This is a genomic window from Marinoscillum pacificum (genome assembly GCF_024714495.1).
Classification (GTDB): Bacteria; Bacteroidota; Bacteroidia; order Cytophagales; family Cyclobacteriaceae; genus Marinoscillum; species Marinoscillum pacificum.
Genome location: NZ_JAMZMJ010000007.1, coordinates 57672 through 115342, shown reverse-complemented (window position 1 = coordinate 115342; position 57671 = coordinate 57672). Strand labels below are relative to the sequence as shown.

The following is a 57671-nucleotide window of genomic DNA, read 5'->3' as shown; positions in this document are numbered from 1 at the left end:
ATTCTCAAGATTTTGAATTGAATTTGCATTTTGTGCGCTTACAAAATCTGAATATCCAAATAAGATAATAGCAAATAATACAACTACTAAATTCTTATGCATTAGCCAGTTATTAAAATTTAGAGGGCAAAGTTAGACAAATTGTCATACACCCTTAACAATAAAAATAATTAATGAGAATATTGTTCATTCTGATACGATCTCAATACCATTCTCAATCCATGTTCAACAGATACTTGTGGATTGTATCCTAGCAGGGTGCGTATTTTAGAAATGTCCGCTAAAGAATGTTTAACATCACCAGCACGTTCATTTTTATATTCAGCTGCAATATTTGTGCCTAGTTCATCATTAATGATTCTTATTAAATCTTTTAAAGTAGTCCGCTCACCACAAGCCACATTGTAAACTTCATTCAAAGCTTCTTTATTGTCTGCGAATAAAGCTTTTATGTTAGCATCAAGAGCATTTGATACGAAGGTAAAATCTCTTGAAGTCAACCCATCTCCATTTATAACTGGACTTTCACCATTTAACAATGCCTTGCAAAACAAAGGTATAACCGCAGCATAAGGATTGTTGGGATTTTGCTTTGGGCCAAAAACATTGAAATACCGCAGACCTACATAATTCAAACCATATACTTTATGAAAAACGTCAGCATAAACTTCACAAGCATATTTTGACACAGCATAAGGGCTCAGGGGTTTACCAATGGTGTGTTCTACTTTTGGCAAAGTGGGAGAATCACCATAGGTACTTGAAGAAAACGCTAATACTACTCGTTCAATATTATTCTTCACGGCAGCATTAAGAACATTCAATGTGCCACCAACATTTACATCATTAGACGTTATCGGATCCTGTATAGAACGAGGCACGGAACCCAAAGCAGCCTGATGCGAAATCAGGTCGTATCCTTTGAATAGAGTTATTAGTCCCTCTGCATTTCGAATATCTTCATTGACAAATTCAAACTTATTATGCCCCTCAAACTCTTCAATATTAGAATAATAGCCATTTGACAAATTATCTATCACAAGCACTTTGTCTATGCGTTCGTCAGCCAATAACGCTTCTACAAGATTTGACCCAATGAATCCCGCTCCTCCCGTAACTATTATCCTTTTTCCCATAATTTATATCTTTCCTGAAACTAAGAAATAAGGATTTAACAGATTCTCCTTATTATAAACAACAGAATCAGTAGTATCTTTTTGATTTACCGTACCACCTGCTTCTTCCACTACAATTTGAGCCGCGGCAGTATCCCACTCCATGGTTGGTGCATATCGCGGATATAAATCAGCATCACCTTCAGCGACCATTAGTAACTTCAGTGAACTTCCTTTGGAAACGACTTCTGGATTTGACAAACCATCCATAAACTGTTGGGTGTCACCATTTAGGTGTGATCTTGAAGCAACTACTTTCAGGTTGTCATCAGATAACTTAAATGAATTTACTCTGATTTGCTCACCATTTTTGAAAGCTCCTTCCCCTTTGATCGCCCAATACTCATCTTCCAAAACCGGAGTATAAACTACTCCTGCAATGACTTTAGTTTCATGGACTAGAGCAATGTTTACCGTAAATTCACCATTTTTTTTAATGAACTCCTTGGTTCCATCTAATGGATCAATCAACCAAAAATAATCCCAATTCTTTCGCTCAACATAAGGAACTGCACTTCCTTCTTCACTGAGAATTGGCAAATCCGTTTTTTCCAGATAAGACACAATAACATTATGAGAAGCTTTATCTGCTAATGTCAATGGGGAATCATCTGATTTAGCCTCAATTGAAAAATCTCCACTTTCGTAGATTTCGATAATTGCCTCACCCGCTTTGATTGCAGCTTGTCTGGCGATTGAAATTAATTCTTTAAAGTCCATATGGTTGTGAATAAAAGAGTCACCACGTATAAGATGGTGACTCAGAATTTAACTCTTAATATTCTTATTAGTAATTATATGATCATTCCTGCTGCAACAGTTTCATTGGTACCTTCATCTACTAATATGAGACTACCAGTAATCCTGTTTTTTGCATATCCATCTACAAGTAACGGCTTTGTAGTTCTCAGCTTCATTCTACAAATGTCATTAGCCGAAACTTCCTTATCTTCTTCATTTCGATGAAGGGTACTTATATCTAATTTATAGCTCACCTCCTGAATCATCGTTTTAACCTCGGCAGTTGTATGACGAAGTAGATATTTAGCTCTTGGCTTAGGACCTTTTACATTTAACCAGCAGATCATTACTTCAATATCCTGAAGTGGTTGTGGTTTATTACCAGACCTAACAATCATATCACCGCGTCCAATGTCAATCTCATCCTCCAACTGTATTGCTACAGACATTGGAGCAAAGGCTTCTTCAAGTTCTCCATCAAAAGTATCAATCGATTTAATCTTAGAAGTAAAACCAGAAGGCATTACTGTGATATCATCACCAGGTTTGAAGACTCCTGAGGCAATTCTACCTGCGTAGCCTCTATAGTCGTGAAACTTATCGTTTTTAGGTCGAATAACAGTTTGAACCGGGAATCTGCAATCAATGTGATTATAGTCACTCCCAATATGAATTGTTTCCAAAGTATATAATAGAGTTGAACCTTCATACCAAGGCATATTATCACTCCGGTTTACAACATTATCACCGTTCAACGCCGATATAGGAATGAATCGAACATCCTTAACCTCTAATTTTGAAGCAAATGCTTCATAATCTTCTTTAATTTTCTCGAATGCTTCCTCTGAATAATCGACTAAATCCATTTTGTTCACGCAAACAATAACGTGAGGGATTTTCAAAAGAGAAGCGATAATTGAGTGCCTTTGTGTCTGTTCAATTACACCCTTTCTAGCATCCACCAGCAATAAAGCACAGTTTGCAGTAGAAGCTCCAGTCACCATATTTCTAGTGTACTGAATATGCCCTGGGGTATCTGCTATGATAAATTTTCTCTTTGGTGTGGCGAAATACCTGTAGGCCACATCAATTGTAATTCCTTGTTCACGCTCATCTTTTAACCCATCAGTAAGAAGAGCCAAATCAGTATGCTCCAAGCCCTTTCTTTCACTGGACTTTGCTACTTGATCCATTTGATCTTGAAATATTGACTTAGAATCAAAAAGTAGACGACCAATTAACGTGCTCTTTCCATCATCCACACTACCGGCAGTTGTGAATCTAAGTAGCTCCATGTTTAAATAGCCGGCATTATCGTGCTTTTCTATATCCTTATTCATTTCTCTTTAATCTAGATCCAAAAATTAAAAGTATCCTTGCTTCTTTCTGTCTTCCATTGAAGTCTCAGACCTCTTATCATCTTCACGGTTACCCCTTTCTGTTTGTCTGGCAGAAGCAACTTCATCGACGATTTTTTCAAGTGTATCCGCATCGGATTCATCTCCTCCCGTAATAGTAATATCACCAAGAGTTCTGAACCTTATTCTCTTTGTCACTATTTCCTCGTCTTCACCGATAGTTATAAACTCAGAAACCGGAAGCCAAGTATTGTTCCTTCTAATGACCTGTCGATCATGAGCAAAATAAAGAGTAGGTAATGCGATATTTTCTGACAGAATATATTGCCAAACATCCATTTCCGTCCAGTTACTTAAAGGAAAAACCCTAAAGTGCTCTCCCTGATGGCATCTACCATTAAAAATATTCCAAAGTTCTGGTCTTTGATTTTTTGGATCCCACTGACCAAACTCATCTCGATGAGAAAAAAACCTTTCTTTTGCTCTTGCCTTTTCCTCATCTCTTCTAGCCCCACCAATACAAGCATCAAACTTATGTTCTTCTATTGTATCCAGAAGAGTAACAGTTTGAATTGCATTCCTACTAGCATTTTTACCCTTCTCCTCAGAAGCAGCACCTTCATCAATAGATTTTTGAACAGAGCCTACGATTAGTTTAACTCCTAATTCCTTAACATAATTATTTCTGAACTCCATTGTTTCAGGGAAATTATGCCCAGTATCAACATGCACAAATGGGAACGGAATTTTTGCAGGAAAAAAAGCTTTTCTAGCTAAATGAGCAACGCAAATGGAGTCTTTTCCACCTGAAAATAAGATTGCAGGATTTTCAAATTGCGCAAAAACCTCTCTCAGTATATAGATAGCTTCCGCCTCAAGTTCTTTGATATGTGTAAGGTTATAGCTTTTCATGCTATTTTAATTTTGGAATAATTTGATCAATTAATTCTTTTATAGACTGTTCAACAGTCTTTCCTTCGGTCTCAATATGAACATCAGGAGTCTCTGGTCTCTCAAATGGACTATCAATCCCTGTGAAATTAGGAATTTTACCAGCTCGAGCCTTGGCGTAGAGACCCTTTACATCTCGTTGCTCACAAATCTCTAGTGGAGTATCTACAAATACTTCGATAAAATTGTCAACTCCAACAAGATCTTTAGCTTGTTGACGGTCTTCTTTGAATGGAGAGATAAAAGCTGTCAAAACAACAAGCCCAGCATCAACAAACAATTTAGAAACCTCAGCAATCCTTCGTATATTTTCTTTTCTACTTGAATCCGAAAAATCCAAGTCCTGATTTAGACCAGATCGGACATTATCACCATCAAGAATGTAGGTGTGATAGTTTTGATTAAACAAATAGGTTTCGAATGCACCTGCCAAAGTTGATTTTCCTGAACCAGACAATCCTGTAAACCAAATGAGCTTCGGTTGAAACCCATTTTTGTTTATTCGATCAGCTTGTTTTATCTGATGATCATGTGGAATTATATTTTCTTTATAATCCAATTTTCAGAGTATTTTATTGTGTAATGCTCAAATGGAAGGCAAAATTGTTAAAATATTCTCAATTTATAGCCTAGAGTCTGATAAATCTTTGGGCAATAATCCCTTAACATCAAAAATCACCTCAACTTTCTTTCTAGTTTGGAACCAATCAATGTCCATGAATTTTTTGTGAGCTACGGCGAGGACCACTCCTCGATAATCGGCAAAATTAGGGTTGTTAGTCAATTCAATACCATACTCTTCTAATACCTCTTGGGGATCAGCTTCTGTGTCCATCACATCTACCGATAAACCAAAATCAATCAATTCAGTATAGATATCTATAACTCTTGAATTTCGAATATCAGGACAATTCTCTTTAAAAGTAATTCCCAAAATTAAGACTTTGGTTTGCTGATTCAGGACAGCTTTTTTATTCAATAGCTTTATGAGCTCTTTTGCAACATAGGCTCCCATGTTGTCATTAATCCTGCGCCCTGCCAATATTACTTGTGGATGATATCCAACTGATTCAGCCTTATAGGTTAGGTAATACGGATCAACTCCTATACAATGGCCGCCTACTAAACCAGGAGAGAATTTCAAAAAATTCCATTTCGTACCGGCTGCTTCAAGCACTTCATTGGTATCTATTCCTAGCTTATTGAAGATCAGTGATAATTCATTAACAAAAGCAATATTGATATCACGTTGAGAGTTCTCAATAACTTTTGCGGCTTCAGCAACCTTAATGGATGAGGCTTTAAATGTTCCTGCAGTTACAAGTGATGAATAAAAGTCATCAACAACATTTGCTATTTCGGGAGTACTCCCACTTGTAACTTTTAGTATTGAAGGCAGTCTATGTACTTTATCACCCGGATTGATTCGTTCTGGCGAATACCCACAGAAGAAGTCTTCATTGTATTTTAATCCACTTTTCTCTAAAATAGGAACACAGACCTCTTCAGTACACCCAGGATAAACAGTTGATTCATAAACTACTATATCACCCTTTTTCAGCACAGTACTTAAAAGCTCTGAGGCTTTTAAAATAGGTGTTAAATCAGGATTCTTATGCTCATCAATAGGTGTAGGAACTGTGACAATATAGAAGTTACAATTCAACAAGTCATTGGAGTCGGTTGAATATGACAGCTTTTTAACCTCTGACAATTCTTTTTCCGAAACCTCTAACGTTCTATCTTTTCCATTCTGGAGCTCAGAGATACGCTTTAAATTGATATCAAATCCAATGGTTTGATACTTCTTGCCACTTTCTACAGCAAGAGGTAGACCTACGTAGCCTAATCCAATTATTGCAACTCTGAACTCCATGAGAATATTTTAACCTAAAACTTTCTTCTTGAAATATTCGAGAGTAGGCTCCAATCCTTCAGCTCTGGTATACTTAGGCTCCCAATTCAACACTTCTTTAGCAAGTGTAATATCTGGCTTACGTTGCTTGGGATCATCCTTAGGAAGAGGGTTATAGCTAATCTTAGAACTACTACCAGTCAAACGAATGATTTCTTCAGCGAATTCATTAATAGTGATCTCTTGAGGGTTACCGATATTCACAGGCTGAGCATAATCACTTAATAATAATCGATATATGCCTTCTACCAAATCATCAACATAAGTAAATGAACGAGTTTGAGAACCATCTCCAAATGCCGTAAGATCTTCACCTCGTAATGCTTGAGAAATAAATGCAGGCAAAACTCTACCATCATCCAGTCTCATCCTTGGCCCGAAAGTATTGAATATCCTTACAATTCTTGTTTCTAGGCCATGGAATGTGTGGTATGCCATTGTTAAGGCCTCCTGAAACCTCTTGGCTTCATCATAAACACCACGCGGACCTACAGGATTTACATTACCCCAATAGTCTTCTTTCTGTGGATGCACTAATGGATCACCATAAACTTCAGAAGTAGATGCAATTAGCATTCTTGCTCCCTTGTCTTTTGCCAACCCAAGACAATTAAGGGTGCCCAATGATCCTACCTTCATCGTTTGAATCGGCATCTTGAGGTAGTCAATCGGGCTCGCAGGAGAAGCAAAATGAAGAATGTACTTAAGATCTCCAGATACATGCACATATTTCGAAACATCGTGATGTTGAAATTCGAAATCAGGATGTCCCATTAGGTGCTCAATATTCGCAATGTCTCCGGTAAGGAGATTATCCATTGCTACTACGTGAAACCCTTCCTTGATAAATCGATCACAAAGGTGGGAACCAAGAAAGCCAGCTCCCCCTGTGATTAGTACTTTTTGCTTACTCATGCCTTAACGGTTCTTCTACCTATGCTGTAATAGGTGAATCCTAATTCTTCCATCTGCGAAAGGTCATATAGGTTTCTGCCATCAAAAATCACTTTATTCTTAAGAGAAGACTCAAGCTTATCAAATTCAGGTGTACGGAACACAGGCCACTCAGTCATGATCATTAATGCGTCTGCTCCCTCTAGGGCATCATATTCATCTTTCGCAAAATAGATCTTATCGCCAAAAATCCCTTCCACATTCTCCATTGCTTCTGGATCATATGCTTTTACAGTCGCTCCCATACTCAATAGTTTAGTGATATTCTCTAAAGCCGGAGCTTCTCTAATGTCATCAGTATACGGCTTGAAAGCTAATCCCCAAACTGCTATAGTTTTATCAGACAAGTCTCCTCCAAAATAGTCTTTCAATGGGTCAATCATTTTCTCCTTTTGAATCTGATTGACACCCATAACTGATTTCAAAATCTGGAAATCATAATTTACTTCACTTGCAGACTTAGCCAATGCCTGAACATCTTTAGGGAAACAACTTCCACCATAACCAATACCCGCAAACAAGAAACGTTTGCCTATTCTAGCATCAGTACCAACGCCTTTTCTAACCATATCGACATCAGCACCTAATAATTCGCACATGTTGGCGATTTCATTCATGAAAGTGATCTTAGTAGCTAAGAATGAATTAGCAGCATATTTGGTTAATTCTGCAGACTTCACATCCATAAAAATGATTGGATTCCCTTGACGAACAAATGGAGTATATAGTTTCTCCATCACTTTCATTGCCTTTTCAGATTCTGCACCAATAACCACTCTATCTGGCTTCATAAAATCCTCTACCGCTACCCCTTCTCTAAGGAACTCAGGATTGGAAACTACATCAAAATCCACCTTGGCATTTTTTGCAATAGCCGCGTTTACCTTATCCGCTGTACCAACAGGAACGGTGGACTTATCAACGATTACAGTGTACTCTTCCAGTATTGGACCAAGGTCATCTGCTACTTTTAACACATATTTCAAATCAGCAGAGCCATCTTCACCTGGAGGCGTTGGTAGTGCTAAAAAAATGATTTTCGCATCCTTAATACCTTCCTTTAGGTCAGTAGTAAATTCCAACCGTCCTTGTCTCAAATTTCTTTCAAAAAGTACCTCAAGACCCGGCTCATATATTGTGATTTTCCCGTTTTTTAGTTTTTCAACTTTATTTACGTCAATATCTACACAAGTAACGTGGTTTCCGGTTTCTGCAAAACAAGTCCCAGATACCAAACCAACATAGCCGGTTCCAATTACAGCGATTTTCATAGTATTTCTATTATGTCAATGTTTAAATCAAAATGTATACGCCGCATCAACGGCTGGTTGTTTTAAATCTTTTTCAGATACAAGAGGCAAACCTATTAAACCCCAATCAATATTTAACTGTGAATCATTATAAATCAGTCCTGACTCAGCCTCAGCATTGTAAAAATTATCAACTGCGTAATAAAATACTGTATTTTCTTCCAAAGTATAATACCCATGCGCAAATCCCTTAGGTATCAACAGAAATGTGTCTCTTGCATCAATTTCAAGCTTGAATGACTCCTTAAAAGTTGGAGAATCCTTTCTCATATCGACAACAACATCAATTACAGATCCAGCTATCACACCTACCAATTTTGTCTGAGCATGCGGCTCTTTTTGAAAGTGTAAGCCTCTCAAAACGTTTTTACCTGACTTGGCGAAATTAATTTGTTTCACATCAAAGTAAATCCCATGTTTCTCTAATTCGCGTTGATTAAATGATTCCATGAAAAATCCTCTATCATCACCAAACATTTTAGATTTAATAATTACACAATCTTTTAGTGGTGTTTCTATTACTTCCATTTAAGAATTTGTTTCAAATATGCACCATACCCACTTTTAACTAATGGTTCAGCAAGTTCTTCCAATTGATCTGCATCAATGAAGCCCATTTTGTAAGCAATTTCTTCTATGCAAGAAATTTTCATCCCCTGTCTCTCTTGTAAGGCATGAACAAATGAGCCTGCTTGCTGTAAAGACTCAAAAGTCCCTGTATCTAGCCAAGCAGTTCCTCTATCCAGTTTTTCAACGGACAGTTTCCCCTTTTTCAAGTATTGATTGTTGACTTCCGTAATCTCCAATTCACCTCTCGGACTTGGTTTTATTGATTTGGCAATACTTACAACTTCATTATCATAAAAATACAATCCTGGAACGGCATAAGATGATTTCGGCTCCTGAGGCTTCTCTTCAATTGAAATTGCTTTTCCAAATTGATCAAACTCGACCACACCGTATCTTTCAGGGTCATGAACTCTGTATGCAAAGACCATTCCTCCATCTGGGTCTACACACGACTGTAGTTTTTTGGACAAACCTGAAGCGTAAAAAATATTATCCCCTAATATAAGAGCGACTGAATCGGTACCAATAAACTCTTCTCCAATAATAAAGGCCTGAGCTAAACCTTCTGGTTTTGGCTGAACAGCATAAGAAAATTCACAACCAAGTGATTTACCATCACCTAATAGATCTTTAAAAACAGGCAAATCTCTAGGCGTGGATATTATTAAAATCTCTCTAATACCAGCCAACATCAAAACAGACAATGGATAGTAAATCATTGGCTTATCATAAACAGGTAAAATCTGTTTGCTTACAGCCAAAGTCAGAGGGTGTAACCTGGTGCCAGATCCTCCAGCGAGTATAATTCCTTTCATTATTGGTAGTGTTCTTTGTAATAATTTTGATAATCGCCTGAAGTAATATCATTCAGCCACTTTTCATTAGCTAAATACCAATCAACAGTCTTTTCTAATCCTTCTTCAAATTGAAGCGATGGTTCCCAGCCTAGTTCAGTCTTTATTTTAGTAGCATCGATTGCATATCTCAAATCATGACCAGCACGATCTTTCACAAACGTAATTAGCTTCCGAGACTCACCTTTTTTTCGTCCTAATTTATCATCCATAATATCACAAAGTAGATGAACTAAGTCAATATTTTTCCACTCATTAAATCCACCAATATTATAAGTCTCCCCATCTGTGCCTGAATGAAAAATAACATCTATTGCTCGAGCATGATCTTCAACAAACAACCAATCACGCACATTTTCCCCTTTCCCATACACAGGGATAGGCTTATTGTTTTTGATATTATTTATAGTTAGAGGAATCAACTTCTCCGGAAAATGATAAGACCCATAATTATTAGAGCAGTTTGAAAGAACAATAGGCAACCCATAAGTATTATGATATGCTCTTACAAAATGATCCGATGCCGCTTTAGATGCAGAATATGGTGATTTTGGATCATAAGAAGTGGTCTCTAAAAACATTTCATTCTCATCATGAAGAGACCCATATACTTCATCAGTAGAAACATGATAGAACCTTTTATTAGAAAAATCATCCTTCCAAAAATTCTTAGCAACATTTAATAAAGTAACAGTCCCAATCACATTCGTTTCTACAAATGCCATTGGATTTGTAATGGACCTGTCAACATGAGACTCGGCAGCTAAATGAATCACACCATCAAATTGGTATGTTGAAAATATCTCTTGAATATACTCTGCATCACATATATCTCCTTTGAGAAATGTGTAGTTTGGAGCATTCTCAATATCTCTCAAGTTCTCCAAGTTTCCAGCATAAGTCAATTTATCAAGATTAAAAATCTGATAATTGGGATAACTACTAACAAACCTTCTCACGACGTGAGAGCCAATAAAACCTGCACCGCCTGTAATCAATATCTTTTTCTTAGTATCCATGTTACAAATGTAATTCTTGAATAGCGTTGCCTAGCATGCTTTAGTTAATACGAAGGTTTTACAGGATAAATGGAATAAATGAACCGACCTGTGAAATGTAAAGATGATACAAAAAAGGAAAAGGTACCAATCAACAACTAAAGCTTAAATTTGCATCATGCTAAAACAACTACAGTGGCTAATCCTCAAAGATCTACGAATTGATTGGAGAACGAAATATCCAGCAGCAGGAATATTGCTTTATATTACATCTTTAATCATAACAAGTTATTTAGCATTTACAGGCTTTATCGAGCGAGAAACATGGAACGCACTTTTTTGGTTAATTCTCTTATTTATATCGATAAATGCTGTTGCTAAAAGTTTTGCTCAGGAAGACGATCGATCAGCCTATTATTTTTACCTAATCAAACCATCTAGAATAATTGTTGCCAAATTGATCTACTATGGAGTTTATCAACTGTTGCTAATCTCTGTAGCTCTTTCAGTATTTTCCTTGTTTCTTGGTTTTCCGGTAGCAACTTCAGGACCGTTTTTCCTGAACCTGATTATTGGCTCCATTGGATTGAGTAGTGCTTTCACAATGGTATCTTCTATATCTAGTAAAACCAATAATAACGCTGTGATGATGGCCATTTTGGGTTTCCCAGTGATCATCCCGATTCTAATTCTCTCCATCAATAATTCTCAAATCTTGGTTCTTGGCGGATCATTAGCAGATATTAGTACTAATTTGATCACTCTACTCAGTGTGAATGTTATTATCATTGCACTCTCATTTATCCTGTTTCCTTTTACCTGGAAATCGTGATAAAAATTTAGCATGTTTTTGAGCAAACTTGGTCAGCCCATTTTGCTGAATTAACAACCCCGGAGCAGATGAACTATCTAATGAGGACGAAGTGGTGGAAATGGCTAACAATGGCATTGTTGGTCTATGTGGTGATTGGTGGATTCCTATTTCCAGTTCCTCGTTTGCCGATACTTAACGAAACAATTCGTGTACTGCACTTTCACGTACCCATGTGGTTCGGAATGTTATTTCTTTTCGTAGCATCAGTAGTGCACGCCATCAAATACCTTTCTTCAGGCAAAATAGAAAACGACATCATGAGCAATCAACTTGCTATTGTCGGAACTCTGTTTGGAATTTTAGGAATGCTTACAGGCATGTTCTGGGCCACCTTCACCTGGGGAGAACCTTGGAGTAGTGATCCTAAGCAAAATGCTTCTGCGATTGGCCTTCTAATTTACTTCGCCTATTTCATCTTAAGAGGATCTATTCAAGATGAACAGCAAAAAGCTAAAGTATCGGCGGTGTATAACATCTTTGCTTTTGCAGCACTGGTGCCTCTCTTATTCATATTACCGAGGTTAACTGACAGCTTACATCCAGGAAATGGAGGAAATCCGGGGTTCAATGCGTATGACCTAGACAGCAATCTTAGAAAAGTGTTTTATACAGCAGTAATTGGATGGACTTTACTTGGCTTTTGGATAGCGACAATCAAAATCCGATATAAACTGCTTTTAGAAAAAATTGATGATTAATATCATGAGTATAATAGCGAACTTATTTTTAAGCATATCGGTTGTTTTCAACGATATTCTGCTTCAAATCCCCATGGCTGACACTTTCAGAAGTGAAGGTAAAATTTACGTGGTGATTGGAATAATATTGATTCTGTTGATTGGTTTCTTTCTGTACCTATGGAGAGTAGACAAGAAACTGGATAAACTAGAAGACGAAATCAAAAACAAGTGAGCATGATGCTCAGCAAATATTGAAACAAATGAAAAAGAGTCACATTTTCGGAATTCTCATCATTGCTGTAGCGATCATTGTGATCATGTCTACTGCCGGTGATGCTAGCGCCTATGTAACTTTTGAAGATGCTCAGGAAATGGCATCTAAGGGAAATGACAACAAGATCCATGTAGTAGGCAAACTGCCAAAAGATGGAAGCGGCAATGTCGTTGGTATAGAGCCGAGTCCAGACATGATGTCATTCAAATTTCAAATGGTAGATGAAAACAATGAAACACAGATTGTTTACCATCCTAATCCAATGCCGACAGACTTCTTAAGATCTGAACAAGTGGTTGTTGTAGGCGGATATCAAAATGGCAAATTCGTAGCTGACAAAATATTACTTAAGTGCCCTTCTAAATACCAAGAAGAGGGAGTAAATACTTAACACATGATCCATTACTTTCCGGGAAATCTCGGGCATATTCTAGTCATACTGGCATTCATATCTTCCTTAGTGGCGACTTACGCATTTGCCAGGAATATCAACGACGAAAACAACTCATGGGCTCGCTTTGCAAAGGGAGCCTTTTACATACATGCCATTGCCATATTTGGTATTGTAATCACACTTTTCCTAATGATCTCCGGACATATGTTCGAGTATCATTACGTATACAACTACACTTCCAAAATACTGCCTATTTATTATCAGATTTCCAGTTTCTGGAATGGTCAGGAGGGCTCCTTCTTATTATGGATGTTTTGGAATGCTATACTTGGTCTGATTCTGATTCATACGAATAAATCATGGCGTGACTCTATGATGGCAGTATTCACTTTCACACAAGTATTCCTGGTCAGTATGATCATGGGGGTAGTGATTCCTGGTTTAGATATTAAAATAGGCAGTTCTCCATTCTTGCTATTGAGAGATGTGTTGAACGATCCTATTTTCACCATGCAGCCTGATTTCATCCCAGAAGATGGTCGTGGATTGAACCCATTACTACAGAATTACTGGATGGTAATACATCCTCCTACATTGTTCTTAGGTTTCGCGACGACAGTTATACCATTTGCATTCGCTGTTGCTGGTATGCTGACTGGCAGAGTGAAAGAATGGATTCGTCCTGCTCTGCCGTGGGCACAATTCTCAGCAGCTGTTTTGGGAGTTGGGATTTTGATGGGCGCCTACTGGGCTTACGAAACATTGAACTTTGGCGGATATTGGAACTGGGACCCGGTGGAAAATGCAGTGTATGTCCCGTGGTTAGTATTAGTGGCAGCACTCCATACGATGATCGCATTCCGAAAAAGCAATGTGGCTCTGAAATCATCCATCATCCTAATTCTAGCTACCTATATTTTAATAGTATACTCAACTTTCCTTACAAGAAGTGGAGTATTAGGTAATGCCTCGGTTCACTCTTTTACTGACTTAGGATTATCAGGTCAGCTATTAATCTATCTGTTTGTATTCATCATCCTATCAGTAATAGTTGCTGCAAGAGTTTGGAAAACAATTCCAAGTACTGAAGAAGAAACATCAGCATATTCTAGAGAATTCTGGATCTTTATGGGTGCTACCGTGCTTTGCTTGATGGCTTTCCAGGTGATTATACCGACTTCTATTCCTGTATGGAATGAAATTGTAGAGGCATTTGGTGGATCATCTAACCTAGCACCTCCTGCAGATCAGGTTGAGTTTTACACTCAGTTCCAGCTCTATTTTGCTATTTTGTTAGCAGTGCTCTCAGGAACTGGCCAGTTCTTCTGGTGGACCAAAATGGATAAGAGCAAGCTGAAGCAAGAGTTAGCAGCACCTATCATTCTATCCTTGGTGGCGTCAGCCGTAATATTCATGGTCGCTAAAGTTCAGAATATTTGGTACCTGTTATTATTAACGGCATCTGTTTACTCTATCATAGCCAATCTGAAGATTTTCGTTTCCGTTGCAAAATCAAACATCAAACTTTCAGGAGGAGCAGTTGCTCACATCGGTGTAGCTATGATGTTGATTGGGGTATTGTTCAGCTCAGGTTATTCTAAGATATTATCCATGAACAATACAGGACTTCTTTGGAGCAAGGAGTTTCCTGATGAAGTGAACCAAAACAATCTGCTTCTTTTTGTGAATGAGCCAAGACAGATGGCTGATTACAAAATGATCTATAGAGGGTTGAGGAAACTGACTACTGAATATGGCTATGTGGACTTGAATGACATTAGTGACGCAGTAGATGCTCGAAAATTAATCATTGGAAGAAAAACCGTTTCTAGCACAGGACATGAACTTAATGTTGGTGATACTATCAATATCATCAATGCTGAAAACAGTTACTTCGAAGTAATCTTTGAAGATGAAAATGGTAAAGACTTTACGCTATATCCACGTCTTCAGATGAATGAGCAAATGGGTAACGTATATTCTCCTGATATTAATAGAACATTCGCAGCAGATTTATATACTCACGTAAGAACCTTCCCGGATCCAGATCAAGAGATAGAGTGGAGTGAAATAGAAGAAATCACCGTGTCTCCTGGCTCTCAATTCTTCATCAATGATTATGTAGCTGAGTTCATAAATATAGAGCCTCTAAGAAATGTTCCGGGAATTAAACTCGGGCCTGAAGATATCGCGGTAAAAGCACTTATCGAAATACAAGGAGAATACCAGACCTACACCGTAGAACCAATTTACGTGATCAAAGACAAGATGGCTGGAAGAATCCCTGATGTAGTCAATGATTTGGCCTCTCGAATCACTATTCAATCAATCAATCCAGATGAAAACAGTTTTGTCTTCGGACTCAGCACCACACAAAAAGACTGGATCATCATAGAAGCTGTCGCAAAACCATGGATCAATGTGTTATGGTTAGGAACATTGCTTCTTGTGATTGGTTTTGGAATCGCAATCTCGCGTAGATACACCGAGTTCCAAAAGATGCGTGACAAAGGAATGGAATAATGTCACTGAGCGTAGCGATTGTAGGTATTGGAAACGTAGGTAGTCATTTGGCCAAAAAGCTGAATGACTCTAACGCTATATCTCTTCGTTATATAGTCAGCCGGGATTTGAACAAAGCTCAACAGTTAATTAACAACTTGTCAATAAAAAACTGTGAAGCCGTTGAGATTAAAAACATCCATGATCTAAGCTGTGATTTAATCATCCTTTCTGTTCCAGATAGAAACATTGCTGAAGTGATAAACGGCTTGTCTTTTCCTGAACATGTGGTTATTGTACACACATCAGGCTCTCAACCTATTGATTTACTCTCCAATTTGGAGTCTTACGGAGTTCTATATCCTTTTCAGACGTTTACTAAGGATCAAGAAGTAAATTTTGATGCAATTCCAGTGTTCGTGGAAGGTAATTCCGATAAAGTCACTGAGATTATAGAAACTGCAGCTAAGGCAATTAGTCCAAAAGTAAAACGAGTTAGCTCTGAGGATCGTAAGAAGGTACATTTAGCGGCAGTATTCGCATGTAACTTCACCAATCATCTTTATGCCATTGCTGAAAATATTCTCAGTGATGCCCAACTGGACTTATCCGATATTGAGCACCTGATGCAAGAAACGGTTACTAAAGCCGTTAACATCTCAGCTAAAAACGCCCAAACCGGACCTGCAGTCCGAGGTGATCAAAATATTCTGGACAAGCACCTGGAGATATTAAAGACTGATGAGGATAAGTATCAGGTTTATAAGCTTTTATCAGAGCAAATCGCTAGCTTGAATAAGAAATGAAGCGATTAATCAGGTATGATTTCGTCGGATTCCTTATTGCTAGTCGTATCCCCAACCTATTAATCATTGGGGCTACGCAATACCTCACTGCCTTTTTTCTCGTCTCTGAGTATCCACAAAAACTAAACCAACTCACCGGCAAAGGTTTTTTCATGATGGTCGTAAGTACTGTTATGATTGCTGCCGGCGGATATATCATTAATGACTATTACGATCAAAAGATTGACATGGTCAACCGACCAGACAAAGTGGTGATTGGCGTATTAATGAGAAGACGTCTTGCGCTACTTGCCCATTTTGTATTAACATTCGGTGCTATCGCTCTTGGCTTTTATCTCAATCCTAAAATCGGTGTAGTTCATATTTTCTCATCTTTCTTCTTATGGTATTACTCCAATCAATTAAGAAGAATTACGATAATTGGAAATGTGGTTATTGCTTTCCTAACCGGATTAACCTTATTGATGATTTGCATTTACCTGGCGAGAAATGAAGTCCTTGTTTATATCTACGCCTCATTTGCGATGGCAATCACGCTCATAAGGGAAGTGCTCAAAGATATGGAGGATGTGAAAGGCGACTCCAAGTTTGGAATTGAAAGCCTACCAGTAATTTTTGGAATTCGTGGTGCTAAGCTCTTCATCTATTTATCTATTGGAATAAGCGGCGCTTTTCTTATTTCCTTTTTGATCACCATCGACAATTGGTGGGTACGTTACTATTTCATGGCTCTTCTACCCATTTTCCTTTGGTTCATTTACAAACTGATTTATGCCGATCGGCAAAAGGATTACCAGAGACTCATTAGATTTACCGACTTAATCATTTTGTCAGGTCTAATCAGCATGGTTTTATTGAAGTCATGGATATAAAAATCGCAGTATTTGCTTCAGGTAGCGGCACTAACGCCGAACAATTAATCAAGCATTTTCAAAGTGTAAGTGATATGACGGTTAGTCAGGTTTACTGCAACAAACCAGATGCTTTTGTATTGGAAAGAGCAAAAAACCTGGATGTATCTTCTCTGGTTTTTTCACGATCAGAATTCAAGTCTGAGGAGTTTTTAGCGCAATTAGGATCGGTAGACTTCATCATTCTTGCTGGGTTTTTATGGAAAATACCAGAATACCTCATTCAAGCATTTCCAGATAAAATCATCAATATCCACCCTGCTCTTTTGCCTTCCTATGGAGGAAAAGGAATGTACGGATCACATGTCCATGAATCTGTGATCGCCAATAAAGAAAAGCAGTCTGGGATTACCATACATCTAGTGAATGAGAACTATGATGAAGGGCGTACTTTGTTCCAGGCAAGTTGTGATATTACTTCAGAAGACACTCCAGATTCACTTGCTCAGAAGATACATCAGCTGGAACACAAATATTTTCCGCAAATCGTAGAGGATTACATTAGGGAATACATGTCTAAAAAGTAAGATATCTGTAGCTTTGCAGCTTATTTTCAGGCACATGAGCAAAGTACAGATCAAATCAGCGTTAATTTCAGTTTTTTACAAGGATGGACTGGCCCCAATCGTGGAGCAATTGAACGAATTGGGAGTGAAAATCTATTCAACTGGTGGTACTCAGAGCTTCATCGAGGAGATGAATGTTCCAGTAACTGCAGTAGAAGATGTTACGGATTATCCTTCTATTTTCGGAGGTCGAGTTAAAACCCTTCACCCAAAAGTATTTGGCGGAATCTTACACAGAAGAGACCATGAAGGTGACCTAAAAGAAAAAGACACGTTTGATATTCCAGCCATTGATCTGGTAATTGTTGATTTGTATCCTTTCGAGGAAACTGTAGCAAGTGGTGCTAGCGAAGAAGACATTATCGAGAAAATTGACATTGGAGGAATTGCTTTGATCAGAGGAGCAGCTAAAAACTTCAAAGATGTTTTGATTGTCTCTTCAAGAGAATACTATGGCGATCTTCTTCAGATCTTGCAAGATCAAAAAGGTGAGACTTCCATTGAAGACAGAAAACTCTTTGCAACTAGAGCATTCGACACTTCATCTCACTACGACTCAGCTATTTTCAACTACATGAACGGTGACGGACTTGTTCCGTCGTTCAAGACAAGTGCGAGAAATGGCAAAGTATTGAGATATGGAGAGAATCCTCACCAACAAGGAGTATTCTATCAAGAGACTGAATCTTACTTTAATCAAATTCATGGCAAAGAGATCTCTTACAACAACCTTGTAGACATTGAAGCTGCCATCCAATTAATTGGTGAGTTTGGTGAAGAAACTGCTTTCGCTATCCTTAAGCACAACAATGCTTGTGGAGTAGCAACTGGTGCTGATGTAAAAACTGCATATCAGAAAGCATTCCAGGCGGATACTATCTCTGCATTTGGTGGTGTATTGGTGACCAATAAAGAAGTAACCAAAGAAGCTGCGGAAGAAATGAACTCATTGTTCTTCGAAATTCTAATTGCTCCTGCATTTAGCGAAGAAGCTTTAGAGGTTTTAAAACAAAAGAAAAACAGAATCCTTCTTGTCCTTAAAAAAGGATGGGATAGAAAGAAAATACATAAGAGCATGCTGAATGGTACGCTCGTTCAGGATTACGATCACATTACCGATAGTGCAAAAGACCTTAAAGTCGTGACTAAAGTTGCTCCTACACAAGAGCAAATAGATAGTCTAATCTTTGCATCTAAGATTTGTAAGCAATCAAAATCAAACACTATTATCCTGGCTAACAATGGGCAATTGTTCGCAAGTGGAGTTGGTCAAACTTCTCGTGTAGATGCATTAGAGCAAGCTATTGATAAAGCTAAGAAGTTCGGCTTTGATTTGAATGGAGCTGTAATGGCATCTGATGCCTTCTTCCCATTCCCTGATTGTGTGGAGATAGCTGACAAAGCTGGAATCAAGGCAGTAATCCAACCCGGTGGATCTGTAAAAGATCAATTATCCATCGATTATTGTGACGAACACAGCATGGCAATGGTGTTCACAGGTACACGTCATTTTAAACATTAGTATAACTACAGTTTACATATTAAATTCGTAGCTTTCCCAACAAAACACACAGCGAGTAGAACATGGGTTTTTTCGATTTCTTCAATAGCGATATAGCAATTGACCTTGGTACAGCCAACACTTTGATTATCAGTAAAGATAAGATTGTGGTGGATGAACCTTCGATCATTGCTATCGACAAGCACAATAATAAGGTTTTGGCGATAGGACGTGAGGCGATGCAGATGCATGAGAAAACTCACGAAAATATCAAAACCATCCGACCACTTAAGGACGGTGTGATCGCTGACTTCCACGCTGCCGAGCATATGATCAGAGGAATGATCAAAATGATCGACAATGGTAAGAAGAATTGGATGCCATCTTCTCACAGAATGGTAATCTGTATCCCTTCTGGTATCACTGAAGTGGAAAAAAGAGCGGTACGTGACTCTGCTGAGCACGCCGGAGCAAAAGAAGTATACATGATTCACGAGCCAATTGCTGCTGCGGTCGGTATCGGGATAAACATCGAGCAGCCTATCGGATCAATGATCGTTGATATCGGAGGTGGTACTACGGAGATTGCTGTTATTGCATTGAGTGGTATCGTTTGTGATCAATCTATTCGTGTAGCTGGGGATAGTTTCAACAAAGACATCTTAGATTATATGAGACGTCAGCACAACCTTCTAATTGGAGAAAGAACTGCTGAACGTGTGAAAATAGAAGTAGGATCTGCTCTTACTGAATTGGATGACGGACCAGAAGATTACGAAATCAGAGGTCGTGATTTGATGACCGGTATTCCTAAGGTTATCAAGATTTCTTACTCAGAAATTGCTTTCGCAATTGATAAGTCAGTTTCAAAAATCGAGGAAGCAGTTCTGAAAGCCTTGGAGATTTCTCCTCCAGAACTTTCTGCTGACATCTATGATAATGGAATTTACCTAACAGGTGGTGGAGCTTTGCTTAGAGGTCTTGACAAGAGACTCTCTATGAAAACGAAATTGCCAATCCATATCGCGGAAGATCCATTGAGAGCAGTAGTAAGAGGTACAGGCCTTGCACTTAAAAACCTAAATCAATACAAGCCAGTCTTAATGACATAATATTTGAATGCAAAACCTTCTCAACTTCCTTTATCGGTTTAGAACCTTCGGGTTATTTCTGTTATTGGAAGGGGTTTGTGCTTGGTTGATTATCGCCTATAACAAAAGGCCAAACGCTGCATTTTTGAATTCATCTAACTCCCTGGTGGCGTCGATCAATTCATTAACCAGTAATACCACAAACTACTTTCAACTCAAGCAGATCAATGATCATTTGGTGGCTGAAAATCAATTGCTTCGTGAGCAATTAGCCAATCAGTCGCTAGGTAAAGTTGAGCTTGATTCTTCCAAGGAACGGTATATTTTTAGAAAGGCAAAAGTGATCAACAACACTTTTCGCCGGTCTATGAATTATATGACATTAGATGCTGGTCTCAATCAGGGTATAGAACCCGGAATGGGAGTAGTTTCTGGTGCTGGTGTGGTAGGTCAGGTAAAATCAGCTTCAGGCAACTTTTCTACCGTTACATCATTGCTGCATAGAAATTTGATGATCTCTAGTGATATTGTCCGAACTAATACCTTGTGTACGGTACAATGGGACGGAGATTCACCTTTGCAAGCGGAGTTGAAGTATGTTCCAAGGCATATCCCTATTCAGGTAGGAGATAGCGTGATTACTTCTGGTTACAACTCCATTTATCCTGAAGGCATCATGTTGGGAACCATCGCATCCATTAATTTGGAAGACAATGATGTGTTTTACGAAGCTAAAATCGACTTATCCGTTGATTTCAGTTCGGTGAGCTATGTATTTGTAGTGGAAAATATCCTGATCGAAGAACAGGACAGTTTACAACTTGAAGCGATCAACGACTGATGCTAAGAATTAATTATCCTCAACAGGCACTTAATCTTTTGGTATTTCTGATACTTCAGATACCATTTCTCTATAAGCTGGTTTTGTTTGATAGTGCTTTCGGATTCTTCTATGTAGGATTCATTCTTTTCCTTCCTTACGGATTAAGTAGAAGTATTGGAATGACAGTAGCGTTCTTCACTGGATTGACTGTTGATATATTTTCCAATACCCCAGGAATTCATGCTTCTGCCACTATTTTAATCGCCTTTATTAAAGACTTTTGGTTTGACATTACCATTGACCATTCAGATGATGACATTCAGTTGTCTTGGAATGAACTTGGTCCTTGGGGATCTGTCAAATACTTATACCCACTTATTTTCGTTCATCATGCAATTATCTTCTCTATTGAAAATGGGGGATTTAATTCGCTTGGATTTTTGTTTGTAAAAGTGTTCTACAGTGCATGCTACAGCTTCTTGATAGTATTTGCACTTAGTTTTCTAATTGCGCCAAAAACAAGAAGAATATGAACGCACGCAGTTTCATCATACAAGGATTGATACTTTTCATAGCACTGGTATTCTCTATCAGGCTATTTTCCATTCAAGTAATAGATGATGACTACAAATTAGCTGCACAAAATAACATCCTCCAAAAAATCGTCGATTACCCTTTTAGGGGATTGATTTATGACAGAGATGGCGACTTATTGGTTTACAATACTCCTGTTTATGATTTAATGATCGTACCTAAGGAAGTTGATCTGGAAGATTCGACAGCAATCATGGAATTACTGGAAATTGATCACGCAACTTTTGAAGCAAAGTATGACAAAGCCCGTAGGTATTCCAGTATTCTGTCATCCAAGTTTGTAGAACAGATTCCCAATGAAGATTTTGCGAGAATTCAAGATCAATTGGTAAAGTATTCTGGGTTCTATCCCCTTCCAAGAACAGTTCGAGGCTACGAAAAAAGCATTCTAGCCAATACACTAGGTTATATCGCAGAAGTAAGTAGAAGTGAGATTAATCGCGACACCACTAATTATTATAAAGGTGGAGATTACATCGGTAAAGTTGGCATTGAAAAACAGTATGAGGACAAACTTCGTGGTAAGCGTGGAGTCCGATACAAAATTGTCAACGTACAAGGGGTTGTCAAAGGAGAATTCAAAGATGGAGAATATGATACTGCTTCCGTTCCTGGTCAAAGTATTCAGCTAACAATAGATTCAGAACTTCAGGCTTATGCAGAAAAGTTACTTGCTGGTAAAGTTGGAAGTTTGGTTGCTATTGATCCAAAGACTGGAGATATCCTGGCAATGGTGTCAGCTCCTTCATACGATCCAAACCAGTTGAGCGGGAGAAACCTGTCAGAGTTTGGGCCTAGTATAATGAATGACTCATTGAAGCCTCTATTTAATAGACCACTTCAAGCGATGTATCCACCCGGATCCATGTTTAAAACGATTCAGGCACTCATTGCCATGCAGGAAAATAAGCTTTCACCTACAGAGAAAATCATCTGTGATGGGAGCTTGATAGGTGATCATGCACCTCCAGGAATTTATGATGTAGAAAGAGCGATCCAGTTATCCTCAAACAATTACTTCTACAAGGTATTCAAACGTGTAATCGAACAAGGAGATCATGACAGTAGGTATATTGATGCACGAATTGGTATGGAAAAATGGAATGACTACATCAGTCGATTTGGCTTGGGCAATCGCCTGGGTGTTGATATACCAAATGAACAATCAGGCTACATTCCAGACATTCAATTTTACGATAGAGTTTATGGCACCAATAGATGGGCCTTTAGTAACATATACTCACTTAGTATTGGTCAAGGCGAAGTATTGGTCACTCCTATCCAAATGGCCAATCTTGGCGCACTCCTTGCAAATAGAGGACATTACTACACTCCGCACATTGTTAAATCAATTGATGATCAAGGGGTAATTGAACCAAAGCTTAATGATGTAGGAATTGATGAAGTTCATTTTAATTCTGTAATCGATGGAATGCAGAAAATGGCGGAAAGCAACTTTAGAGTTCCTATTCAAGACATCATCGTATGCGGTAAAACAAGTACAGTTGAAAACCCACACGGCATGGACCACTCTGGTTTTATGGGTTTTGCTCCCAAAGAAAATCCACAGATTGCCATTGCTGCCTATGTTGAAAACGCAGGATGGGGAGCACGTGCAGCTGCTGGTACAGCTAGTCTGGTGATTGAAAAATATATTACAGGAGAAATCAATCGACCATGGTTAGAAGAATTCGTGCTTAAAGGAGACTTTTTAGATGAACGTCAGAAACGTGAATTGGAAGCTATGAACAAAGCCAAAAAACTTGCCGCTCAATGAGAAATGACCAGCTGATATACAAGATTGATTGGATAGTGGTACTTGTCTACTTCATTCTGGTTTTCAGTGGATGGCTGAATATCTACGCGGCAGATTATGATCCAGACGTCAATGAAGGCATACTCAGCTTTAGTCAAAGCTCAGGAAAACAACTGATTTGGATTGCTTCTTCGGTGATTCTCATTATATTGATCATGCTCGTGGATTTCAGGTTCTATGACTCATTCGCCTATATAGTCTATGGAGTATTTGTAGCTCTTTTGATTTTTGTTTTACTCCTTGGCCAGGAAGTGTCAGGTTCACAATCCTGGTTTCAAATAGGATCCTATAAACTTCAACCATCAGAGTTTACCAAGTTTGCCACCGCATTAGCACTAGCTAAGTTTCTAAGCAAATCAACTCGAAAAACGGAGGATATTCGTTCTCAAATAATCGGTTTCGCCCTTTTCCTTGTTCCAATGTTGCTAATTATCAAACAAGGAGACTTAGGAACCGCCATGGTTTTTGGAAGCCTTGTTTTGGTTATGTTTAGAGAAGGCATGCACCCGCTCATTCTAATCATAGGTATTGGTGTAGCGCTATTATTCCTATCTACATTGATATTTAGTCAAACAATACTCCTGATTAGTATTGTAGTTCTCACGTTACTTGGAATAGGCCTGGCAGCTAAAACACCTAGCAAAATTGCTGTGGTCGTCCTCGCTGGAATAGTCGCTGCTGGGTTTGTAAAATCCGTAGACTTCATACTTACAGATGTATTGAAACCTCACCAACAGCAACGTGTGATGCAATTGCTCAACCCCAACAGAGATCCTCTTGGAGCAGGATGGCAGGTTACTCAATCAAAAATTGCGATTGGATCAGGGGGATTAACCGGTAAAGGCTATTTGCAGGGAACACAAACAAAATTCAACTTCGTACCAGATCAAACAACAGACAATATTTTCTGTACAGTTGGTGAAGAACAAGGCTGGATAGGAAGCTTCTTGCTACTTGCTGCTTTCACCACGCTCCTACTAAGATTAATATACCTGGCAGAACGTCAGAAAAGTCCATTTGCCCGAATATATGGCTATGCAGTGGTATCCATTTTGTTCTTCCACTTTGCATTCAATATAGCCATGACTATCGGACTTTTTCCAGTAATTGGTATTCCATTGCCGTTCTTTAGCTATGGAGGATCCTCTTTATGGACGTTTACTATTTTGCTATTTATCTTCCTGAAACTAGATGCACACAGGATGCAGGTATTACAGAGACTCTGATTATCTAAAACGTCTGAAAATAACTTTCAAAAGTTCCTTTACCTCATCGCTATTCATATCCCATTGTAGCTTGTTAGCATATTGCTGAACCAACGTTTCTACAGCATCATCGAACGTTTCTTTAGCATCCAATTGATCAATGGCATCAACAAATGCTTCCCTGTCACCTTCAAATAGTTCTTTGGTGAACATATAGCGATGATTGACAGATATAGCTTCCATGATGTTATTGACCTGTTTGGTCTCTAACTTATTAGCTACAGTTTCCTTCTCTTCAGCTGTGAAGCGATCATTTATGGTTGGCTGTCTTTCAGCATATTTCTGATTAATTGATGAGTCCTTTTCTTCTTCCTTATCCTCGTCTGAGTCCGAACTTTCAACTACGGGAGATTCCTCTGTTAATTGTTCGTCTTCAAATTCATCATGATTTTCTTCTCCTATTGATTCCTCAGTTTCTTGCTCCGAGAAGTCTTGATCACCTTCAGCTTCTATTTCCGAATCCAAATCATCTTCTTCAGTATCCTGATCTTCTACTTCAGAATCCTTTTCTTCGATTTCTTCGTCCGCATCTTCATCATATGACTCTTCATCAAACGATTCACTATCTTCCTCAGCTAAGTGTGACACCTCAGAGTCTTCGTGCTCTATTTCCTCATCTTGAATTACTTCCGATTCTTCTTGAGTAGCTTCTTCAATTTCAGAAACGGCTTCTACCTTATTATCTTCTACTAACTCAGGCCCATCATCGTCCTCTGGATAGTCAAAAGAAACTTCTGTCTCATCTTCATCGTCCGTCAAAACAGAATCATCAAAAGGCAAAACATCTTCATCGTCCTCCTCTTCATCAAACTCATCGACAAGCTCATCTTCTGAAAAGTAAAGATCATCAAAGGATAAAGGAACCACCTGCGATAACAAATCCACTTGTTGCTGAACCAATGAATCCGTTTCAATATCATAGAAATACTCTCCAGCGGCATCAACAAATTCTTCAATCTCTAATCCATCACTAGAAGTGAAAAATTCTTCAATATCAGTTCTATGTAACTTGATGTACTTGAGAATAGGTTTGGTCAACTTATCCGTAATCTTTGAGACATCCATCTCCTCAAATTCCAGACTTAAATAGCTCCCAGGCTCCATTGCCAATAATAAGGTATCAGCAACTGCCTCTTCCACCATCGATCCAAAGTGCTCTTTAGATACCTCTATGTGTTGCGAAAGCGTGTTCATAAACTGAACCATAGCTTTCCGCACATCCGGATTCTTATAGTTGAAGAAAGGACTCTCCAATCTTTTCATTTCCTCCTGCCACTTTCGGAAGAGAATTTTTAAGATGAAAAAATTGACCTGTTTGGATGGAGAAACATTCAGAATTTCCTTACCCGATATCCGTTCATTGTCTGCGAAAAATTCTGTGGTGATTTTTTCAGAAAACTCTTCACTATATTCCCTGATAAACTCATCATTTAGTTTCCTTTGCATAAGATTTGGAAGATTGAAAAATGCCGGAAGTCACCATTTATAACCTCCATAGTAAAACTATTCATTGCAAATCTAAAACGGAAAAACTTCTGGATATTTTGCTTTCAGAGACCGATTGGATGCATGCATGTGGAATGAAAGGAAGATGTACTACCTGCACTGCCGTTATTTTAGAAGGACATGATAACTTGTCGGAGCTTTCTGAAGCTGAACTAAGATTTATTAAATTGGGCAGATTAGGTGAGAACCAACGCTTATCTTGTCAATGTAAGGTATCTGGCGATGTGGTTATTAAAACACCCGAACTTTATAAACTACCTCATTTAGAGTATTCAGAATAGATGTTTGTAGAACCAAATATTGGCAGCCACAGCAAATCAGGCTGGATAGAAGTAGTCTGTGGCTCAATGTTTTCAGGAAAAACCGAAGAATTGATTCGTCGACTAAACCGTGCATTGTTGGCACAACAAAACGTAGAGATCTTTAAGCCAAAAGTTGATAAAAGGTACTCCAAAGAGCAAGTGGTCTCTCATAACAGCAATGCCATTAATTCCACTCCAGTAAATTTTGCACACGATATTCTACTTAGAGCAGGAAATTGTGACGTAGTTGGGATTGATGAAGCACAATTTTTTGATCCTGAAATTGTTAATGTAGCAAACCAACTCGCCGATCAGGGGAAAAGAGTAATTGTTGCTGGTTTGGATATGGACTTTATGGGTAAACCATTCGAACCAATGGATAAGCTCATGGCTGTTGCCGAATACATTACAAAGGTTCATGCGATCTGTATGGATTGTGGAAGAATTGCATCTTATTCACATCGACGGACTAAATCTAAGAAAACGGTCGTTTTAGGAGAAAAGGATATCTATGAAGCACTCTGCAGAAAATGCTTTAATGAAAAAATGCATGGCCCAACTAAGTAAGCTTTTGCTTCTACTCTGCTTGCCATTCAGCCTGGCAAGTCAAAATATCCCTATTGAAACCTGGAGAAATCACTTCAGTTACTCAAACATCCGGCATATCACCAGTAGTGATCAAAATATTATCTGCGCAGCTGAAAACGGCATATTTTATATTAACAAAGCAGATAGATCTATCAATTTATTAAGTAAAATAGATGGTTTATCAGATGTCGGCGCTTCTGATATCGTATATGATCACTCATCTGGATCACTGGTCATTGGCTATCCTTCGGGATTGATCGATATCTACAGAGATGGTAATACGATCACTGTCTCGGCAATTTATGAGTCACTTCTTGTAGGAGATAAGTCTATCAAGGACATAGAGGTAAGAAATGATAGAATATATGCTTCCAATGGCTTTGGCATTATCGTGATCAACTTAAACAATGGCGAAATCATAGAAAACTTTCAATCGATTGGTGTTGGAGCAACGGATGTAGAAGCTTTTGAAACCGCCAGTAATTCAGACTATTTAGTCGCAATTACAACCGGTGGACTTCAATTCGGATTTTTAAATCAAAACCTCCTTGATTTTAACAATTGGGAAGCATTGGACACGGATTACAATTCTTATTCTAACCTGACCTTTATAAATGATGAATTACTGGCTGTTATAGTCAATGACACGTCCATTTATTCTTACAATCTAAAAACAATCGATAAGGTATTACTTCATAGCTCGCCCTCAGCAATAAATGACATTGAGCTAGTCAATAACCAATTGTACCTATTGAGTAATAACACAGCCTACTCACTGAACAATGAAACCCTAACTCCTCAAACAACTTTTGATAACGACATCAATTTGTTGTTTTATGATGAGCAGCTTTGGTATGGCTCCATAGCAAATGGTCTTCTAGACAATTCATTGACATCCTTTTACCCTAATGGTCCGCTAAAAGATGACATCACAAATATTCAATTTGTAAACGGATCTGTCTACTCTCTTTATGGGCCAAATGTTGAAAACTATGAATCCGGACATGATGGTGTCGGTTATGATGTTTTCGATAATTCAATCTGGTCAAACATTGTCATTCCAGGATTTGATAACCTGACAGATGTCGAGAGTTTTCAAGACAACATTTACGTAGCATCTGCAAGTGACGGGTTAATGAATTTAACCACGAAAGAAAAAATATCAATCAATCAGAGTACTAGTTCAAATTTGATAACTATATCATCATTAGCAAGTAGTGATCAACTATACATAACGTGCTTTGATCACCAAACTCCATTAATAACGCTGGATGAAGAAGGAACCTTGACTCCATATCAGAGCGATTATACCATTACTTCATTTCCAACAGATGTACAGGTATCCGAAAGAGAGACCATCTGGTTAACTAGAAGCACTTTGGATGGTGGAGGAATCATCACTCTGGAACTTGATGAAGATCAATTTCGCGTAATTAATAATGCTGATGGACTTACTAGTAACAATGTGAATAATGTGGCTATTTCACTTTCAGATGAAGCCTGGGTAGCAACAGGCTCTGGCCTTGTTTCATATAATGATGCATCCTTTATCTTCAACAACACAGAAGCAATTCCCGCTTACTTTGACGGAGAAGAGTTATTCACTAGCGTCAATGTAACAGCCGTTGCAATAGATGGAGGAAATCGGGTATGGGTAGGAACCGAAAACCAAGGTATTTGGGTATTCGACAGCAACTTTAGTCAGTTAGCTTACAGGTTTACATTTCTTAATTCATCATTACCAAGCAATGCAATTATAGATTTTGCCTACAATTCTAATAACGGTGAGATGTTTATTCTCACAGAAAAAGGTCTTTCTTCATTCAGATCCAATTCTTCGCTGGCCCAAGCTGTACATACTAATGTCAATATTTTCCCAAACCCGGTGAGACCCGGCTATCAGGGGAAAGTTGGCGTAACAGGTTTAGTGAATAATGCATCTATAAAAATTACCGATGTAAATGGTAAGTTGATGAAAGAACTAAATGCCAACGGAGGCACTATTAGCTGGGATTTAACAGATTACAATAATAACAGAGTATCTTCTGGAATCTATATTTTATTTAGCTCTAATAATCCTGGCGATCAAACCTATATTGGCAAATTAGCTGTTGTGAATGAATGATTGAAAAGACACGTGGGATCGTCATCAAGTATATCAAATATCAGGAGTCAAGTATAATCGCTCAGATATTTACAGAGGATTATGGGCTTACACCATTTATGATCAATGGCATCAGAAGTGCTCGAAGCAAAAGAAGCATCGGCTACTTTCAGCCGTTCTCACTTTTAGATCTCGTGGCTTATGTTAAATCAGGTCGTGAAATTCAACGATTGTCCGAATACAAGTATCTTATTCCTACCCACAGCATACAAACCGACATTCGAAAAAGCACAATTGTCTTATTCTTATCTGAAATCTTGACGAAGCTTCTTCAACACGAAAAAGGGCCGCAAGAACATCTTTTTGGATTTCTTTTAGAATCCATCGTTCAATTCGACCAGATGGCAGAAGCGATTGAAAATTATCATCTTCATTTTTTACTGAAAATCTTACCATATTTAGGATTAGGGATCGATGATGGTGATGCTCTTATTCGAAGTATGGAGCTAGAGATGATTCATGAAGACGATCAACTACTAGCTTTTGTATCACGTATTATCGACTCAGATTATGTCGATCCGGTTGGAGGAAATGGACAATTACGTTTTAAGGCATTAGAATTAATCCTGAATTATTACCATCACCACACTGATGTGATAGGAGAAATCAAGTCTTTGAAAGTCTTACACCAGGTTTTTCAATGATATTTACTCAAATCGCTGTATTTTTGGGATATGCCCAAAACAACTATGAGCGACAAATTATATACAGAAATTCCGTCTCTGGATTTAGCTGATTTTACTTCTGGCGATCCGGTAAAGAAAAAACAATTTGTAGCAGACCTGGGACAAGCTTATCAAAACATAGGCTTTGTTGCGATTAAGAACCATGGTCTTTCCGATGAACTTACTGAAAGATTGTATGCTTCAGTAAAAGAATTTTTCAGCCTACCTGATGAGGTTAAGCTTCAATATGAAGAAACGGTACTAGCAGGTCAGCGTGGGTACATCAGCAAAGGAAGAGAAAAGGCAAAAGGAAGAAATACTGGGGACCTGAAGGAGTTTTATCACGTTGGTCAACCAAAAGCAAACCAATTACCGGATTATCCTGATAATATTTGGCCAAAAGAAGTGCCAGCATTTCGCGAGTATACTACAGAGGCATACAAAACCCTGGAGGCAGCAGGAGTTCAAATGCTCAGAGCCATCGCCATTCACATTGGTCTAGATGAATTCTATTTCGACGAGAAAGTGAAACAGGGGAATAGCATCCTAAGACAAATTCATTACTTCCCAATAGAAAATCCAGACGAGATTCCTGAAGATGCGGTGAGAGCAGCGGAGCATGGAGACATCAATTTAATTACTCTACTAATGGGAGCTAGTGCAGATGGATTACAAGTTCTGCGCCGAGATGGAGAATGGATTTCCATCACAGCCTTACCAGACCAGATAGTGGTCAACGTTGGTGATATGATGGATAGACTCACTAACCATAAACTGAAGTCGACGATTCATAGAGTAGTCAATCCTCCAAGAGAGTTGATGGGCACTTCCCGTTACTCCATACCTTTTTTTATGCACCCTATTTCAAGCATGGACTTAACTTGTTTGGAAAGCTGTGTAACAGAGGAAAATCCAAAGCGATATGAAGATATGACTGCCGGTGAATTCCTTGATGAACGATTAAGAGAAATTGGATTGAAATCCTAATGTCAGTAAGAAGGGTTAGATACATCATATTTCTGAAGGATGTTCTAATCCTTTCACTTACCTCATTTGGAGGTCCTACAGCTCATTTAGCACTCTTCCTGGATATGATGGTAGAGAAGAGAGCTTATATCTCAGAAAAAGATCTTATGGAGCTGTATGCTCTATGTCAAATTCTTCCTGGCCCTACTTCTACTCAAACGATTACAGCCATCGGATTTAAAATCGGTGGACCAAGTCTCGCCTATTTGACTTTGCTCATTTGGGCATTGCCTGCGATGACCATTATGATTAGCCTTGGCCTTATGGTCAACATGTTTGAATCACTGGATGTATCTCTTGAATTCCTCAAATACATTCAACCCATAGCTGTTGGTGTAGTTGGGTATTCGGCATATCGCATTTCTAGCAGCGTAGTATCAACTCGTACGGGATTTTTCTTGATGATCATATCAATTATGGCTGCAATGAGTTTTAGAACTCCATGGGCGTTCCCAATAATGTTACTAATTGGAGGGTTTGTCACTGCATTTAAATACAAGAAACAGCCTCTCGAAGAAAAAACTACCATCAAAATTAACTGGTCGAACTTTTTCTTATGGCTCGGTGTACTGGTCTTTGCGGCAGTACTCGGGCATATCACTAAATTCTTACCTATAAGACTCTTTGAAAACTTCTACAGAAACGGAAGCTTGATCTTTGGTGGAGGTCAGGTGCTTGTTCCTCTACTATATACAGAGTTTGTTGAGTTTAAAAACTACCTTACATCAGAGCAATTCCTTTCTGGATACGGATTTGTACAAGCATTACCAGGCCCAGTATTCTCGTTCAGTGCGTATGTAGGCACTTTGAGTATGAGAGAAACCTCTATTTCCTTACAAATATTAGGTGGATTTATGGCTGCTGCCGGAGTTTTCTTACCGGGAACATTTCTGATTTTCTTTGTCAGTAGGTTTTGGGAAGATTTAAAGAAATACCGAATGGTCAAAGCATCATTAGAAGGAATCAATGCTGTCAGCTCAGGAATGGTAATTGCCGCAGCATTCTTATTGTTTGAGCCTATACCAGGCACACCGATCAATTACATATTAATGCTTGGAACCATGAGCTTGATGTTCTTCACACGCATTCCTACCCCATTCATCATTCTTGCTGGCTTAATCACCGGAATCATTCTGAACTAGTTTGGGTTAGATTTTATTTAACCATAAATTCACATTCAGATAGATCAACTCACTATGGACAAAATCAATCTAGGAACTACTGAACTTGTATGGACGATTTTTACAGCTCTAGCGCTGATTGGGGCGGCAATCCTTTTTATTGTATCGACAAGAGCAATAGTTAGATCTACCTCCTTAGGCAAAACTCAAAAGGCTATTCTTTTTGCTGGCACCATTATCGTACCGATAATTGCTCCAGCCTTGACCATAAGATTTATCTCCTCTAGAGAAATTCAGCAATAAAAAAGCGCCACTTGGGCGCTTCTTATTTACTTATTTTATTCAAGAATTAGTTGCCAGCTGCAGCAGCAGGAGGCGTAATTCCCAATTTCTTCAATATCAAGTTTGACACATCGTCTTGCTCTCTAGCATAAAGTAACACATCAAATCCTGGTGCTCCAGCACTGAATATATGCGTATAATTGTTTTCCTTAGCTACATTCTCAATAGCAGTTCCAATCTTCTCATATACTGGCTTAAGCAATTGATTTCTCTTGTTAGCCATTGATTGCTCAGCATCCTGAGTGAATTTTTGGATGTTTTGTTGAAGAGAAGTTAACTCTTCTTCTTTATTTGTTCTGATCAAATCATCCCAAGTAGCGGCGTTTTCTTGATATTCAGCCATTTTAGTCTGATAATCATTATACTTCGCTTGAAGTGAATTTTGTAATTGCTTTTCATAAGCTTTCAAATCCGCATCAATCTGCTTAGCCTCAGGCAAAAGGCTCAAGACATAATCTGCATTGGTATAACCGATTTTTAAAGCATCTTGTGCCGACAGTGTAAAGGCACTAGCCATAATAGCTACCAATAAGCTTAAAACTTTAGTTTTCATAATCAATAGTTGTTTCCTAGTTATTTTCTCCATTATTCTCGCCTAACCCTAATTCCTCTAACACATAATCTGTGTAATCATGAATAGGATCAGTATAAATCATCACCAAGTCTCCAGACTTGTCAAAGACTATTTGAAGTCTGTTGTTTTTGGCAACTTTCTCAACAGCATCAAAAACCTGATCTTGAACTGGTTTTATCAACTCTTTTTTCTTTAGGAAGTAAAGCCCATCAAAACCAAAAATCTGTTTTTGATATTCTTTTACTTCTTTCCAGGCACGATCGATTTCCATTCGTCGTTCCTGCATCATCTCCGGAGTAAGCAACACTTCTTCTGCCTGCAAGGCCGCCTCTTTCTCTTCTACAGCTTTATACATGGTCTGGATTTCTGCCTCCCATCCCTTGGCTAAAGTTTCAATTTCAGTTTGAGCTTCCTTGTATTCAGACATTCTACCCAGAACATACTGAGTATCAACGTACCCGAATTTCTGCGCAAATGTATCATTTATTGCAAAAAATAACAGAATGAATCCTAATACAAGTAATCTCTTCATGGCTATCTAATTTGTTGACCTATAGAGAAATGGAATTGTGGTCCGCTTACTTCCGTTGATCCCGGAAGCGGATCCAATCCATATCCCCAATCTAATCCTAATAAACCAAATGCTGGCATAAATATTCTAACGCCGGCACCCATAGATCTGTATAGATTGTATGGATTAAATTGTTGGATATCACTCCAGTTATTACCTCCTTCAAAGAACACTAACCCGTAAATAGTGGCTGATGGGTTTAATGAAACTGGATATCTCAATTCCATTACAAACTTAGTAAAGGCAGTACCACCTTCATTATCGTCACCATTCAGAGCTCTATTTTCATACCCTCTCAATCCGATCACATCCGTACCTAGTACGAAGTTCTGTCCTGTAAGACCATCACCACCGAGAGTGAAACGCTCAAATGGTCCAACTCCAACTTTATCAGAGTACGATCCCAGGAATCCGAAGTGGGCTCTAGGAGCTAGTACCAAATCTCCTGCCAATTTTAAATAATATCTAAAATCAACGTTCCATTTGTGATATTCTAAGAACTTAAAGTTATCATTTCCCTCTTCACTATAATCACGATTATTAAGTAATGAGTATGGAGGGGTGAACGAAGAACTTACAGAAATAGATGAACCACCTCGTGGATACATTGGCTGATCTACGGAGCTTCTGGCTATTGTATTGTTGAAAGTAAAACTATATGCATCTCCTGCAATTCTGTAAAACTGAGTATATGCCTGCCCTTGAACATTATACTTCTGCATAGAGATCGAGTTTGACAATTGGAAATAATCGTCAGGCCATTTCAATCTTCTTCCTAATGATATTGTCGCTCCAGTTAGCTGAAGTTTACTGTAAACATCATTTCTATTTCTTAAACTCACGTTTCGCTGAACAGAGTGATTGAAACTAACTCCAAAGTTATTCGGATTTCTTCCTCCTAACCATGGCTCACTGAAGCTCACAGAATAACTCTGATATCTCACTCCATTAGCTTGCATTTGTACAGAGAACTTTTGTCCATCACCCATCGGCAACGGCCTCCATTTGTCGAAGTGAGGTATATTCCTAACTGAGAAGTTATTGAAACTTAACCCAAGAGTACCAATGAAGCCAAAGTTTCCACCCCAACCACCTGAAAGTTGAATTTGATCATTAGGGCGTTCGACTAGTTGCCACTCAATATCTACTGTTTCATTAGCAGGATTTGGAGTTGGTACTGGATTAACCTGCTCTGGATCGAAATAACCTAACTGAGCAAGTTCTCTTTGAGTACGAATAAGCAATGTTCTATTGAACTTTTGACCTGGTAGTGTTCGAATTTCCCTTCGAATTACATGGTCATTTGTTTTGTCGTTACCACTGATAATGATTTCATTGATAGTAGCCTGTGGACCTTCATACATCCGCATTTCTACATCAATCGAATCTTCAAAAATGGCAGTTTCAACTGGGGTTACTCTGAAGAACAAATAACCATCATCCATATATAATGAACTGATGTCAGTGCCGGTAGGGTTGTAATTAAGTTTCTTATTGACAAGATCCAAATCATATACATCCCCTTTTTCGATACCTAAAACCTTATCAAGTGTCTCAGAATCGTAAATAAAGTTACCAGTCCAAATAATATCTCTGAAGTAATATTTCTTCCCTGGATCTACGTATATATCAATATTGAGATGTTTATTATTAATCGTATAAATAGAATCCCTAATAATCTCAGCATCTCGATAACCTTTAGCATTATAGAAGCCAATAAGCATCGACTTGTCTTCAGTATAATCACTTTTTACATACTTAGAAGACTTGAAGACATTCACGTTAGCCACCTCACCAAAATAATCCTTTAGGTCGTTGAAAGACTTCTTTTCTCTATGCGTAGCAAAGTGATATAAGTTAACTGGGTTTAATAAATTAACCGTTTTCTCTAGCAGGTCTTTAGGTAAATGAAAATTAGGAAGTTCACCTGTTTTTTTAAGCTTTCCTCTTAGACGTGTTGAAGCAAAAATAGTATCACCATAAAAATTGATGTTTTTGATTTTTACTTTGCGATTCTTCTCTACATCAATAATTATACTAACGCTATTTCCTCTTATGGTGTCTTTCTTTTGAATAATATCTACCTCAGCATTCAGGTATCCTTTTCCCTGTAAATAACGGGTAACAGCTAGTTTGGTATTTTTAATAACGACATCAGTGAGGATCTTACCTCTAACAAGCTCAATTTGGTCTTTAACCTCTGCAACCTGGCTTTTATTAATTCCTTCAAATTCGTAATTGGTTAATCGAGGCCTTTCACTTAACTCTATTTTCAACCAAATTTTATCCATCTCAATTTTCGTAGCCACGATGGATACATTTCCGATAATACCCTGCTTCCAAAGCTTATTTATGGCATTAGAAATATCATCTCCAGGAATCTTAATCTTGTCACCTACTCTTAATCCAGACAAAGAAATCAGCGCAGTGTTATCTAAAAACTCTACTCCAGAAACCTCAATATCTGCTATTTCATACTCTTTTGGACTCGAATAGTTGATAGTACTCCCGCCACTATTGGAGGTCTGTCTATTTTTACCAAATACAATTTGCGCAGTAGCATTTTCCACCACAACCAACAAACAAATTGCTAGTAATAAGTTTTTGATCATTTTCACAGATTAACCTGTTCGCTTATTTTCCCAAATCTTCTTTCCCTTCCCTGATAGGCTAGAATGGCCTCAAATAGGTGCTCCCTTCTAAAGTCAGGCCACAATACAGGTGTAAAAAACATCTCTGTATATGCCATCTGCCACAGTAAGAAATTGCTTATTCGCATTTCACCACTAGTTCTGATCAATAATTCGGGATCATGAAAACCAGCGGTAGAAAGATATCCCGCAATCACACTTTGATCAATATCCTCAGGATTGATAGTACCTGCTTTCACATCATCTGCAATAGCTTTGGTAGCTTGAGTCAAATCCCATTTCCCACTGTAATTCAAAGCCAAGATTAGTTTCAAACCAGTATTGGTAGAAGTTTCTTGAATTGCACTTTCTAGTTTAGCACGTGTCTCTTTTGGTAACTCCGATCTATCACCAATAGAATGCAAACTGATATTATTTTTTTGTAACGTAGGAAGCTCATCTTTAATTGTGGCTACTAATAAACTCATTAGCCCAGAGACCTCTGCTTTTGGTCGTGCCCAATTCTCTGTACTGAAGGCATATAATGTAAGACAATCAACGCCCAATTCTGCACATCCTTCGGTAACCTCACGTACTGCTTTAATAGCATTTTTGTGACCAAAGATCCTTGCAGCACCCTTTTGCTTAGCCCAACGGCCATTACCGTCCATAATTACGGCAATGTGCTTTGGTAAATTGTTTGAATTGATTTGCTCCTTCATTCCCTACTACGCCAAAAATACGAAAGACCACAAAGTTGTGTTTTTTTTTACTAACGCGGAATTATTAAACATTTTTTAACGACTAGTTCGCTCGGATGCGTGAAAGTATAGCCCTATTTGGGACATAAGGATATGGACATGGTATCTTGTATAGAACAAAAGTCAAATTTATTCCTGTGTAGAAATACCAGTCTTTGTCATTTGGATTTCCAAATTGATAGTTATTCTTAAATGAAACATCACCATCTGAAATTCCATCTAAATAATCAAAAAACGTTTTTCTGGCACTTGCCTCAATACCCAAGGTGAGTTGCTTGGTTAGTTCGTACTTTATGCCGCCACCCATCGGAATAACAACTTGAAGTTTATTAAAGTCTTCATAAGTTGGCTCTACACCCATAATGTTTGCAAACCCAATTCCTAACAAAGCGTATGGTGCCCATGGAATTCTAGATTTATCAGATCTATATGGTAGGAAATGATATTCAAATACAGAACTCAGTTCTAGTATCTGATGATTAAAATTATGTTGGCGTTCTCTTCCCAGTGCATCAAAATACTTATCATCACTCGCCGAAACACCCATATATGTGATGGCCGTTTTAAGACTAACGATATTAGAAAAATTTAAACGCAACAAGCCTGTGACACCAGGCTTAGTCATGGAAAGATGTGGGTAGTGTACTATGTCACCTGTATAATGCGAAGCTCCTACTCCTCCACCAAATTCTACAAATTGTGAATGAGCAGTAAAGCTCAATAAAACAGAAATTAATAATACACTTGATTTCAAACGACTATCTGAATTTAGCTGACTTTCTTACTTGTCCAAGTATCATTGTCAACTTTAGGGTAGTCGAAAAAATCATGTCTTTATCTTTAGGATTACCTCGAATGGCTTGCTCTTCACCCTCATGCAATCCCCCTCCAATACCATATTCACCACCTGCAGAATAGTACCTGTTACCATCGCTCATAAGACCACCGATAACCGTAACGTTTCTGTCTTCACCTGCCCAATAAGCTGTTGGCTCGGCACTTCTATCTGACATAATTCTTGCCAATGGATCACTAAAAGCCCAGTAAGGCACATATCCACCACTTACATCATCTATATAATCAGTAAATAAGTATCTATATCCCATTTCCAGACTAGCACTGAACGGGCCTGGCAATCTCATTCTGACACCCAAAGCAACTGGAATTGACAATTGAAATGGACTGTATGATCTAACGTCTGATCCATCAACAAATTGCCCTTCTGTTCCTAATTTTCTCAATCGAACCCATTCACCAGCACTTGGAGCTTCAATTGTGCTGTTAGCACCTCCAGTCGTGTAATCAAAATCAGGAACAAGACCCTTTGGCTCATGATGGAAAACTGCTAAACCTGCCATCAAATAAACATTAAAGTCAGGTCGGACATTAGGACCTCCCCATGTTGGCAGTAAAAAGAACTCAAAACCAACATGAAGTTCTTTGATATCATTCCTAAAACTTAAATTTCTTGTGTAGCGTGGAGCAGATTCAGGATCATTTGGATCAGAAGTAATATCATCCCCTTTTATTCGCCCATAATTGAAGCCTGCCCTTACAGCTATTCGTTGATGAAATCGTGCCCCAATTTCGCCTCCAAAACCCGGTCTAGTAAAGGACACATCTGTACTAGCTGCTCTATTAACTGGAGCTAAATCTCCATAATAGTTGAGAGCGTTTATATTAAATGATGCGAAATTGTATGGCCTAAATCGACCTGCTCCCCTATTGGTATAGTTGGATATTCTTTTGTTCTTATGTCTTCTCTTGTATTTGTTGCCAAATAGCTGAGCGTTGGCATCAGTTAGACCGATGCTCAAAAGAAGAATAATAGACGGTAATAATACTTTTAACCTCATAAATATGCGCGCAATAGTGTGCAAAGATAAACCAAATCAGTAATTAATAAACCTAATTTCGTTTGTCAAGGCCCCAAGTTAATTTATTTCGAAGGGTATCTAGAAAGGATGTGCCCTTAATTTTGATCAATTTCGACGAAAACGGTGCTTTCTTCACATGAAAATCTACGGAATCAGAGACCGCTTCGGATCTAGAATCCAAAGAAACTTGATAAGATTGATTGCGAGACTCCACTCTAAACATCAAAGAACTGTTCTCTGAAATAATCAAAGGACGCACATTTAAGTTATGTGGGCTGATGGGAGTAATGATGAAGTTTTTGGTGTCTGGGATTATAATTGGCCCTCCACAACTCAATGAATAACCAGTTGATCCTGTAGGGGTCGCTACCATTAAACCATCCACCCAGTAAGTATTGAGAAATTCACCATCAAGATAACTATTCACTGTTATCATGGAAGAAGTGTCCTTTCTTAAAATAGCAAACTCGTTTAGCGCATAGCTTTCTTCACCAAAGAGTCCAGAATCAGTCGTTAGTTGTAATAAAGAACGCTCTTCATAAGTATATTCACCTTGAAAATAAGACGTCAGAGCATCTGCTATATTTTCTCTGGAAATGACCGCTAAGAAACCTAGTCTACCCAGGTTTATTCCAAGAATCGGCACTTCTGAAGACCCGACATGTGTTAACGTCTCCAATAAAGTCCCATCTCCGCCCAAACTAAACACAGCCTCAAATTGCTCCATGTTTTTCCTTGGTTCATACTTGGGGAAGTCTGAGAATAGATCTTTATCTACATCGATTCCAGAAATTCCGGGACTGACATATATTTCTCTACCATTAGCCTGAACAATGGAAATGATGTCTTCAACGTATTTGATGGAATCAGGAGAGATTCGTCTCCCATGAAAGGCAATTTTGCCCATTATCTCTAGAGTTTAAGATACTTCATTAAAATATCAATGCGTTCTTTCTCATCGAAGCTAGAGTCAACCACATTGTATGAATTCTCCACAAAGAAACCACTTTGTTCTAGAGAGGCAATGATGTGTGTGATTTCTTCCTTATTTATTTTAAGCGTAAGATGAAGATTATCTGGATCATCTGCATGCGGACTTAAGTAACTACTCAAAATCTTCGCCTCATTGGCTTCAATTATTCTACTGATTTCTGAAAGTGAATAATCGTGATATTTCAACTTAATCCCAATGATCGCACCCGGAGTGCTGACTGATGAGTTTTTCGCAAACGCCTCAACCACATCTTCGATTGATACTACGCCTAAATATTGGTTTAGACTATCTACAACAGCCACAATTCTGAAACCTTCAACTCCTGAAACTTTGAGTACTTCATAATAGTGATGCCCGGCTTGTACCACACAACTTTGTCCTACCAATGGATAATCTCCAACATTTGGATATTGAAGTTCCTCATTGAGAAGTAATTCTTCATCTATTATGCCAATGAACCGACCATCTTCCACAACAGGAAGCTCTGACAAACGCAACTCATCCATCCATAGCTTTGCCTTGGATATTTTATCCTGAGGCTTCAATGGCGGAATCATATAGTTGATCAGATCTTTGGCGTTCATACTAACTCTTTTTCAAGAAACTCTTCTAATATAACGTTAAATTCTTCTGGACGTTCCATCATCGGCGCATGACAGCATTTGTCAATGAACCTTAAGGTCGTATTAGGTATCAATCGATCAAACTCATGAGCTACGTAAGGAGGAGTAATTGTATCATTCAATCCCCATATCAACAAAGTTGGCACCTTGATATTCGGAATATCATCAGCCATGTTATTCCGCTGTGCAGATTTAGCTATTGCTACAATACGCAAAGCTTTTGGGATACTCTTTGTTGTCTCAAAAACTTCGTCCACCAAATCCTTAGTGGCGGTAGCTGGATCATAGAATGTGTAGGCCACACGCTCCTGAATGTAATCATACGAGCCTCTTCTTGGGAAAGAGCCTCCCATTGCATTTTCAAATAGCCCTGAGCTACCTGTAAGAATCAGAGTGTTTACTTTTTCAGGATTTGCTAGCGTAAAAATCAAGCCAACATGTCCACCAAGACTATTACCAATAATATTCACATTGTCCAATGACATTGCTTCAACAAACTCTTCTGTGAATTTATTGAGCGAATCCAATCCAGCTGTTTTCACTGGCATTGTGTAAATCGGTAAAAGGGGGATGATCACTCTGTATTTCTGAGAAAACTTATTAACCACACTTTCCCAGTTACTTAAAGCACCAAACAAGCCATGAAGTAAAAGCAATACTTCTCCTTCACCTTCATCTATATAACTGAATCCTTTATGTTCTTTTATTTGCATCTATCTTAAATTAACAAAAGAAAACACAATTATGTGTACACTTCTTTGTGTTTATCACCAATATTTTTCAGCGAATCTATCATATCCTGAAGAAACGGGAGCATTCTGGAAACCAACTCGAATGTTGCCGGACCAAGATTCTTAATAAAAGGATAAATCAATGAGCCATCAGATTGTTCTCCAGTAAGTCTAAGACCGATGGAGTCAAACACCCAAAAGAATACGCTAATGATAAACGCCCACTTGAAAATACCGGCAATCGCTCCAATGATATTATCAAACAACCCTAAAAAAGTCAGGTCCAAGACCTTTTTGAGAGCTTTAGCAATCAGGTTAATAATTAATATAACGATAACGAATAAGCCTATAAATACGGCAATTGTGATGGCCTGGAAATAATCACTCGAATTGAAAAAATGATTGGCAACCGGTATCGTTAGCTTGATAGCAGCAAAGAGACCAACGAAAAAAGCTAGAAAAGAGAAGATCTCTACTACTAGCCCTTTCATGTACCCTTTTATTGCACCAATAATGAAGATTACTATGAAAAATATATCTAAATAATTCACCCGCAGTTCTTATTGATTCAGTAGCTCTTTAACCTTTGCAGAGATCGCCTTTCCATCTGCTTTACCTGCCAGCTTTTTAGTAGAAGCGCCCATCACTTTACCCATATCCTGTGGGCCAGAAGCTCCAACTTCAGCAATGATAGCTTTTAACTCAGCCTCCAATTCTTCTTCAGTAAGTTGTTTTGGTAAGAACTCTTCAATTACTTCTAGCTCACTTTGTTCTTTTGCGGCCAGGTCATCTCTTCCTTGCTCTTTAAATATTTCTAAAGAATCTTTTCTTTGTTTAGCTGCTTTGGTTAATAACTTCAATTCTGCATCTTCAGAAAGTCCATCGCCTCCTCCTTTTTCTGTCTCAGCCAATAAAATCAACGATTTGATAGCTCTTAATGGAGTCAATCGCTCCTTTTGCTTATTCAACATCGCTTGCTTGATTTCTGCTTCTATTTTAGTTTTTAAACTCATAATCTATTTTTTCTGAACAAATTTGCTTTGAAATAACGTTGATCATTCATGACCAAACTTAGCGTAAACATCAACAAAATTGCAACGTTGCGCAACGCTCGAGGGGGGAATAATCCCAATGTAGTGCAAACGGCAATTGACTGTGAAAGATTCGGAGCACAAGGAATAACTGTTCACCCCAGACCTGATGAAAGACACATTACTTATAAAGATGTGATGGAGTTAAAGGATGTGGTAACAACAGAATTCAATATTGAGGGATACCCAGATGATCGCTTCATGGAAATCATTGAAAAGGTTCGTCCTGCCCAGGCAACACTCGTCCCTGATGGCCCAGATGTGTTAACATCATGTGCAGGATGGGACACAGTTACTAATGAATCTAAGCTGTCTGACATAATTAAAACCATCAATGAATGGGGGGTTAGAACATCTGTTTTTGTAGATCCGGACATTAAAATGGTAGAGGGCGCCTCTAAAATAGGAGCACATAGAATAGAACTGTATACAGAGCCATACGCGAGCGGATTTTCGGAAGATAAAGTAAAAGCAACAGCTTCATATGTAGCCGCTGCTAAAAGAGCCAAAGAAATCGGACTTGGTTTAAATGCAGGACACGATTTGGATCTGAACAACCTTAAATACCTCAAAGAAAACATTCCATATCTGGATGAAGTCTCTATAGGGCATGCATTGATCTGTGATGCGCTCTATTATGGATTAGAAAACACCATCCAGATGTATTTAAGACAGCTGCAAGAACACTAACTACATGAAATTAAACTTTAGAAAATACGGATCTGGACACCCATTATTTGTTCTACATGGCGTATTCGGTTCTTCTGACAATTGGCAAACACTTGGCAAAGGTTTTAGTGAACACTTCACTACTTATCTCATAGACCTAAGAAATCATGGCAATTCACCTCATAGTGATGAGATGAACTATCAAGTGATGACCGATGATCTTTTAGAATTGATGGAAGATGAGGGACTAGAATCAATTTATTTGGTTGGTCACTCTATGGGAGGCAAAACTGCGATGCATTTCGCAACCATGAATCCAGATAAAGTAGACAAACTAATTGTTGTAGACATTGCTCCGAAGTATTATCCTCCACATCATCAGCAGATCTTTGAAGGGTTTCATTCGATCAATTTGGCAACACTTCAATCTCGAAAAGAAGCCGATGATCAAATGGCCAAGGTCATTACGGAATTTGGTGTACGTCAATTCATTCTTAAAAACCTGGGAAGAGATTCTGACAACAACTTCGAATGGAAATTAAACCTAGCTGCAATAGAAGCCAATATCGATCAGGTAGGAAGTGGCATTGCTGACAATGCTGTTTATGAAAAACCCACACTTTTCATTGGTGGTAAGAAGAGCAATTACATTAAAGAAGAAGATTACTCTTTAATATCAAGCCATTTCCCAGAAGCTAAAATAGAAATGATCGATGATGCAGGTCACTGGGTGCACGCCGAGAAACCTAAAGAGCTTTTTGAATTGGTGATTGATTTCTTATCATGAGTAAAGGATCTCTATTTCTAATTCCTACCTACCTATCAGAATCAAATGAGGCTAGCTTTTTGGCTCCTATGGTTCTTGATGTGGTGAAGAACACTCAGCACTACCTGGTGGAGAATGTACGTACCGCTAGAAGGTTTATCAGCAGTCTAAAACTTGGACTAGATATTTCTGAACTGAAGTTTGAAGTCTTAGATAAAAAATCTTCTCCTGCGGAAGTCAGTGCAAGAATGAATTGGCTCAACCAGGGACATGATGTTGGTGTGATTTCTGAAGCTGGACTCCCAGGACTTGCAGATCCAGGTAGTTTGGCAGTTGCGTTTGCACATCAAAATAACATGCGAGTATTTCCTTTGCCTGGACCATCATCCATACAAACTGCGGTTATTGGATCCGGATTCAGTGGACAGCAGTTCACCTTTCATGGATACTTACCTATTCAAAAAGCAGACAGAGCAAAATCCATTAAGAAGTTAGAGCTAGACCTTAGATCAAGCAGTTATACACAAGTGTTCATGGAGACACCCTTTAGGAACAACCAGTTAATGGATGACCTCACTAAAAACCTTTCTGGGAACACTTTGCTCAGTGTTAGTTCAGATATTTTTGGTAGTCAAGAATTCATCAAAACCTTGCCTATCTCTCAGTGGAAGAAAGAAAAGGTAGATTTACACAAAATACCAACCGTGTATTGTATTGGTCAATTCACATAAAAAGTGTACAGAATTCACCGAAAATCATAAATTTGCAGCCCTAAATAACTATAAAGTATGTCATATCTATTTACTTCAGAATCAGTCTCAGAAGGACACCCAGATAAAATTGCGGATCAGATATCAGATGCATTGGTAGATCACTTCCTGGCATTTGACCCTCAGTCTAAGGTAGCGTGTGAGACTCTTGTAACAACTGGTCAGGTGGTACTTGCAGGTGAAGTAAAATCCAAAACATACTTAGATGTACAGCAGCTAGCACGTGATGTGATCAAGAAAATTGGTTACACTAAGTCTGAATACATGTTTGAGGCTAACTCTTGTGGCATTCTTTCATCTATTCATGAGCAATCTCCTGACATCAATCAGGGTGTAGATAAAGTAGATCCTAAACTTCAAGGCGCTGGTGATCAAGGTATGATGTTTGGTTATGCTACAGATGAGACAGCTAACTACATGCCTTTGGCTCTAGACATTTCGCATAGAATATTGTTAGAACTCGCTGCTTTAAGAAGAGAAGGTAAAGAGATAGAATACTTAAGACCTGATGCAAAAGCTCAGGTTACTATTGAATACTCTGACGACAATCAGCCAATCAGAATTGATGCGATTGTTGTTTCTACCCAGCACGATGATTTTGATGAAGAAGCTACAATGTTGGCTAAAATCAAGTCTGACATAATCAATATTCTAATCCCAAGAGTAAAGGCTCAGCTGGGAGAAGATATTCAGAAGCTTTTCAACGACGATATTAAATACCACATCAACCCAACAGGTAAGTTTGTTATTGGTGGACCTCACGGAGATGCTGGATTGACCGGTAGAAAAATTATTGTGGATACTTACGGAGGTAAGGGTGCTCACGGTGGTGGAGCTTTCTCTGGTAAAGATCCATCTAAAGTGGACAGATCTGCGGCTTACGCTACACGTCACATTGCTAAAAACTTAGTAGCTGCTGGACTTTGTAAAGAAGTGTTAGTGCAGGTTTCTTACGCCATTGGTGTGGTAGAACCAATGGGTATTTTCATAGACACTTACGGCACTGCGAATGTGGATATGACCAATGGTGAGATCGCTAAGAAAGTACAAGAGATCTTTGACATGACTCCTTATGGTATCGAAACAAGATTGAAACTTAGAAACCCAATGTACCTGGATGCTGCTGCATATGGTCACATGGGTAGAACTCCAGAAACGGTAACAAGATCATTCACCAATGGTGAAGGGGAAACGAAAGAAATGACTTTCGAGACATTTACCTGGGAAAAGCTGGACTATGTAGATCAAGTAAAAGCAGCTTTCGGACTGTAGATTTCTGAACTTCTAAAAATATGAAAAGCGACTTTAACGAGTCGCTTTTTTTGTATTTCCCCTAATACTCCACCAAGCTAAAATCTTTGTAAGGATCCGTATGAATCTTCCAAAATTCGTCAGCAATCATGGTAGGGTTGTATTTCAAGTCTTTGGCCTGTACGTATCCATTGACTACCACGGTACCTACTTTAATATTGGTGTCCGCTAGCTCCTTGCCAAGCTGCTGAGCCAGATTAAGCACCGCTGCTTTGCCTATAGATAAGGAACCATAATTTGGATGAGGGTCTTGGGACAGCCCTCCTCCTGTTATCAAAATAGTGCCTTTGTTGGCTTTCTTCATTGGCCGAACCACTTGCTTCACGGAGTGCAATGCTCCACCTACGTTCACCTTGATGTCTGCCGCTATAGAAGCAATGCTTTCTTTCAATATATGTTTGTTTTTGATCTTCGCCGCATTGTAGTGAAGCACTTCGGGATCACCCATATCTGATTTCAAATCACGAAATGCATTGGTCAGCTGACTCTGAACAGACACATCTGCTGTGTAGTATTCACTGGGAATACCGTCTTTAAACAGCATCTCTTTGAAGACTTTAAGCTTTTCCTCGTTTCTGGCAATCATTCCGATCTTGTATCCAGCTCTCCCAAAACGCAGAGCAACAGCATAGCTAATGCCTCCTCCCATGCCCACAATAGCGATGACTTTTTCCATAGTTTAAAAAATGTAGTGACTTCTATAAAAGATGTTTGCCGTGCTATTTGTTTGAAAAGCACTCAGATTCTGAACTTTAGCTAACACTTAAATTATAGCAAGCAACTCATCAGTTGTTTGGCGTATTTCGTAATTTCATATTACTATCCAAACTCCATTCACTCCAATGAAAACACTATTTATTGCCCTAGGCTTTGTATTGCTGATGCATCAGTATTCATTTGGACAATTCAGGTCCGACAGAAAAGTACTTAAAACGCTTATAAAGACTAAAGAAGGTGATATAAGTGGTTACTTATCTGGGGCTACTACAGATTCTCTTTATTTGTTTTCAATTGACTATCAAAAAGACACAGCAATAGCCATTCCCATTGTCGATCGTATCGCCATTCTCCAAAAAGGCACATTCCGTGATAGCTTCTTCAAAGCATTTGCCTTGAGTGAAACAGCAGTATTAGTTACTGCACTTCAAACTGACGATTTCTTAGGGCCTGTCTTTTATGTTTTTTTAGGCAATATATTTATTGTAGCGCCGGCCAGTCTTATTTCAGGATTGGTGAGCACGACTCCTAAAATAAAATTGGATTTGTCCCACCAGCAGGACATTTCGCAACTATGGCAATCCAGATTGAGCAAGTTTTTTAGAAATCAGAATGAGTTTATAAGAACTCCTACAGGCATTACACAAATTAATGAACTTACTTTTTCAGAGGAAATTAACCCAAAACAGCTACAGCTAGGTTACAGTCCGGTCTATCATATCAGTGCACTTCAATTCGGAACCACATGGAGTAACATACACTCAGCTATACAGAAGCATCTTCCGAATGGCAATGATTTTTATGATGATTCTGAACGACTTCAAGGTCAGATTGGGTTTGCCTATTGCCCTCATTTGGATTGGGAAGTCGGTTATCTTTTCCAATCGCCGGTTAGAAGCTATGAATATGGATATTACGAATTACAACCAGAGCAATACGTCAACGCGGAATATGATCTTGGCTATTTTGTTCATAGTATTCAAGTGCTTCGCAAATTCAGTAGTTTCCAGCAAGGAATAAGTGATAGTTTTCAGTTTAATGTAGGAGCCAATCTCTCATTGATGCCAAATAAATTGGAAAGCAAATTTTCGGTTTATGAGAGTGAAGTGTATGAAGAATCTACTAATACACAGAAATCTAATTCCGTTGGCCTTGGATTAATTGGATCTATTGATCACTATATGACCAAAAATTTCTCATTCAGATTATCACTTCAACATTCATGGTTTACACCTATAAATATTGATGGTTACCGAGTTGAAAATTACAATTTCGAATTCAACAGTGTTACGATTCATCCACAAACAACCAACATCTCTTTTGGTCTAAGAGGCTCATTCTAAGGTAAAAAGAAAGTTAACTAATTTGTTAGTTGTATAACTGATTTATCCGTTATACATTTAGGCTATGGAAAAACTCACCAAAGCCGAAGAGCCAATTATGCAGCAGCTCTGGAAACTCAAAAAAGCATTTGTCAAGGATGTGATAAGAGAGTTACCTGAACCAAAGCCTCCCTACAACACCGTGTCTTCCATTATTAGAATTCTTGAGACCAAGGGAATGATCGGCCATAAAGCCTATGGAAAGACTCATGAATACTTTCCTACAGTTACTCGACTCGAGTACAGCAAATTCCTAATGACCAGCATGATCAAAGAATACTTTGATGGTTCCTTCTCTCAGGTCATGTCTTACATGATCAAGAGTGACGAACTCAGCAAAGAGGAGATTAAAGAACTAAAAGCAATGATTAACGATAAAGACAATGGATAAACTCACAGCCTATTTACTCGAAGTTGGATTATCATCCGGCACACTCTTCCTGGGATTCCTCCTTATTAGACAGCACTTGCAGCCGAAAGTGAGAAGATTTGTTCTTCTAGCCTGCCTGATAGCACCAATACTAGCCAGCATTGGCAACTATACAGTGCATTCATCTACCTGGATACCTACTTCTTCGAAGGTCTCTAAACTATTTAATAATAGACCAGAAGCAATTGAACCAAAAGTTGCTGCAGAACCTACAACTCCTGTTGACAATGATAAAGCAACTCTGAATGCTACTTCTAAACCCATGAATGAGCCAACTCAAGAGGTCATATCTTCTGACTCTTCAAACCAGGTCAATTTTGGGTTGATCATTTATTTGATCGTTACACTAATACTAGTGAGCAAACTAATTATCTCATTGCTTTCGCTGAGATCACTGGTAAAATCTGCCATCTGGAATGATGAGCATCAAGTATACTTCATTGACAAACCGGGATTCACAGGAGCTTCATTTCTTAACTTCATCTTGATATCTAAAAGCCTTGATGGATCAGCTGAATATGATTCTGTGCTGGCACATGAGCAAGCACATGTTCGCAAAATGCACAGCATTGACATCTTATTGTCTGAAGTGATTACAGCATTGTTTTGGTACAACCCCATCTTCTGGATCATCAAAAATCAGATTAAGATCAACAATGAATATGAAGTAGACCAGGATATCACGTCCTCAATAGGAATGAAAAACTATGCGAATTTGCTAGTCGCACTTTCTACACGGCATTTATCTCATGGAATGTCCGTACTTAACAACTTCAGCTATCATAACACCAAGAAACGTATTCTCCAAATGCAAAATCCCGTGCAGCAGCGCCTGAGATCATTGATTTACATGATTCCATTTATCATGTTGGCTGTGTGGGTGGCAAGTTGCGATGTGGAGGGCTCTAATAGCATAAGTGCTGTTCCTTACACTGGACAACCTATCAAGTCAATAACCACAACATTTGTGAGTCATCAAAACGATACCGAAATCAAAGACATGAAGACTGTGGCGGTTGCTAACTTCTTACCTGATGGATCTTTGGATGAAGTGATTCAGCACATGACCTATCCTTACAATTTAGAACAACCTGTTAAAGTCAGCTTTTGGGGGCAAACAGATGCCAATGCAGTTCCTGTAGTACTTGATGGACTTAGCCTAAGCATTGCTGAGTATAACTTCTTATATGGAAATGACTGGCCAGCAAAATATGCGGAAGTAGTAGAGAAAAATCACCCGACATTTAAAAGTGTTGAAGATGAAGGTTTTTCAACTACAGTGACATGGAAAGATCAGAGATTACCATCCAAAATAGTCTCAGAAGAAAACAAAACACCAAAACCCTATATTACCAGTGACAATTCATTTTATGAGGAGTTTGATTATGACGGCAATCAACTAACCGATTACCGAAGGTTTGTAGAAATGGATCGACCAATTATAGAAAAGGTCAATGGAAAACCAGAAGTCAAAGGATATAAGCAAGAAATCTACAACGACCAACTATTTAACTTCGAATACACCGGGAATCTTCTTACCAAAGTCTCTGATAAAAAGGTAAGCTACGAATTTGAATATGAAGGTTCACGTTTAGTTGCCTCTACTTATGCTCTAAATGGGAAAGTTTACAACACTAGAAAGTACTATTACACAGACAGTGGCTTGAAAGAACGTACGGAGATATTTAATGTCTATGGCGATGCGGAATACTCTATTCATTACAATTATGAATTTTATTAATCAGAATGTTTGACTAGATAAAATCGATTCGACTTAACCAGTCCCTCGGCTGTGCCGAGGGACAAGTATCTGAAGGCTTTTAGCCTGACTATTAAAAACGCATTTACCCAGCCAAAAAGCTAATCAAAACTCCAGCAGCTACGGCTGAGCCGATCACTCCAGAGATATTACTGGCCATGGCATATTGCAATAAGTGATTGCTGGGGTCATGTTTTAAAGCTATGTCGTTTGCCACTCGGGATGCCATTGGTACTGCACTAAGTCCAGTGGCTCCTATGAGTGGATTAATTTTCTTCTTCGCAAAGAGGTTATACACTTTCACCGACATGATTCCTCCAGCAATGGATATCGCAAACGCGATGAATCCACCAACGATGATCAATATAGTTTCCATATTCAGAAAGGCCTTGGTTGTCATGGTGGCACCAACAGCTAAACCTAAGAAAATAGTAGCGGCATTCAGTATGGTATCCGAAGCTGCTTTGTACAGTCTACCCGTAGTAGCCCCAATCTCTTTGATCAGGTTACCAAACATCAGTAAACCGATCAAAGGCACAGACGAAGGAACCAACAAGGCGACAATCGTTCCCACTGCAATCGGAAAGATGATCTTTAATGTCTGTAGGTTCTTAATTGGTCGCTTGGATGGGAACAGCTTGTCTTGCTGCTTCATATTGATCAGCAACTCTTTCTTAGTGGTAGTAAAACGCACTACCAAAGGAATGATCACCGGAACCAAAGCCATGTAGGAATACGCCGCAATGGCAATTGGACCGAGTAAATGTGGTGCCAACTTAATCGTGGTATAAATCGCCGTTGGGCCATCTGCTCCACCGATGATTCCAAGAGAAGCAGCCTCCTTCAAGTCAAACCCAAAAGCTACTGCCGAAATCAACACCGTGAAAATCCCGATCTGAGCGGCTGCACCAAAAAAGGCCAACCGCAAGTTTCTCAGCATTGGACCAAAGTCCGTCAATGCTCCAACTCCAAGGAATATAATCGGTGGTAAGAATCCCGTTTTGATGAGTGAATAATAGACAAAGTTCATGATGCCATGCTCTTTGGCAATCTGGTACAGTGTCAGGCTCTCATCTATTTTCACCACGCCCATTTGTCCACCAGGGAAGTTGGCAATCAACATCCCAAAGGCAATTGGCACTAACAACAGCGGTTCGTATTGTTTCTTTATTCCCAGATAAAGCAGGAAGAAAGCAATCAGGAGCATCAACAAAATCTGTGGGTGATCGATGATGTCCTGGATGGCTGTCATCCGGTACAGTTTCTCAAAAAGATCCATCAGCTTAATTCAATTTGAATAGCACATCATCATCAAATACATCGTCACCCTCAGCCACCAGCACGTCCACTACCGTACCTTCCTGGTCGGCTTTTACGGCATTGGTCACCTTCATGGCTTCAATGTAACAGACGATATCTCCTTTTTTCACCATATCGCCAATCTTCAGTGGCTTCTCACCCGCCTCCTTCGTCAGATAGATCTTCCCTTCTAGTGGAGCGGTAATGGATTTGGCTGATCCATTGAGATGAACTTGTGGCTGTGGAGTGGCTTCTTTCATCTCTTCCTTAGCAGATGTTGTAGACTCACCGTAGCTCACAGATACTTTATAAACCTGACCATTGACAGTGATGTCCATATCTTTTGGCTGTGCAACAGCAGCAGGGGCAGCTGCCACAGGAGCGATAGGTGTTTCTGCTACTTCAGGAGCTTTTCGCTTAGCGATATCTGCTTCAAAGTCCGCCTTAGCTTTGCCTGATTTGTAAGCTTCATATTGTTGTGGGTGCATGGCATACTCGAACAACTCTTCGTCATCCTCTCCAGTATCCCATCCATTTTCTTTCATTTTACCACGGAATTCATCCAGTGCATCCGGCTGCAAGTCTTGTGGATCACCTGTAAAGAACTCTCGGCCTTGTTCCGCAGCTAGTTTCTTCAATTCCTCGGCCACTTCACCTGGTACATTTCCAGACTTACCTAGCAGCATGTCCCAGGTATTGTCATCCAGCAACGACCAGCGTTCCTTGCCTTTTTCCATCTGCATCACGTTCACCAACGCCGCATTTTTCACATACTGGCTATATGGTGTTACCAGTGGCGGATATCCCATTTTCGGCCAGATTTCCTGCACCTCATCAAAAAGCTTAATCAACAAGTCATCCTGCGTGATTTGAGGTTGATTGTTTTTCTCTTTGTACTTGTTCAGACTCTTCAGGTTGTTCTCCAAATCGGCCATCAACGAGCCCATCATACCTCCCGGTAAACCCGGACCGATCAATAAGGCATTCATCATCCGGTTTTTAGGACTGATGTAGTAGCCCAAAAAGTCATCGATAAACTCTTGAGTGAGCGAACGCACCTGCATGTAGGCCTTCATATTGATGTCTGGCAAGCTAAACCCTGCATCTTTGAGCATTTCATGCACCGTGATCAAATCCGCATGCGCTGTACCATATGAAAGTGGCTCCATCGCCACATCTATGAAGTCAGCACCATTTCTAGCCGCTTCCAAACTTGATGTCACAGAGAACCCTGGCCCAGCATGACCGTGATAAGTCACCGGAATGTCTTTGTTGATCGCCTTGATGCCTGCCACTAGCTTACCCATGGAGGCTGGGCGTCCAATACCAGCCATATCTTTGATACAGATCTCCTCGGCACCCATGCCAATGAGCTCTTCAGCCATTTTGAGGTAATAATCTACGGTATGCAGCTCCGAGTGCGTAATACACAAACACGTTTGAGCAATCATGCCACCCTCCTTCGCATAGTCAATGGAGAGTTTGAGGTTTTTAATGTCATTGAGTCCATCAAACGAGCGGGCAATGTCCGTTCCTTGCTTTTTCTTCAAGGCAAACATTAGCTTGCGCACATCGCGAGGCACCGGATACATGCGCAATCCATTCAAACCACGCTCCAGCATGTGTGTTTGGATGCCTACATCGTTGAAAGGCTGCGTCCAGGCTCTTACTGCTTTGTTGGGGTTCTCTCCGTAGAGCAAATTGATTTGTTCGAAACCACCACCGTTGGTTTCTACGCGTTTGAAGCACCCCATATCTATGATGGGTTCAGCCACACGAACTAGCTGATCTACTCGAGGCATGTATTTACCTGAAGATTGCCACATGTCACGATATACAAGACTTAAGCCGATTTCCTTACCCATGACTTTTTAATTTTTTGGTTCAATTTTAGTAATCCGACCCTGTCCCTGGGTAACTATTTCCACAGCTGCAGTAATGGCAGCAATCACGCCAGGATCATCCTTGCCAGACGGGGGAGTGCCCTCATCCGAACTTAGATTGTTGACAATGCGAATCAGAAGATTTCCTGTGAGTACTACCAGTAGGAGAACGACAAAAACGGTAATCATACCGATGCCCAGTAGTGTAAGAGCTGTTGATAGTTGGTCCATTTTTCGGGTTGTTGTGACATTAAGTTAATGAATCCCATTGGACAAGACGTCTAAACAAAGCTGAAAAAGTCTATGGACTCAGCGAATAACCTCAGTCATAGGTGGTAATGACTTTGGTCAAAACCAAGGGAGACGTAAGACATGAGCGGTTAGGTGCTAAAAGTGAAGTCTGGATGTTTGAGGCTTCGGAAAGCCTGTAGAAGGCACAAACGCAGAAGTTTGGGCATTCCGCAGGTGTGTAGACCTTGAAACATACATGTTTAGACCTTCTGCAAGCTGCAGAAGGGTGAAATCTCCAGTTTTGGGGCTTCCGCACATGTGCGGAGACCAGAAACATGCAAGAGTCAGTGTTTATCCTCTTTTTGGGACGCCCAGCCCCACAAATCGTTGCGCCAGACCGGCCCTAGCGGGTCTGGCGCCTCCTCCGCATCTGGTGGGAGTGTTGATTGGAAGGATGGAGCTTCGGGGTTGGTTTTTAACAAGTACAGGATCTATTATTTGAGGTTTTTTTCAAAATCCGTTATTTTGGAATAAATAATCCGTTATTAGAAATAATGCCATAATAAAACACCACTATAAGCCAATGAAACTAATTTTATCTATCTCTCTTCTAATCTTCGTTTTATCAATTAAAGGCCAAGATAAAAATGCCATAAAATACGTTGACAACTACATTAATGCAGCATTTTGGAAAGTTCAAGAAAACTATCAACCCTTAATAAAATGGCCTATTGATAAAGAAGTCATTAAGTATAAAATAGTCGGCAAACGAGAATATTTGAAGGAGAAGTCATGGAACAAATTCATAATTGAATTAAGCCAATTAATTGAAATCCGAATTATGGAGACAAATCAAAATGATTATGATATTCTAATATTCTTCGGAGATCTAATGGAATACGGAAAATTGGCAAATACTTTAATTCCAGTGAATGCCGACATTAAATTCAATAATTGGAGCAGTAGAAAATGGAATAAGGATTATTCTTTAACATCAGCAAGTTTCTGTATCGTACCTTCAAAAATCAATAATATGCAAGAAGGTATATTCAGGTTAAAATCAGGCTTATTGAAATCACTTGGACTTCTTGGAGAAATAGAAAATGAATACAGTATCTTTTATAAATTCCCTAATTCTTACAATGGCAGCCTCACTAGAGAAGACAAAAGAATAATAAAAATGCACTATAACGAATTCATTCTACCCGGTGCAACTCGAGACAATCTCTCTACTGAACTATTAGGTTTATCAAACATCAATGATTTATCCAAAGAAAAATTATAGGCAGACATAATAGACAGATATCTAATCTAATGGAGTCAATTAACACTCTAAGTCATCCATTCTTTTAAGTCTGAGCGACCCACTCAAACTTTTGGGAAATTAAGACCTATTTGTAACAAACAACTTAGCTGAGCGTCTACCTAAAAACTCGCTCATGCTCAATTACTTTAAGAGTCTTCTAATCTTTATGACATTCATAAGTGGGGAAGCGAGTTCTCAAGTCACGGATACTTTGGTCAATGTAGGTAACCATCGTTTGGCTTTTAAAATCATCAAAGGAAATAACCCTCCTATTCTTTTTGAGTCAGGAAATGGAGACAGTGGAAGTGTCTGGGAAAACATCTTGCCACCTATTTATGACGCTACAGGAGCAACCCTTATCACTTATGATCGAGCTGGTTTGGGCAGAAGCGAGATAGACACCTCCAATATTTCATTCAAGCAGGAAATCAATGATCTCAATATGGCCCTCAAAAGTCTCGGTTTCGATGACCCCATCTTTTTGGTAGCGCATTCATTTGGCGGTATTTATGCTACCGAATTTGCACGAAGAATTTCAGACAGAATAATCGGAGGTGTTTTTATTGATGTATCAACACCTTGTCAGCTAACTAAAGAGTACGCAAATAGAGTCTACACTTCTATTTCTGATGAAAACTGGTCAATGATTAAGCAATACAAACCAGGACTTTTTCATGTTTTGGACAAGTTTCCAGACATAGCAGCAATCATGTCCAAAAGAAATTTTCCAGACTCAATTCCCCTGACTGTAATTGCTGCAGAGCATTACAAACCTAATCCTCATATTGGAGAAACAGAGGAGGACATTCTCCTATGGAAAGAATGTCTGAAGAACCTTGGCCAACTTCCATTTCACAAATATATAACCACAAAAAACACGGATCACAAAGTCTGGGAAAAAGACCCTAAAACGGTGATTGATGAAATCTCGCAGCTCTATAATCGCACTATTAGTGGGTCACACCCCTCAAAAGAATAGAGTGCTTCAACAGGAGATATAAACCCGAGTTGTATTAAGTGTTCCGGAAGGTCATCTAACTCTAAATGGAAACGAGTGTCTCCAGACACTCCTATGACACCAATAACTTATTCATTGATTATCTTTATCAAGTGAAAACGAAAGAAGAAATCATTGATCAATTAAAAGCCCTAAAGGAAGGATTGCAAAAGTCTTACCCAATAGCTTCTATGGCACTCTTTGGTTCTTTTGCAAGATCTGAACAAACTCCAGATAGTGATATAGATATCCTTGTTGAGTTTGATGGCAAAGTAGGGTCTAAATTCATCGATCTGGCTAATGAGGTAGAAACGTCCCTTGGCCAAAAAGTAGATTTGGTATCCAAGAGAGGTATCAAACCGCACTATCTCCAATCAATAGAGCCTGACTTAATATATGTCTAAGAGAGACAATCAGTTGCTTATCTTAGATATGCTTGAAGCTGCCAATCGAGTCAATTCCTACACTCAAAATTATTCCTATCAGGAATTCATAGAAGATCAAAAAACGCTAGATGCTGTAGTTCGCAACTTTGAAATCATCGGAGAAGCCTCTTCTCGAGTAGATACTAACTTTCAAACATCCAACCCTCAAATTCCCTGGAGTCAACTAAAAGGATATAGAAATCGGTTAATTCATGAGTATTTCGGAGTGGATTATGACATAGTTTGGGAAATCATATCTGATGATTTAGACCTTCTAATTGACCAACTTGAAGCATTGAAAGATAATTAATCTAATGGTGTTAGAAGACACTGCTATAGCACCAATAACTTATTCATTGATTATCTTCAACATGTGAAAAGTAAATTCATTTGATGTAAAGACTAAATATGTCAAAACTCCCTCCTCAACCCAACCTCAAGCTCAGAATTGCAGCTACCATTATAGACTATGGCATTTGCATGACCTTCTGGGTCTGGTATGTCTATCAATTTGGCAGTCCAAATGATAAAGGAGGTTATAGCGTCAATGGTTGGCCCGCATTGATTCTATTTAGCACATGGTTCCTGTACTTTCCTATCGTGGAAGGATTCAAAGGACAAACTATCGGTCACTTGCTCTGTGGACTTAAAGTGGTCACTCTTAGTGGAAAATCCATTTCTATAAGTCAGGCATTGGTAAGAAGAATCGCTGACAGTTTCGAACTTTTTAGCACTTTTGGATTGATAGCTTTCTTGACGGTGAGGAATACTAACTTAAATCAACGCGTGGGAGACCTATGGGCCAAAACAACTGTCATTGGAGGAGAAACCGCCCGATGTAGTAACTGTGCTGCAGAACTGTCCCTCACTTTTGAAGAGACCATCAAAGGCTCATTCGAGTGTGCTGAATGTGGCACCAAACAAGAAAAATGAGATGAAATTATGTATCGTTTGGCTTCAATAACAGTTATCATACTTCTACCTATTCAACTTCTCTCTCAGTCAAGAACTCTTAATAACTTAAATATTGCTGAGGATTCAATTTTTGGACTAGATCAAAATGCGGTATTAGTCAAAGAGATTGACAGTGTCATCCAATCAACTCAATCATTCATTTCATCAAATCAAAATTTGGTAGGGTTAATGGCAAAAACTCATTCCTCGGACCAATTCGTGAAGGTGATTGATGATAACTGGCCAGATGATGTCTCCGCTTCAATCAATATATTGCACACGT

The 57671-nt window shown here is 38.9% G+C and carries 61 protein-coding genes and 1 pseudogene (2 of these 62 cut by a window edge); 34 read left to right on the top strand and 28 right to left on the bottom strand.

Annotation, left to right across the window (positions count from 1 at the left end):
- From NXS00_RS16825 to rfbB, 12 genes are all read right to left on the bottom strand, one after another.
- Positions 1-102, bottom strand: partial view of an SLBB domain-containing protein gene (locus NXS00_RS16825; RefSeq protein WP_258100415.1) — the 5' end (the start) only. Its footprint begins 2400 nt before the window's first position; only the first 102 of its 2502 coding nucleotides appear in the window; the start codon lies at positions 100-102; its stop codon lies off the left edge, out of view.
- A 68-nt stretch (positions 103-170) separates the two neighbouring features.
- Positions 171-1136: an SDR family oxidoreductase gene (locus NXS00_RS16820; protein WP_258100414.1), complete on the bottom strand. Its 966-nt coding sequence runs from the start codon at positions 1134-1136 to the stop codon at positions 171-173.
- A gap of 3 nt (positions 1137-1139) precedes the next feature.
- A complete protein-coding gene (gene cysQ / locus NXS00_RS16815) occupies positions 1140-1895 on the bottom strand; it encodes a 3'(2'),5'-bisphosphate nucleotidase CysQ (RefSeq protein ID WP_258100413.1) in 756 nt (251 codons plus the stop codon).
- A 74-nt stretch (positions 1896-1969) separates the two neighbouring features.
- Positions 1970-3256 (bottom strand): sulfate adenylyltransferase subunit 1, encoded by a 1287-nt coding sequence (locus NXS00_RS16810; RefSeq protein WP_258100412.1) that lies wholly within the window; start codon positions 3254-3256, stop codon positions 1970-1972.
- Between the two features lie 24 nt (positions 3257-3280).
- Entirely contained in the window at positions 3281-4186 is a 906-nt protein-coding gene (cysD, locus tag NXS00_RS16805) for a sulfate adenylyltransferase subunit CysD (RefSeq protein WP_258100411.1), read from the bottom strand.
- A 1-nt stretch (position 4187) separates the two neighbouring features.
- A complete protein-coding gene (cysC, locus tag NXS00_RS16800) occupies positions 4188-4784 on the bottom strand; it encodes an adenylyl-sulfate kinase (protein ID WP_258100410.1) in 597 nt (198 codons plus the stop codon).
- A 63-nt stretch (positions 4785-4847) separates the two neighbouring features.
- Entirely contained in the window at positions 4848-6101 is a 1254-nt protein-coding gene (locus tag NXS00_RS16795) for a nucleotide sugar dehydrogenase (protein ID WP_258100409.1), read from the bottom strand.
- A gap of 9 nt (positions 6102-6110) precedes the next feature.
- A complete protein-coding gene (locus tag NXS00_RS16790) occupies positions 6111-7055 on the bottom strand; it encodes a UDP-glucuronic acid decarboxylase family protein (RefSeq protein WP_258100408.1) in 945 nt (314 codons plus the stop codon).
- Positions 7052-8365 (bottom strand): UDP-glucose dehydrogenase family protein, encoded by a 1314-nt coding sequence (locus NXS00_RS16785; protein WP_258100407.1) that lies wholly within the window; start codon positions 8363-8365, stop codon positions 7052-7054. Before NXS00_RS16785 ends, NXS00_RS16790 begins: the two co-directional genes overlap by 4 nt.
- Before the next feature lie 27 nt (positions 8366-8392).
- Complete coding sequence (gene rfbC, locus NXS00_RS16780) at positions 8393-8932, bottom strand: dTDP-4-dehydrorhamnose 3,5-epimerase (protein WP_258100406.1); 540 nt, start codon at positions 8930-8932, stop codon at positions 8393-8395.
- Positions 8923-9789 (bottom strand): glucose-1-phosphate thymidylyltransferase RfbA, encoded by an 867-nt coding sequence (gene rfbA, locus NXS00_RS16775; RefSeq protein WP_258100405.1) that lies wholly within the window; start codon positions 9787-9789, stop codon positions 8923-8925. The genes rfbC and rfbA overlap by 10 nt, the downstream gene beginning before the upstream one ends.
- On the bottom strand, positions 9789-10847 hold the full coding sequence (gene rfbB / locus NXS00_RS16770) for a dTDP-glucose 4,6-dehydratase (protein ID WP_258100404.1): 1059 nt from the start codon (positions 10845-10847) through the stop codon (positions 9789-9791). Before rfbB ends, rfbA begins: the two co-directional genes overlap by 1 nt.
- Positions 10848-11004: 157 nt before the next feature.
- Here rfbB and NXS00_RS16765 point away from each other — a divergent pair, with 157 nt between their 5' ends.
- The 14 genes and pseudogenes from NXS00_RS16765 (at position 11005) to rodA (ending at position 24884) form a co-directional block, all read left to right on the top strand.
- Positions 11005-11658 (top strand): heme exporter protein CcmB, encoded by a 654-nt coding sequence (locus tag NXS00_RS16765; protein WP_258100403.1) that lies wholly within the window; start codon positions 11005-11007, stop codon positions 11656-11658.
- Between the two features lie 56 nt (positions 11659-11714).
- A pseudogene (gene ccsA, locus NXS00_RS16760) lies at positions 11715-12398 on the top strand (cytochrome c biogenesis protein CcsA); the annotation flags it as partial.
- Positions 12399-12402: 4 nt separating this feature from the next.
- Positions 12403-12612 carry a CcmD family protein gene (locus tag NXS00_RS16755; protein ID WP_258100402.1) on the top strand — a complete coding sequence of 70 codons (210 nt, stop codon included), beginning with the start codon at positions 12403-12405 and terminating at the stop codon, positions 12610-12612.
- A gap of 28 nt (positions 12613-12640) precedes the next feature.
- The gene (locus tag NXS00_RS16750; protein ID WP_258100401.1) at positions 12641-13045 is read left to right on the top strand and encodes a cytochrome c maturation protein CcmE domain-containing protein; all 405 of its coding nucleotides are present in this window, start codon (positions 12641-12643) and stop codon (positions 13043-13045) included.
- A gap of 3 nt (positions 13046-13048) precedes the next feature.
- Positions 13049-15571, top strand: a complete 2523-nt coding sequence (gene ccsA / locus NXS00_RS16745) for a cytochrome c biogenesis protein CcsA (RefSeq protein WP_258100400.1) — start codon at positions 13049-13051, stop codon at positions 15569-15571.
- Positions 15571-16356, top strand: coding sequence for a Rossmann-like and DUF2520 domain-containing protein (locus NXS00_RS16740; protein WP_258100399.1), 786 nt, complete (start codon positions 15571-15573; stop codon positions 16354-16356). Before ccsA (NXS00_RS16745) ends, NXS00_RS16740 begins: the two co-directional genes overlap by 1 nt.
- On the top strand, positions 16353-17228 hold the full coding sequence (locus NXS00_RS16735; protein ID WP_258100398.1) for a geranylgeranylglycerol-phosphate geranylgeranyltransferase: 876 nt from the start codon (positions 16353-16355) through the stop codon (positions 17226-17228). The genes NXS00_RS16740 and NXS00_RS16735 overlap by 4 nt, the downstream gene beginning before the upstream one ends.
- A complete protein-coding gene (gene purN / locus NXS00_RS16730; protein WP_258100397.1) occupies positions 17219-17794 on the top strand; it encodes a phosphoribosylglycinamide formyltransferase in 576 nt (191 codons plus the stop codon). Before NXS00_RS16735 ends, purN begins: the two co-directional genes overlap by 10 nt.
- A gap of 34 nt (positions 17795-17828) precedes the next feature.
- On the top strand, positions 17829-19355 hold the full coding sequence (gene purH / locus NXS00_RS16725) for a bifunctional phosphoribosylaminoimidazolecarboxamide formyltransferase/IMP cyclohydrolase (protein WP_258100396.1): 1527 nt from the start codon (positions 17829-17831) through the stop codon (positions 19353-19355).
- A 62-nt stretch (positions 19356-19417) separates the two neighbouring features.
- Positions 19418-20446 (top strand): rod shape-determining protein, encoded by a 1029-nt coding sequence (locus NXS00_RS16720; protein ID WP_258100395.1) that lies wholly within the window; start codon positions 19418-19420, stop codon positions 20444-20446.
- A gap of 7 nt (positions 20447-20453) precedes the next feature.
- Positions 20454-21266 carry a rod shape-determining protein MreC gene (gene mreC / locus NXS00_RS16715; protein ID WP_258100394.1) on the top strand — a complete coding sequence of 271 codons (813 nt, stop codon included), beginning with the start codon at positions 20454-20456 and terminating at the stop codon, positions 21264-21266.
- Positions 21266-21781, top strand: coding sequence for a hypothetical protein (locus NXS00_RS16710; RefSeq protein ID WP_258100393.1), 516 nt, complete (start codon positions 21266-21268; stop codon positions 21779-21781). Before mreC ends, NXS00_RS16710 begins: the two co-directional genes overlap by 1 nt.
- Positions 21778-23619, top strand: a complete 1842-nt coding sequence (locus NXS00_RS16705; RefSeq protein WP_258100392.1) for a penicillin-binding transpeptidase domain-containing protein — start codon at positions 21778-21780, stop codon at positions 23617-23619. The genes NXS00_RS16710 and NXS00_RS16705 overlap by 4 nt, the downstream gene beginning before the upstream one ends.
- Positions 23616-24884 carry a rod shape-determining protein RodA gene (rodA, locus tag NXS00_RS16700; RefSeq protein ID WP_258100391.1) on the top strand — a complete coding sequence of 423 codons (1269 nt, stop codon included), beginning with the start codon at positions 23616-23618 and terminating at the stop codon, positions 24882-24884. Before NXS00_RS16705 ends, rodA begins: the two co-directional genes overlap by 4 nt.
- On the opposite strand, the gene NXS00_RS16695 is transcribed toward rodA, so the two are convergent.
- A complete protein-coding gene (locus tag NXS00_RS16695; RefSeq protein WP_258100390.1) occupies positions 24885-26369 on the bottom strand; it encodes a DUF8457 domain-containing protein in 1485 nt (494 codons plus the stop codon).
- A 20-nt stretch (positions 26370-26389) separates the two neighbouring features.
- On the opposite strand from NXS00_RS16695, the gene NXS00_RS16690 reads away from it, so the two are divergent.
- From NXS00_RS16690 to NXS00_RS16660, 7 genes are read left to right on the top strand one after another with little or no spacing between them, the layout of a single operon-like run.
- Entirely contained in the window at positions 26390-26710 is a 321-nt protein-coding gene (locus NXS00_RS16690) for a 2Fe-2S iron-sulfur cluster-binding protein (RefSeq protein WP_258100389.1), read from the top strand.
- The gene (locus NXS00_RS16685; protein WP_258100388.1) at positions 26711-27298 is read left to right on the top strand and encodes a thymidine kinase; all 588 of its coding nucleotides are present in this window, start codon (positions 26711-26713) and stop codon (positions 27296-27298) included.
- Positions 27282-29444, top strand: a complete 2163-nt coding sequence (porZ, locus tag NXS00_RS16680; protein ID WP_258100387.1) for a type IX secretion system anionic LPS delivery protein PorZ — start codon at positions 27282-27284, stop codon at positions 29442-29444. Before NXS00_RS16685 ends, porZ begins: the two co-directional genes overlap by 17 nt.
- Positions 29441-30127 carry a DNA repair protein RecO gene (recO, locus tag NXS00_RS16675; protein ID WP_258100386.1) on the top strand — a complete coding sequence of 229 codons (687 nt, stop codon included), beginning with the start codon at positions 29441-29443 and terminating at the stop codon, positions 30125-30127. The genes porZ and recO overlap by 4 nt, the downstream gene beginning before the upstream one ends.
- A 45-nt stretch (positions 30128-30172) precedes the next feature.
- Entirely contained in the window at positions 30173-31135 is a 963-nt protein-coding gene (locus NXS00_RS16670; protein WP_258100385.1) for an isopenicillin N synthase family dioxygenase, read from the top strand.
- Positions 31135-32316, top strand: a complete 1182-nt coding sequence (gene chrA, locus NXS00_RS16665; protein WP_258100384.1) for a chromate efflux transporter — start codon at positions 31135-31137, stop codon at positions 32314-32316. Before NXS00_RS16670 ends, chrA begins: the two co-directional genes overlap by 1 nt.
- Positions 32317-32370: 54 nt before the next feature.
- Positions 32371-32598: a hypothetical protein gene (locus tag NXS00_RS16660; RefSeq protein WP_258100383.1), complete on the top strand. Its 228-nt coding sequence runs from the start codon at positions 32371-32373 to the stop codon at positions 32596-32598.
- A 46-nt stretch (positions 32599-32644) separates the two neighbouring features.
- Here the strand turns inward: NXS00_RS16660 and NXS00_RS16655 are convergent, their stop codons facing one another.
- The 11 genes from NXS00_RS16655 to NXS00_RS16605 all read right to left on the bottom strand — a co-directional run bounded on the left by NXS00_RS16655 (position 32645) and on the right by NXS00_RS16605 (position 42411).
- Positions 32645-33190: an OmpH/Skp family outer membrane protein gene (locus tag NXS00_RS16655; protein ID WP_258100382.1), complete on the bottom strand. Its 546-nt coding sequence runs from the start codon at positions 33188-33190 to the stop codon at positions 32645-32647.
- Positions 33191-33206: 16 nt separating this feature from the next.
- Positions 33207-33743, bottom strand: a complete 537-nt coding sequence (locus tag NXS00_RS16650; protein WP_258100381.1) for an OmpH/Skp family outer membrane protein — start codon at positions 33741-33743, stop codon at positions 33207-33209.
- Between the two features lie 2 nt (positions 33744-33745).
- Complete coding sequence (locus NXS00_RS16645) at positions 33746-36394, bottom strand: BamA/OMP85 family outer membrane protein (protein WP_258100380.1); 2649 nt, start codon at positions 36392-36394, stop codon at positions 33746-33748.
- 2 nt (positions 36395-36396) lie between these two features.
- Positions 36397-37134 carry an undecaprenyl pyrophosphate synthase gene (gene uppS / locus NXS00_RS16640; RefSeq protein ID WP_258100379.1) on the bottom strand — a complete coding sequence of 246 codons (738 nt, stop codon included), beginning with the start codon at positions 37132-37134 and terminating at the stop codon, positions 36397-36399.
- An 82-nt stretch (positions 37135-37216) separates the two neighbouring features.
- Positions 37217-37927, bottom strand: coding sequence for a type IX secretion system protein PorG (porG, locus tag NXS00_RS16635; protein WP_258100378.1), 711 nt, complete (start codon positions 37925-37927; stop codon positions 37217-37219).
- Between the two features lie 4 nt (positions 37928-37931).
- Complete coding sequence (locus NXS00_RS16630) at positions 37932-39029, bottom strand: DUF6089 family protein (protein WP_258100377.1); 1098 nt, start codon at positions 39027-39029, stop codon at positions 37932-37934.
- Between the two features lie 52 nt (positions 39030-39081).
- Positions 39082-39957, bottom strand: a complete 876-nt coding sequence (locus NXS00_RS16625; protein WP_258100376.1) for an NAD kinase — start codon at positions 39955-39957, stop codon at positions 39082-39084.
- A gap of 5 nt (positions 39958-39962) precedes the next feature.
- Entirely contained in the window at positions 39963-40628 is a 666-nt protein-coding gene (locus NXS00_RS16620; protein WP_258100375.1) for a CBS domain-containing protein, read from the bottom strand.
- Positions 40625-41380 carry an alpha/beta fold hydrolase gene (locus NXS00_RS16615; RefSeq protein WP_258100374.1) on the bottom strand — a complete coding sequence of 252 codons (756 nt, stop codon included), beginning with the start codon at positions 41378-41380 and terminating at the stop codon, positions 40625-40627. The genes NXS00_RS16620 and NXS00_RS16615 overlap by 4 nt, the downstream gene beginning before the upstream one ends.
- A 29-nt stretch (positions 41381-41409) precedes the next feature.
- Positions 41410-41949 carry a CvpA family protein gene (locus NXS00_RS16610; protein ID WP_258100373.1) on the bottom strand — a complete coding sequence of 180 codons (540 nt, stop codon included), beginning with the start codon at positions 41947-41949 and terminating at the stop codon, positions 41410-41412.
- A gap of 9 nt (positions 41950-41958) precedes the next feature.
- Positions 41959-42411 (bottom strand): GatB/YqeY domain-containing protein, encoded by a 453-nt coding sequence (locus tag NXS00_RS16605; protein ID WP_258100372.1) that lies wholly within the window; start codon positions 42409-42411, stop codon positions 41959-41961.
- Between the two features lie 48 nt (positions 42412-42459).
- Between NXS00_RS16605 and NXS00_RS16600 the strand changes: the two genes are divergently transcribed.
- From NXS00_RS16600 to metK, 4 genes are read left to right on the top strand one after another with little or no spacing between them, the layout of a single operon-like run.
- Entirely contained in the window at positions 42460-43179 is a 720-nt protein-coding gene (locus tag NXS00_RS16600; protein ID WP_258100371.1) for a pyridoxine 5'-phosphate synthase, read from the top strand.
- A 4-nt stretch (positions 43180-43183) separates the two neighbouring features.
- Positions 43184-43945: an alpha/beta fold hydrolase gene (locus NXS00_RS16595; protein WP_258100370.1), complete on the top strand. Its 762-nt coding sequence runs from the start codon at positions 43184-43186 to the stop codon at positions 43943-43945.
- Entirely contained in the window at positions 43942-44655 is a 714-nt protein-coding gene (locus tag NXS00_RS16590) for an SAM-dependent methyltransferase (RefSeq protein WP_258100369.1), read from the top strand. Before NXS00_RS16595 ends, NXS00_RS16590 begins: the two co-directional genes overlap by 4 nt.
- Before the next feature lie 57 nt (positions 44656-44712).
- The gene (gene metK / locus NXS00_RS16585; protein ID WP_258100368.1) at positions 44713-45966 is read left to right on the top strand and encodes a methionine adenosyltransferase; all 1254 of its coding nucleotides are present in this window, start codon (positions 44713-44715) and stop codon (positions 45964-45966) included.
- A gap of 61 nt (positions 45967-46027) precedes the next feature.
- Here metK and NXS00_RS16580 read toward each other — a convergent pair whose 3' ends face one another.
- A complete protein-coding gene (locus tag NXS00_RS16580) occupies positions 46028-46681 on the bottom strand; it encodes an SDR family NAD(P)-dependent oxidoreductase (RefSeq protein ID WP_258100367.1) in 654 nt (217 codons plus the stop codon).
- Positions 46682-46847: 166 nt separating this feature from the next.
- On the opposite strand from NXS00_RS16580, the gene NXS00_RS16575 reads away from it, so the two are divergent.
- The 3 genes from NXS00_RS16575 (at position 46848) to NXS00_RS16565 (ending at position 50275) form a co-directional block, all read left to right on the top strand.
- A complete protein-coding gene (locus tag NXS00_RS16575) occupies positions 46848-48065 on the top strand; it encodes a hypothetical protein (protein WP_258100366.1) in 1218 nt (405 codons plus the stop codon).
- A gap of 64 nt (positions 48066-48129) precedes the next feature.
- Complete coding sequence (locus tag NXS00_RS16570; protein ID WP_258100365.1) at positions 48130-48495, top strand: BlaI/MecI/CopY family transcriptional regulator; 366 nt, start codon at positions 48130-48132, stop codon at positions 48493-48495.
- Positions 48488-50275 carry a M56 family metallopeptidase gene (locus NXS00_RS16565; RefSeq protein WP_258100364.1) on the top strand — a complete coding sequence of 596 codons (1788 nt, stop codon included), beginning with the start codon at positions 48488-48490 and terminating at the stop codon, positions 50273-50275. Before NXS00_RS16570 ends, NXS00_RS16565 begins: the two co-directional genes overlap by 8 nt.
- Before the next feature lie 103 nt (positions 50276-50378).
- Here the strand turns inward: NXS00_RS16565 and NXS00_RS16560 are convergent, their stop codons facing one another.
- Genes NXS00_RS16560 through NXS00_RS16550 form a run of 3 tightly spaced genes read right to left on the bottom strand, consistent with a single transcriptional unit; the run spans position 50379 to position 53706 of the window.
- On the bottom strand, positions 50379-51572 hold the full coding sequence (locus tag NXS00_RS16560) for a sodium ion-translocating decarboxylase subunit beta (protein WP_258100363.1): 1194 nt from the start codon (positions 51570-51572) through the stop codon (positions 50379-50381).
- Between the two features lie 4 nt (positions 51573-51576).
- On the bottom strand, positions 51577-53457 hold the full coding sequence (locus NXS00_RS16555) for a biotin/lipoyl-containing protein (protein ID WP_258100362.1): 1881 nt from the start codon (positions 53455-53457) through the stop codon (positions 51577-51579).
- Positions 53458-53463: 6 nt separating this feature from the next.
- A complete protein-coding gene (locus NXS00_RS16550) occupies positions 53464-53706 on the bottom strand; it encodes a hypothetical protein (protein WP_258100361.1) in 243 nt (80 codons plus the stop codon).
- Positions 53707-54289: 583 nt separating this feature from the next.
- Here NXS00_RS16550 and NXS00_RS16545 point away from each other — a divergent pair.
- The 6 genes from NXS00_RS16545 to NXS00_RS16520 all read left to right on the top strand — a co-directional run.
- Positions 54290-54991, top strand: a complete 702-nt coding sequence (locus NXS00_RS16545) for a hypothetical protein (protein ID WP_258100360.1) — start codon at positions 54290-54292, stop codon at positions 54989-54991.
- 187 nt (positions 54992-55178) lie between these two features.
- Positions 55179-55991: an alpha/beta hydrolase gene (locus tag NXS00_RS16540; RefSeq protein WP_258100359.1), complete on the top strand. Its 813-nt coding sequence runs from the start codon at positions 55179-55181 to the stop codon at positions 55989-55991.
- A 65-nt stretch (positions 55992-56056) separates the two neighbouring features.
- Entirely contained in the window at positions 56057-56413 is a 357-nt protein-coding gene (locus NXS00_RS16535) for a nucleotidyltransferase family protein (RefSeq protein ID WP_258100358.1), read from the top strand.
- Positions 56406-56744 (top strand): HepT-like ribonuclease domain-containing protein, encoded by a 339-nt coding sequence (locus NXS00_RS16530; RefSeq protein WP_258100357.1) that lies wholly within the window; start codon positions 56406-56408, stop codon positions 56742-56744. The genes NXS00_RS16535 and NXS00_RS16530 overlap by 8 nt, the downstream gene beginning before the upstream one ends.
- Positions 56745-56842: 98 nt before the next feature.
- Positions 56843-57367, top strand: coding sequence for an RDD family protein (locus NXS00_RS16525; protein ID WP_258100356.1), 525 nt, complete (start codon positions 56843-56845; stop codon positions 57365-57367).
- 210 nt (positions 57368-57577) lie between these two features.
- Positions 57578-57671: the start of a hypothetical protein gene (locus NXS00_RS16520; protein ID WP_258100355.1), read on the top strand. It continues 323 nt past the right edge of the window; 94 of the gene's 417 nt are visible here — the first part of the coding sequence; its start codon is at positions 57578-57580; the stop codon falls past the right edge of the window.

Coding starts and splice junctions, on each gene's coding strand:
- porZ (WP_258100387.1), top strand. CDS start 27,282: ATGGCCCAACTAAGTAAGCTTTTGCTTCTACTCTGCTTGCCATTCAGC.
- NXS00_RS16565 (WP_258100364.1), top strand. CDS start 48,488: ATGGATAAACTCACAGCCTATTTACTCGAAGTTGGATTATCATCCGGC.
- NXS00_RS16750 (WP_258100401.1), top strand. CDS start 12,641: ATGAAAAAGAGTCACATTTTCGGAATTCTCATCATTGCTGTAGCGATC.
- NXS00_RS16645 (WP_258100380.1), bottom strand. CDS start 36,394: ATGATCAAAAACTTATTACTAGCAATTTGTTTGTTGGTTGTGGTGGAA.
- NXS00_RS16625 (WP_258100376.1), bottom strand. CDS start 39,957: ATGGGCAAAATTGCCTTTCATGGGAGACGAATCTCTCCTGATTCCATC.
- rfbC (WP_258100406.1), bottom strand. CDS start 8,932: ATGGAAGTAATAGAAACACCACTAAAAGATTGTGTAATTATTAAATCT.
- rfbA (WP_258100405.1), bottom strand. CDS start 9,789: ATGAAAGGAATTATACTCGCTGGAGGATCTGGCACCAGGTTACACCCT.
- NXS00_RS16670 (WP_258100385.1), top strand. CDS start 30,173: ATGAGCGACAAATTATATACAGAAATTCCGTCTCTGGATTTAGCTGAT.
- NXS00_RS16660 (WP_258100383.1), top strand. CDS start 32,371: ATGGACAAAATCAATCTAGGAACTACTGAACTTGTATGGACGATTTTT.
- chrA (WP_258100384.1), top strand. CDS start 31,135: ATGTCAGTAAGAAGGGTTAGATACATCATATTTCTGAAGGATGTTCTA.
- NXS00_RS16755 (WP_258100402.1), top strand. CDS start 12,403: ATGAGTATAATAGCGAACTTATTTTTAAGCATATCGGTTGTTTTCAAC.
- NXS00_RS16595 (WP_258100370.1), top strand. CDS start 43,184: ATGAAATTAAACTTTAGAAAATACGGATCTGGACACCCATTATTTGTT.
- rfbB (WP_258100404.1), bottom strand. CDS start 10,847: ATGGATACTAAGAAAAAGATATTGATTACAGGCGGTGCAGGTTTTATT.
- NXS00_RS16765 (WP_258100403.1), top strand. CDS start 11,005: ATGCTAAAACAACTACAGTGGCTAATCCTCAAAGATCTACGAATTGAT.
- rodA (WP_258100391.1), top strand. CDS start 23,616: ATGAGAAATGACCAGCTGATATACAAGATTGATTGGATAGTGGTACTT.
- NXS00_RS16555 (WP_258100362.1), bottom strand. CDS start 53,457: ATGGGTAAGGAAATCGGCTTAAGTCTTGTATATCGTGACATGTGGCAA.
- NXS00_RS16655 (WP_258100382.1), bottom strand. CDS start 33,190: ATGAAAACTAAAGTTTTAAGCTTATTGGTAGCTATTATGGCTAGTGCC.
- NXS00_RS16535 (WP_258100358.1), top strand. CDS start 56,057: ATGGAAACGAGTGTCTCCAGACACTCCTATGACACCAATAACTTATTC.
- cysQ (WP_258100413.1), bottom strand. CDS start 1,895: ATGGACTTTAAAGAATTAATTTCAATCGCCAGACAAGCTGCAATCAAA.
- NXS00_RS16820 (WP_258100414.1), bottom strand. CDS start 1,136: ATGGGAAAAAGGATAATAGTTACGGGAGGAGCGGGATTCATTGGGTCA.
- NXS00_RS16620 (WP_258100375.1), bottom strand. CDS start 40,628: ATGAACGCCAAAGATCTGATCAACTATATGATTCCGCCATTGAAGCCT.
- NXS00_RS16650 (WP_258100381.1), bottom strand. CDS start 33,743: ATGAAGAGATTACTTGTATTAGGATTCATTCTGTTATTTTTTGCAATA.
- NXS00_RS16575 (WP_258100366.1), top strand. CDS start 46,848: ATGAAAACACTATTTATTGCCCTAGGCTTTGTATTGCTGATGCATCAG.
- mreC (WP_258100394.1), top strand. CDS start 20,454: ATGCAAAACCTTCTCAACTTCCTTTATCGGTTTAGAACCTTCGGGTTA.
- NXS00_RS16570 (WP_258100365.1), top strand. CDS start 48,130: ATGGAAAAACTCACCAAAGCCGAAGAGCCAATTATGCAGCAGCTCTGG.
- NXS00_RS16785 (WP_258100407.1), bottom strand. CDS start 8,365: ATGAAAATCGCTGTAATTGGAACCGGCTATGTTGGTTTGGTATCTGGG.
- NXS00_RS16795 (WP_258100409.1), bottom strand. CDS start 6,101: ATGGAGTTCAGAGTTGCAATAATTGGATTAGGCTACGTAGGTCTACCT.
- NXS00_RS16600 (WP_258100371.1), top strand. CDS start 42,460: ATGACCAAACTTAGCGTAAACATCAACAAAATTGCAACGTTGCGCAAC.
- NXS00_RS16735 (WP_258100398.1), top strand. CDS start 16,353: ATGAAGCGATTAATCAGGTATGATTTCGTCGGATTCCTTATTGCTAGT.
- NXS00_RS16690 (WP_258100389.1), top strand. CDS start 26,390: ATGCCGGAAGTCACCATTTATAACCTCCATAGTAAAACTATTCATTGC.
- NXS00_RS16695 (WP_258100390.1), bottom strand. CDS start 26,369: ATGCAAAGGAAACTAAATGATGAGTTTATCAGGGAATATAGTGAAGAG.
- NXS00_RS16710 (WP_258100393.1), top strand. CDS start 21,266: ATGCTAAGAATTAATTATCCTCAACAGGCACTTAATCTTTTGGTATTT.
- NXS00_RS16720 (WP_258100395.1), top strand. CDS start 19,418: ATGGGTTTTTTCGATTTCTTCAATAGCGATATAGCAATTGACCTTGGT.
- NXS00_RS16685 (WP_258100388.1), top strand. CDS start 26,711: ATGTTTGTAGAACCAAATATTGGCAGCCACAGCAAATCAGGCTGGATA.
- cysD (WP_258100411.1), bottom strand. CDS start 4,186: ATGAAAAGCTATAACCTTACACATATCAAAGAACTTGAGGCGGAAGCT.
- NXS00_RS16605 (WP_258100372.1), bottom strand. CDS start 42,411: ATGAGTTTAAAAACTAAAATAGAAGCAGAAATCAAGCAAGCGATGTTG.
- purH (WP_258100396.1), top strand. CDS start 17,829: ATGAGCAAAGTACAGATCAAATCAGCGTTAATTTCAGTTTTTTACAAG.
- ccsA (WP_258100400.1), top strand. CDS start 13,049: ATGATCCATTACTTTCCGGGAAATCTCGGGCATATTCTAGTCATACTG.
- NXS00_RS16630 (WP_258100377.1), bottom strand. CDS start 39,029: ATGAGGTTAAAAGTATTATTACCGTCTATTATTCTTCTTTTGAGCATC.
- NXS00_RS16550 (WP_258100361.1), bottom strand. CDS start 53,706: ATGGACCAACTATCAACAGCTCTTACACTACTGGGCATCGGTATGATT.
- metK (WP_258100368.1), top strand. CDS start 44,713: ATGTCATATCTATTTACTTCAGAATCAGTCTCAGAAGGACACCCAGAT.
- NXS00_RS16580 (WP_258100367.1), bottom strand. CDS start 46,681: ATGGAAAAAGTCATCGCTATTGTGGGCATGGGAGGAGGCATTAGCTAT.
- NXS00_RS16590 (WP_258100369.1), top strand. CDS start 43,942: ATGAGTAAAGGATCTCTATTTCTAATTCCTACCTACCTATCAGAATCA.
- NXS00_RS16705 (WP_258100392.1), top strand. CDS start 21,778: ATGAACGCACGCAGTTTCATCATACAAGGATTGATACTTTTCATAGCA.
- purN (WP_258100397.1), top strand. CDS start 17,219: ATGGATATAAAAATCGCAGTATTTGCTTCAGGTAGCGGCACTAACGCC.
- NXS00_RS16810 (WP_258100412.1), bottom strand. CDS start 3,256: ATGAATAAGGATATAGAAAAGCACGATAATGCCGGCTATTTAAACATG.
- NXS00_RS16545 (WP_258100360.1), top strand. CDS start 54,290: ATGAAACTAATTTTATCTATCTCTCTTCTAATCTTCGTTTTATCAATT.
- NXS00_RS16540 (WP_258100359.1), top strand. CDS start 55,179: ATGACATTCATAAGTGGGGAAGCGAGTTCTCAAGTCACGGATACTTTG.
- NXS00_RS16740 (WP_258100399.1), top strand. CDS start 15,571: ATGTCACTGAGCGTAGCGATTGTAGGTATTGGAAACGTAGGTAGTCAT.
- NXS00_RS16790 (WP_258100408.1), bottom strand. CDS start 7,055: ATGAGTAAGCAAAAAGTACTAATCACAGGGGGAGCTGGCTTTCTTGGT.
- recO (WP_258100386.1), top strand. CDS start 29,441: ATGATTGAAAAGACACGTGGGATCGTCATCAAGTATATCAAATATCAG.
- NXS00_RS16560 (WP_258100363.1), bottom strand. CDS start 51,572: ATGGATCTTTTTGAGAAACTGTACCGGATGACAGCCATCCAGGACATC.
- NXS00_RS16525 (WP_258100356.1), top strand. CDS start 56,843: ATGTCAAAACTCCCTCCTCAACCCAACCTCAAGCTCAGAATTGCAGCT.
- uppS (WP_258100379.1), bottom strand. CDS start 37,134: ATGAAGGAGCAAATCAATTCAAACAATTTACCAAAGCACATTGCCGTA.
- NXS00_RS16615 (WP_258100374.1), bottom strand. CDS start 41,380: ATGCAAATAAAAGAACATAAAGGATTCAGTTATATAGATGAAGGTGAA.
- NXS00_RS16530 (WP_258100357.1), top strand. CDS start 56,406: ATGTCTAAGAGAGACAATCAGTTGCTTATCTTAGATATGCTTGAAGCT.